The organism is Nocardia sp. NPDC051911, from assembly GCF_040681035.1.
GTDB lineage: Bacteria > Actinomycetota > Actinomycetes > Mycobacteriales > Mycobacteriaceae > Nocardia > Nocardia sichangensis.
Genome location: NZ_JBFAXY010000040.1, coordinates 1 through 55,382, shown reverse-complemented (window position 1 = coordinate 55,382; position 55,382 = coordinate 1). Strand labels below are relative to the sequence as shown.

Here is a 55,382-nt window from a genome sequence, read left to right as displayed (position 1 = left end):
GCGAGGGGAAGTGGACCCTTGTCAGCGTTCGGGGCGCACACCGGCGCGGGCCAGGCGCATGGTCTCGGTCAGCAGTTTGGACACCGCCGCCGCCTCGGTGAGGAATCCGTCGTGCCCGTCGCGGGAGTGCACGATCTCCAGTCCGTCGCATCCGGGCAGCAGATCGGCGAGTTCCTGCTGGGTCCGCAGCGGATAGAGCCGGTCGGAGTCGACGCCGCCGACCACGCACGGCACCGGCGTCGCCGAGAGCGCCGCCTCGATGCCGCCCCGGCCGCGGCCGACGTCGTGGCGGTTCATCGCCTCGGTCAGCAGCACATAGGTGGCGGGATCGAAACGCTTGCAGAGCTTTTCGGCCTGATGGTCCAGGTAGCTCTGCACCGCGTAGCGTCCGCCGTTCCACGGGTCCTCGTCGCCCTGCGGCTTGTTCTCGAACCGGTGATCCAGCTCGAACTCGGTGCGGTAGGTCAGGTGCGCGATCCGCCGGGCCAGCGCCATCCCCGTCGTCGGGGCGCGGCCGGTGCCGTGATAGTCGCCGCCCTGCCAGTCCGGATCGGACGTGATCGCCGCGATCTGGGTGGTCTGGGTGCCGATCTGATCGGCGGTGGCGCGGGCTCCGACCGCGAGCACCAGCGCCGCGGCGACCCGATCCGGTGCGCCGACCATCCACTCGAGCACCCGCATACCGCCCATCGACCCGCCGACCACGGCCGCGAGCCGCTCGACACCGAGCAGGTCGAGCAGAGCGGCTTCGGTGGTCACCTGATCGCGGATGGAGATCTCGGGAAAACGCGAGCCCCACGGCTTTCCGTCCGGAGCGGCAGTGGACGGCCCGGTGCTGCCCTTGCAGCCGCCGAGCACGTTCGTCGCGAGCACACACCATTCGTCGGTGTCCAGCGGCGCGCCGGGACCGACCATGCCGTCCCACCAGCCGGGCAGCGGGTGCACGCCGTCGGGCTTGCCGACGACGTGCGAGTCGCCGGTCAGCGCGTGTTCGACCAGCACGATGTTGTCCATGCCGGGGGAGAGCTCACCCCAGCGTTGTACCGCGAGGTGGACGTCCGGGATGACCGCGCCGTTCTCCAGCCGCACGTCCCCGATGGCGATGGTGCCGAGCTGTCCATCCGGGGGCGGCAGGGCGATGCCGGAGGTCCGCGCGATCGGTTCGGTGTTCACGGTCATGTCGCCGCCCCCGCGAAACCGGCGGGCGGAGGATCCGGGAGGAAGCGCACGACCCCGAACTCGGCACCACGGCTGTGCGGGGCCGACTGCGCCGGGCCTCGCTCGGCCCCGGGCGCGGTGAATTCACTCATGGTTTGCTCCCAAGCAGGTGTTCGCCGGTACAGCAGGGGTTAGCGGTGTGTGGGTAACGAACAACAACACATGCCGGCGACCTCCTGTTACGCGCTTGCTCCCGGCTCTCGGGAGCCAGGTCATCACCCGGAGCACCCCACCGCGGCTGGAGGGTTGCCGACCAGCGAGCCGGGGCTTGACGCTGGTACTCATGACCTGCCCGGCATCATAACCGGCGGGCGGTCAGCGCCCGAAATCCTCCGTCGAACTCACTGGTCCGCAGCGGTCGGTGCCCCGCAGCAGGTGCGCACGAACTCGTCGTAGGCCTCGGTGAACGCCGCCCGCCCCGCCCTGGCCGCGACCGCCAGGTCGTCGTCGAGGAACACATCGTCGGAGCACTCCATGCCGATGTGGCCGATCAGTTGCCAGGTGCCGACGATCAGCCGCACCGGGCGCGCGTCCGGCGTGGTGCCGAGGCGCTCGGCGACCACGGCGGCGATCGCGTGGTTCTTGTCGTCGGCGTGCTCCATGCTGCGCGCGCTGACCGACGGGCTGCTGCGCAGAATCCGCTGCATCTTCTGGAACTGCCGGAACGACAGCGGATCCGCCTCGCCCGCTGCGGCGGCTTCATCGACCACGTGCAGGAAGGCCTGGCGCAGCGCCCCGAGTTCGTTGCCCGTGCGGGGCAACTCGCGCAGCGTCTCGGCGATGGTCTGCCCGAAATCCTGCACGGGCCCCAGGACGATGTCTTCTTTGCTGTCGAAATAGCGGTTGATCGTGCGCGGCGAGACGTCCGCGGCGTTGGCGATCTGCTCGATCGTGGTCGCGTCGAAGCCCTGTGTGTCGCACAGATCCAGGGCCGCGGCGATGATCCGCAGCCTGGTCTGTTGCTTCTTGCGTTCGCGCAGGCCCTGGGTCGCCGGGCCGCCGGCGGCGCGGTCGGCCGCTGCGCCCGCGCCCGTCGGCGCCGATAACTCGAGCATGCCCCCATGTTAACGCAACCTGCCGTTTTCCTGTCCGTAACGGTCAAATGTCGTAACACGACATTTTGCGCTTGACGACAAATGTCGCTAGATGACAGGATTGCTCCGGACATCGAGGACGAGGAGAAGACCGTGACCGAGACCGCGACAGCGGTGCACGCGCCGCAGCGGGCGAGCGGTTCAGCGCGTTGGCTCGCGCTGGGAGTGATCGCGTTAGCCCAGCTCATGGTGGTGCTGGACGCCACCATCGTGACGATCTCGCTGCCGTTCGCGCAGCGGGATCTCGACATCAGCGACGGCAACCGGCAATGGATGCTCACCGCCTACACGCTGATCTTCGGTGGCCTGCTGCTGCTCGGCGGCAGGCTGGCCGACTACCTCGGCCGACGCCGGATCTTCATCGTCGGCCTGATCGGCTTCGCGAGTGCGTCGGCGCTGGCCGGTCTCGCGCAGACCGGCGCGGAACTGTTCGCCGGACGCGCGTTGCAGGGCGCGTTCGCCGCACTGCTGGCTCCGGCCGCGCTCTCGCTGCTGTCGGTGACCTTCACCGAACCCGGCGAGCGGGCCACCGCGTTCGGTGTGTTCGCGGGCATCTCCGCGGGTGGTGCGGCGCTGGGGCTGATCGCCGGTGGCGCGCTCACCGAATACGCCTCCTGGCGCTGGTGCCTGCTGGTCAACACGCCGATCGCGCTGATCGCGCTGCTCGGCGCGCTGGCCTGGGTGGCGAAGGACGTGCCCGCGCCGCGCAGCGGGGGATACGACGTGCCAGGAGCCGTCACCGTGACGCTCGGTCTGATCTCCATCGTGTACGGCTTCAGTCGTGCCGCCGACGACGGCTGGCTGGCGGGCAGCACGCTGGCGCTGCTGGTCGCCGGGCTGGCCTTGCTCGTCGCCTTCGTCGCGATCGAACGGCGCTCGGCGAACCCGCTGCTGCCGTTGCACATCCCGGGTGAGATCAACCGGGGCGGCGCGTTCCTCGCCGCGCTGCTCATCCCGATCGCGATGTTCGCGATGTTCCTGTTCCTGAGCTTCTACTTCCAGATCACGCTGGGCTACTCCGCCCTGAAGGCGGGCTTCGCGTTCCTGCCCTTCCCGGCGGGCATCGCGATCTCGGCGGGTGTCACCAGCGCTCTGCTGCCGAAGCTCGGCCCGCGTCCGCTGATGCTGGCCGGGGCCGTGCTGGGCGTCGTCGGCCTGGTGCTGCTGGCTCAACTGAGCTTCGGTGACAGCTTCCTCGCCGGTGTGCTGCCCGCTCAGGTGCTCATCGCGCTCGGTATGGGTCCGCTGTTCGTCGGCATGCAGACGGTCGCGCTGCATCAGGTGGAGGAAGAGGACTCCGGCGTCGCTTCCGCGCTGCTGAACGCGGCGCAGCAGGTCGGCGGGGCGGTCGGCACGGCGCTGCTGACCACCATCTCGGTGCAGGTCGCCAAGACCTTCGCGCATGACAACCCTGGCATCGACAACTTGGCCGCGCGGGCCGCGATCCACAGTTACGACGTGGCCTTCTACGTCGGCGCCGGGTTCTTCTTGGCGGCCGTCCCGATCATCGCGCTGATGATCCGGGACCGGCCGGAGAACCTGATCGAAGGTTCCGAGGACGGGGCACGGCTTCCGGTCGCGGTCTGATCCACCGGAACGAGGTCCGCGCGGCGTGCTGACGCCGCGCGGGCCTCGTCGTGTGCCAGGCGGTTGCTGTGCTGGAACGGAAGGCGGATCATGGCGGCGACGGCGGTTGCGCGGGTGCCCGCCGAGGCGCTGGAAGGCATTGCCTACCAATCGGTAGCAAAGGTGGTCCAGCTCACTCCGGGGGCTGCCCGTGCGGTGAGGACTTCGGCAGCAGTACGCTTGTCTTGTTTGCACCACATGTCCCGCCGACAACGCGGGACATATACGTTGTCTGTTGGAACAGCTGGGGTCCGCTCACAAGCGTGTTCGCCTGGCCGTGCAATGAGGGCACCATCCTAGGAGGACACGAAGATCCATGTCCAAGATCAAGGTTGAAGGCACCGTCGTAGAACTCGACGGCGACGAGATGACCCGGATCATCTGGCAGTTCATCAAGGACAAGCTGATCCACCCCTATCTCGACGTGAACCTCGAGTACTACGACCTCGGCATCGAATACCGCGACAAGACCGATGATCAGGTCACCGTCGACGCCGCCGAAGCCATCAAGAAGCACGGCGTCGGTGTGAAGTGCGCCACTATCACCCCGGACGAGGCGCGAGTCAAGGAATTCGGCCTCAAGAAGATGTGGCGGTCGCCCAACGGCACCATCCGCAACATCCTGGGTGGCACCATCTTCCGGGCCCCGATCATCATCTCGAACGTTCCGCGGCTGGTGCCGGGCTGGACCAAGCCGATCATCATCGGCCGTCACGCCTTCGGCGATCAGTACCGCGCCACCGACTTCAAGGTGTTCCAGGGCGGTACCGTCACCGTGACCTTCACCCCGGACGACGGCAGCGAGCCGATCGTGCACGAGGTCGTGAAGATGCCCGAGGAGGGCGGTGTCGTCCTGGGCATGTACAACTTCCGCAAGTCCATCGAGGACTTCGCGCGGGCGTCGTTCAACTACGGCCTGCAGCAGAACTACCCGGTGTACATGTCGACGAAGAACACCATCCTCAAGGCCTACGACGGCATGTTCAAGGACACGTTCCAGGACATCTTCGACGCCGAGTTCAAGAGCCAGTTCGACGCCGCGGGCCTGACCTACGAGCACCGGCTGATCGACGACATGGTCGCCTCCTCGATGAAGTGGGAGGGCGGCTACGTCTGGGCGTGCAAGAACTACGACGGCGACGTGCAGTCCGACACGGTGGCGCAGGGCTTCGGCTCGCTCGGCCTGATGACCTCGGTGCTGCTGACTCCGGACGGCCGCACCTGTGAGGCCGAGGCCGCCCACGGCACCGTCACCCGGCACTACCGCCAGCACCAGCAGGGCAAGCCGACCTCGACCAACCCGATCGCGTCCATCTTCGCCTGGACCCGCGGGCTCGAGCATCGCGGCAAGCTGGACAACACCCCCGAGGTCATCGGCTTCGCGCAGACCTTGGAGGACGTCGTCATCAAGACCGTCGAGGGCGGCCAGATGACCAAGGATCTCGCGCTGCTCGTCGGCGGTGACCAGGGCTATCTGAGCACCGAGGAGTTCCTCGGCGCGCTGGACGCCAACCTGGCTCGCGCGCTGCGCTGATCCCGGGGCCGAGCCGCGTCGCTCGGCCGACTCCGGCGCTGGGTGGTCACCCAGCGCCGGGCTGAACATCGGGCACCCGCCCCACCTCCGGTGGAACGGGTGCCCGGACTGTTTCGCGACCGATTCGCTGGGGGCGTCGGCCCGTCGCGCATGCCTCGCGATGTCGCCGCTTGTCAGCTCGCGCCGACTCCGGCGGGATCGAGCAGGCCCGCGAAAGCGCGGGTGAAACCGGCCGCCCCGTTGCCGCGTTCGACCTCCGTTTCGAACAGTCGCAGCAGGGGATCGAGCAGATCGGTCGCCACGCCTTGCTTGCGGCTGGCCGTGCGGATGTCGCGTGCTCGGCCTGCGCGGCGAGGGAGCCGCTGTACAGCAGTATCGGCGGATGCGCATCGCCGGGGCGCGGCGATCTTCCGGCGCGGGCATGGCCCGAGCCGATAGCTGGCACCGCGACGATGCTCGAAGGTGGCGGGCCGACTACGGTCGCCCGTCCGTATTGGGCGAATTCTCCTGTTCACCTGCGTAGTTCGTCGGCGGCACGTGGGCGAACTCACGTTCGCTGGGGAAGCGATCGCAGGCCGAGGCCGGTTACATGAACACGTGACCAGCGCCCTGACCACCAGCACCTCCGCGCCGCCCGGACGAACCGATTGGCACGTGCCCGCGATGCTCGCCCTGGCCATCGGCGGATTCGGGATCGGGACCACCGAATTCGTCACCATGGGTTTGCTGCCGGACATCGCGTCGGCGATGCGGGTCTCCGAGCCGACCGCGGGGCACGCGGTATCGGCCTACGCGCTCGGTGTGGTGATCGGCGCGCCACTGATCGCGGCGCTGTGCGCGCGGATGCCGCGCAAGCGCCTGCTCGTCGCGCTCATGGTGGCGTTCACCCTGGGAAATGTGGCGACCGTCCTGGCGCCCTCGTTCGAGACGCTGGTTCTCGCGCGATTCGTCTCAGGTTTGCCGCACGGTGCCTACTTCGGTGTCGCCTCGTTGGCCGCCGCCACTCTCGCCCCGGTAGGGCAGCGGGCAAAGGCGGTTGCCGCGGTTATGCTGGGATTGAGCGCCGCCAATGTTGTCGGCGTTCCCGCCGCTACTTGGCTCGGCCAGCATCTCGGCTGGCGCGATGCGTTCGTGGTCGTCGCGCTCATCGGAGTGACCACCGTGGCGGCGCTGCTGCGCTTCGTGCCGGAACTCACCGGCATCACGGTGACCAACCCGATGACCGAACTCGGCGCGCTGCGTCGCCCGCAGGTACTGCTGACGCTGCTGGTCGGCGCCGTCGGGTTCGGCGGCATGTTCGCCGTCTACACCTACATCGCGACAACACTCATCGACGTGGCGGGTCTGCGGGCCGGCGCGGTTCCCTTGGTGTTGATGCTGTTCGGCGTGGGCATGGTGATCGGGAACATCGTCGGCGGCGTGTTCGCCGATCGCGGCGTGGACCGCGCCATCCTGGTGTCGATGGTCGCGATGACCATCATCCTCGGTGGCTTCGTCGCCGCCGCGCACAACCCGTACACCGCGGCCTTCGGCGCGTTGCTGGTCGGCGCGTCCGGAGCTGCCTTGGCGCCGGCACTGCAAACCCGTCTGATGGACTTCGCGGCCGACGCCCAGACCCTCGCCGCCGCCCTCAACCACGCCGCCTTGAACATCGCCAACGCCGCGGGCGCCTGGCTCGGCGGCCTGGTCATCGCCGCGGGCCTCGGTTACACGGCTCCGGCCGTGGCCGGGGCGGCCCTCGCGGCGATCGGCGTCGCGTTGTTCACAGTGACCGCTTGGACCGCGCGGAGATCACGCCCGCAGCGAGCGACGCGGTAGCGATGTCGAAGCGGGCCCCGAGGTTGTCGGCGGCTTGTCGGGATTGGGACTCGCCGGGTCGGGCGCGGACTATCCGGCGGGGCGGCCGGCCAGGGCGCGGCCCGCGATGTCGTGCAGGTGCGCCGAGGCGCGTCGCCACCGGCGGCGGGCGCGCTCGTCATCCGGGTCGATGAAATTCGAGATCAGGATTCCGCGCAGCGCGTCCATGGCCGTGTAGATGAAGTCGCGCGCTTCCTTGCGGCGCACGTCGTCCGGCACGAAGCGGGCGACCGCAAGCAAGACGGCGTTGTTGACGAACGGCTCGACCTTCTCCATCGCCGCGGCCAGCACCGGGTCGGTCCGCCCCGCCACCCACAGTTCGACGGTCGCGATGAACAGCGGACCCTGGTGCAGGTCCCACAGGAACTCCAGCGCCGCGGCCACCGGATCGTCGCCGGTTTCGACCCGCGACATCTCCCGCATGGCGGTCTCGGCGCGCAGTTGCGCCAGGTGGCTGATCGCGGCCACCACCAGATCGGTCTTCGAGCCGAAGTGATGGACCTGCGCCCCACGGGTCACCCCGGCGCGCTCGGCCACCCGCGGCGTCGTGGTGCCCGAGTAGCCGTACTCGACCAGACAGTCCACCGTCGCGTCCAGCAGCCGGGTGCGCATCTCGGTGCTGCGCTGTTCCTGCGTCCGGCGCTGCTGCTTCACGACTACGCTCCTGGCCACCGCCCGATCCTACACTTACATACAGTGCTGTATGTTCCGCCGTTTCGGCGGGGAAATGGGCGATATCGAGGCTGCCGGGCGGACGGCATCCGACTGCGGCCGAGCGCGCCTTCGGAGGCGGTGCTGATGAAAACATGCATGTCTCACTGTATGTAGCAAGTGAAATGCAATCGGCTGGTTACTGGGGTCGTGGTCGCGCTTCCGCGCGGACCTCTTGCTCACTTACATACAACCTTGTATGTTTGTTTTCGCTCGTTCGGCCGCTCGCGGCGTACGCACAATCTGAGGAGTTCGATGACGAACAAGGTCTACGTCGTCGGTGTCGGCATGACGAAGTTCGAGAAGCCGGGCCGCCGCCTGGTCGAGGAAGCCGACGGCACTACTCGCGCCTGGGACTACCCGGACATGGCCAGGGAATCGGGCACCAAGGCGCTCGCGGACGCGGGCATCAGCTACGACCTGGTGGAACAGGCCTACGTCGGCTATGTGTACGGCGAATCCACCTCGGGCCAGCGCGCCGTCTACGAACTCGGCATGACCGGCATCCCGGTGGTCAACGTGAACAACAACTGCTCCACCGGTTCGACGGCGCTGTATCTCGCGGCCCAGGCGATCCGGGGCGGCCTGGCCGAATGCACGCTGGCGCTGGGCTTCGAGAAGATGCAACCCGGTTCGCTGGGGTCCACCTGGGACGATCGCGAGCAGCCGATGGCCAAGCACATCATGGCGCTGGCCGAGATCTCCGAGGTGCTGTTCCCCGTGGCGCCGTGGATGTTCGGCGCGGCCGGGCGCGAGCACATGAAGCAGTACGGCACCACCGCCGAGCACTTCGCCAAGATCGGCCACAAGAACCACAAGCACTCGGTGAACAACCCGTATTCGCAGTTCCAGGACGAATACACCCTCGAAGACATCCTCGCCTCGCGGATGATCTACGACCCGCTGACCAAACTGCAGTGCTCGCCGACTTCCGACGGGTCCGGCGCGGTGATCCTCGCGAGCGAGGACTTCGTCGACGCCCACGATCTCGCCGGGCAAGCGGTGGAGATCGTCGGCCAGGCGATGACCACCGACTTCGCCTCGACTTTCGACGACACCGCCAAGAACCTGATCGGCTACGACATGAACGTGCATGCCGCGAGGAAGGTCTATCAGCAGTCCGGGCTGGGCCCGGAGGACTTCCAGGTCATCGAGCTGCACGACTGCTTCTCGGCCAACGAACTGCTGCTCTACGAGGCGCTCGGCCTGTGCGGCGAGGGCGAGGCGGGGCAGCTGATCGACGACGGCAAGACCACCTACGGAGGCAAATGGGTGGTCAACCCCTCCGGCGGGTTGATCTCCAAAGGGCATCCGCTCGGCGCGACCGGTCTCGCGCAGTGCTCCGAGTTGACCTGGCAGCTGCGCGGAGCGGCGGACAAGCGGCAGGTGGACGGCGTCACCGCCGCTCTGCAACACAACATCGGCCTCGGCGGCGCAGCCGTCGTCACCGCCTACCAGCGCGCCGACCGCTGAACGCCGACCAACTCGACGAGGAGTGCGACACATGGGACATATCGAAGCCACCAAGGACGTCAACGCCGCCCCCGAAGCCCTGTGGGCGGTCGTCTCCGACCCGCAGACCTGGGACAAGTGGTTCACCATCCACGAACGCTTCATGGAGGAGCCGCCCGCCGTGCTCAGCGCGGGCGCCAAGCTGGTCGCCAAGATCGTGATGCTCGGCATGGCGAACAAACTGGAATGGACCATCGTCGCGGTGGACGCGCCGAACAAGCTGACGCTCGGCGGCACCGGCATGGCCGGCGTGCGGACGGAGTTCACCTTCGACATCCGGCCCAACGGCGAGGGCAGCACCATCCTCGTGTCGGGTGACTTCGAGGGCGCGTTGATCAAGGGCGCGCTCGGCAAAGCGGTGGAGAAGGACGGCATCAAACAGCTCGACCGTTCGCTCGACCAACTCGACACGTTGGCCTCGGCGGCATGAGCGGTCAGGCCCGGAGGCGGCAGCGGAGCGTGACCACGCAGGGCCCCGCTCGTGCCGGAAAGGAAACAGCATGAGCGGTCAGGCCCGGAGGCGGCGGCGGAGCGTGACCACGCAGGGCCACGCTCGTGCCGGAAAGGATGCGGCATGAGCGCCGAAACGAGCGCCCGCACAGTCGAGTTCGACGACAGCGGCTTGGAGACGTGGTCCGACGAGGACCGGTTCGCGGTCACCGCCGAGCGGGTCGCGGAGTACGCCGCCGCGACCAACGATCCGATCGCCGCGCACCTGGCCGGTACGGTGGCCGGACCGGTCTTCGCCATCGTCCCGGTCTTCGAGGCCATGATGATGCCCGTCATCGACGTCGCGCCGATGGACATCTTCGGCCGGGTCGTGCACGGGGAGCAGGACTTCCACTTCCACCGCGCGATCCGCCCCGGCGACCGGCTGGTGTCGCGCGCCAAGGCGATCGGCTACGCCAGCCGCCCCAACGGAACGACCATCACCATTCGCATCGAATGCCGGACCGAGGCGGGAGAACCGGTCAACGACCAATACCTCACCGCTTTCTTCCGCAACATCGATGCGGGCAAGACGGTCGGCGCGGCCGCTCCGGCGCACAAGTTCGACGAACGGCTGCGCGAGCAGGACCCGGTCGCCGTCGTGGCGCAGCATGTGGACCACGACCAAACCTTCCGCTACGCACCGGCGTCCGGCGATCCCGTGCCGCTGCACCTGGACGAGCAGGTCGCCAAGGACGCCGGACTGCCCGGCATCATCGCGCACGGGCTGTGCACCATGGCGTTCGCGTCCTGGGCGGTGCTGACCGAAGTCGCGGAGTCGGATGTGCACCGGCTCAGGCGCTTCGCGGTGCGCTTCGCAAAGCTGGTCTTTCCCGGCGACGACCTGGAGACCCGCATCTGGAAGGCGGGCTCCGCCGACGGCGTCACCCGCTACGCCTTCGAGACCGTGCGCGGCGACGATGTCGTGCTCAGCGACGGACTGGCCGAGATCGCCGACTGACATCCATCGCGCGGCGGCACGGTGTCCGCCGCTCCCTTTCCCCTTCGCCGGATTCGGCACGACTACAGGAGATAGACAACACATGGGCGTACTGGCCGGGCGGGTCGCCGTCATCACCGGCGCGGGTCGCGGCATCGGCCGCGAGCACGCGTTGCTGTTCGCGAAGGAGGGCGCCGCCGTGGTCGTCAACGATCTCGGCGGCAGCAACGCGGGCGAGGGGACCGATGCCGGTCCCGCCCAGGAGGTGGTGCGCGAGATCGTCGCCGCGGGCGGGAAGGCGGTGGCCAACACCGACGACGTCGCCACCTGGGACGGTGCGCAGAAACTGGTCGAGCAAGCGGTCAGAGAGTTCGGCGGCCTGGACGTCGTCGTCAACAACGCGGGCATCCTGCGTGACGCGTTTATCGCGGGCATGGACGAGTCGCAATGGGACGCGGTGATCGCCGTGCACCTCAAAGGCCACGCCGCGGTGCTGCACCATGCCGCCGCATATTGGAAGCAGCAGTCCAAGGCGGGCAATCAGCCGAACGCGGCCGTGATCAACACGGCATCGGCGTCGGGCACCACCTTGCCCAACCCGGGACAGGCCAATTACGGCGCGGCCAAGGCCGGGATCGCCGCGCTGACCCTGGTGGCCGCCGACGAACTAGCGCGCTACGGCGTGCGGGTCAACGCCATCGCGCCGATCGCGCGCACCCGGCTCACCCTGGCCACACCCGGCATGGGCGAGATGCTGGCGGCCGAAGCGGAGGAGTCCGACGGCGGGTTCGACGCCTTCGCCCCGGCCAATATCGCGCCGCTGGTCGCCTACCTGGCCGCCGAAGACTGCCCGATCACCGGCAAGGTGTTCGCGGTGCAGGGCGGCGCGATCTCCGAGCTGGCCGGTTGGCACGATGTGAAGACCATCGAGACCGAGGGGCCCTGGCTGATCGACGACATCGCCGCCCGGCTGCCCTGACCTCGGGGAATGTGAGGAGAACGACGATGTTCGAATGGTCCGAGACCGATGTCATGATCCGCGATGCCGTCCGGGCGTTCATCGACAAGGAGATCCGCCCGAATCTGGACGCGCTCGACAGCGGTGCACTGCCGCCGTACCCCGTGATCCGGAAGTTGTTCCGCGAGTTCGGGATCGATGTGATGGGCGGCGAAGCCGTGCAGAAGATGCTGGCCAGGCAGGCGGCGCGGGAGAGCGCTCCCGCCGAAGCGGAACGGAAGCCGAAGTCATCCGGCTCGAGCCCGTTCGCCGGACAGGAATCGCTGATGGCGGTGCTCATCGGCGAGCTGTCCGGAGTGTGCATGGGCCTGGTCTCGGCGATGGGCGTGAGCATCGGTCTGGGCGCGACCACGATCATGTCGCGGGGCACGCTGGCGCAGAAGCAGCGCTGGCTGGAGGACATCGTCACCATGCGGAAGGTCGCCTCCTGGGCGATCACCGAACCGGACTCCGGTTCCGACGCGTTCGGCGGCATGAAGACCTACGTCAAGCGCGACGGCGAGGATTACCTGCTCAACGGCCAGAAGACGTTCATCACCAACGGCCCCTTCGCCGACGTGATGATCGTCTACGCGAAGCTCGACGACGGCGCGGGCGGCGACAAGCGCGACCGCAAGGTGCTCGCCTTCGTGCTGGACAAGGGCATGCCCGGCCTCACCCAGGGCAAGCCGTTCAAGAAGATGGGCCTGCACTCCTCCCCGACCGGCGAGCTGTTCTTCGACAACGTGCGCCTCGGCCGGGACCGCCTGCTCGGCGAAACCGAAGAACACAAGGGCGGCGACGGCAGGGACAGCGCCAGGTCCAGCTTCACCGCCGAGCGCGTCGGCGTGGCCTTCATGGCGCTGGGCATCATCAACGAGTGTCATCGGCTGTGCGTGGAGTACGCCAAGAACCGCAAGCTCTGGGGCCAGGAGATCGGACGGTTCCAGCTGGTCCAGCTGAAACTGGCGAAGATGGAGATCGCGCGGATCAACGTGCAGAACATGGTGTTCAACACGCTGGAGCGGGGACGGGCGGGCAAACCCCCGACCCTGGCCGAGGCCTCCGCGATGAAGCTGTACGCCTCCGAGGCCGCCACCGAGGTGGCCATGGAAGCGGTGCAGCTGTTCGGCGGCAACGGCTACATGACCGAGTACCGCGTGGAGCAACTCGCCCGCGACGCCAAGTCACTGATGATCTACGCGGGCAGCAACGAGATCCAGGTGACCCACATCGCGAAAGGGTTGCTCGCGCAGTAGTTTCCGAATCGGCTGGCTCGCCGTACGCACTGCGCGGTGAGCTACGGCCGCGCGCAACCAAATCGGCCCGACCACCGGTCGTGGGCGGGGAGACCGAGCCCAGCCGGTTGACGATCCGGCTCGTGCCCGGTTTGTCCACCGCATCAGTGGCCAGCTGGCCATAGAGCGGTCATCATCACCCACCGTCGCCGCGTTCGGGCGTGTCGGAACGGGCACTCGGGAGGCCGCGTGCACTTGGTCCTGAACTCGAAAGCCGACGTGCTCAGCGCACCATAACTACGTCTTTCGAGCGAAGCGAGACCGAGCCTGTTCCGTTCGCGAGCCATAAGAGGGCCGCGAACACCCAGCGCCGCAGGCGCTGGAAAGATCAACACAGCACACGCCGCGACGAAGTCGCGGCCGAACTACACAGCGCGTAGCCGGGTGCGGCTGGCGTAGACGTGTTCGGCGATGAGGGTGGCGATGCGGTCGGGCGCTTCCAGCATCGGCACATGGCCGACGCCGTTGACCAGGATGCGGTCGGCGGATTCGGGCAGTTCCTTCAGGTAGCGCCGCGCGTAGACGCGGTTGGGGATGACCCGGTCGTACTCCGACAGCAGCAGCCGGACCGGCGTCCGCAGGGTGGACAGGTCGTCCTGTGCCGGCGCCCGCATCGCGCCGAGAATCATCGGCACCATCGCCGGGCAATGCAGCGCGGCGGCGAGCGCGGCCGCGGCGTCGCGCCGGGACACTACGGAGGCCTGCTTGCTCAACGCGAGCAATGCGACCCGCTGGGCGAGTGGGTTGCCGATCACGAATCCGCCCATGCGCTTGCCGATCTCGACGAGCGGTATCAGGGAGAGGAATTTCAGGTTGACCCGCCATTGGGTCAACGAGGGCGCGTGCCAGCCGCCCGCGGGCGCGATCAGCGTCAGGGTGCGGGCGCGTCCGCGGCGGGCGAGTTCGACGCCGACCAGTCCGCCGAGCGAGTTGCCCGCGATATGGCAAGTCCGCCAACCCAGTTCATCGAGCTGCTCGCAGATCCGGTCGGCCAGCGAACCCACGTCCACCGACGGGCCTCCGGTGGGCGCGCCGCCCCAGTGGCCCGCGAACGCGGGCGCGAACACCTCGCAGTGCGTCGACAGCCGCGCCGCCGTCTGCTCCCAGCAGTGCGGCGACATCATGAATCCGTGCAGCAACAGCAAGGGATCGCCGGATCCCACGTGCAATGCCTTGATCGGCTGGGGCTGTTTCGCCCGGGTGGATCCGCGCGCGGGGGCGGAGGAGGACTGGGAGGTGTCGGACGACATCGTCATCACCCCTTCCTGGACGGCAGTGTCCAAGGGACTTCATCTGACCAGCATTGTACGGTCGTGGTGTGCCGTATATCTCGACAGTGAACGTGAACGGTGTCCGCGCGGCCGCGGGCAAGGGGCTGCTCGCCTGGCTCGCGGCCACCGAGGCGGACATCGTCTGCGTGCAGGAGACTCGCGCCACCGACGACCAGGTCCGGGCCGCGCTGGCGCCCGCGCTGGACGCGGGATGGCAGCTGTCGCACGCCGAACCGGAGTCCAAGGGCCGTGCCGGTGTCGGCATCCTGTCCCGGCGGGCGCCCAGCGCCGTGCGAGTCGGCTTCGGCAGCAGTGAGTTCGCGGCGGCGGGCCGCTATCTCGAGGCCGATTTCGACGATGTCACCGTGGCCAGCGTCTACGTGCACTCCGGTGACGCGGGCACGGTGCGTCAAGACGAGAAGTATCGCTTCATGGCCGAACTCGGCGCCTACCTCGCCGCGCGAACCGGTGATTTCGTGGTCGCCGGGGACTGGAACATCGCCCACACCGAGCGCGACCTGAAGAACTGGAAGGGCAACCTGAAGTCGGCCGGGTTCCTGCCGCAGGAGCGGGCGTGGATCGATGAGCTGCTGGCCGCGGGGTACGTCGACGTGGTGCGGCAGTTGCACCCGGCGGGCGACGGTCCCTACAGCTGGTGGTCCTACCGGGGCCGCGCGTTCGACAACGACAGCGGCTGGCGCATCGACTACCACCTCGCCCGAGGAGAGCTGGCCACCCGAGCCAAGGACGCCGTGGTCGAGCGCGCCGCTACCTATGATCAACGCTGGTCGGACCACGCGCCCGTCACGGTGCAGTACCGATGAACCGGGCGCGACTGATCAAGCGCGGTGTCGGCCTGCTGGTCGCGGTGGCCCTGGTGGTGCTCGCCGCGGTGCTCGCGCTGTACGACGGTGGCGCTACCACCACATCTACCCCGGCGAGTCGCGCGACTACCGCCGCGACGAGCGTGGCCACCCCGGCCGCCGCCGCGCCGCGCGGTGCGGACAGCGCGTCGCCGGTCACTCAGGCGTCCGGTATCCCGGAGCGCGCGTACGCCACGCTGAGGGAGATCGACGCGGGCCAGTGGCCGGACTCGGCGAACGCACCCGGCACCAAAGGGGGCGAGCGATGGATGAATCGGGGTGGGGACCTGCCCGCGACCGACGGCTCCGGTAAGCCGATCATCTATCAGGAATGGGACGTCAATCCCAAGCAGTCCGGCCGATCCCGCGACGCCGAACGCATCGTCACCGGTAGCGACGGTTCGGCCTGGTACACCGGCGATCACTACAAGACCTTCACGAGGATGCGCTGATGACAAAGACCGTCACGCTGTCGCAGTTCCTTGCCCGCTCCGACGCCGACGACGCGCCGCCCGGCGCCGCACTCACCCCGCCGCGTGTCACGTTCGGCACGCTCGCGGTGGACGCCGCCGACTTCAGCGGGGTGCGGGACAAAGCGCCTTCGGGCTACCTGGTGCGTGAACTGCGCGGCGCGAAGATGACCACCACCGCGCGCCTGTTCGACGAGTTCGCCGCCGCGTTCCAGTTTCCGTACTACTTCGGGGAGAACAAGGACGCGTTCGACGAGTGCCTGCGTGATCTGGACGATTTCCTCGGCGAAGGGGCCGGATACGTTGCCGTGGTGCGCGACTCGGCCGGATTGCTCGCCGACGAGCCCGTCGAGCGTGACTGGTTCGCCGAGGCCATGCGCGATTGCGCGGCTTACTGGTCGCGGCGGGACGTGCTCTTCCGGGTCGTCCTGCAAGGCGAAGCGCCCGATCTGGAGGACGTGTCCCTGCGGCTGTGACCAGGGCTGTTACCGCAGTTTGCCGGCCATGTCCTCGCCGAGCAGGACGAACACGTCGACTGTCTGCTCGATCAATTCGTCGCGCGTGAGATCCAGGTCGCCTTGGAGCCAGGCGGTCAGCGTCTGCACCAGCCCCCCGACCAGGTAGAGGGCCCGGAACTCGACCACCGCGGCCGGGCCGGAATCCGGAATCCGGTAGAAGTCCGTGCCCTCGGTGGCCACCATCCGCGCGAACGTTCGCACCGTCTCGGTGGTGCGGGCGCGCAGTTCCGGCGTCGCCATGCCCGCGATCAGGGCGGCTTTCGCCTTGCGTGGGTCATCGGTGAGCAGGTGCACGCCCGCGGTGATCGCGGCGTGCGCGGTCGCGCGCGTGTCCGCCGCGGCGGTGCGCACGGCCGTGAGGATGGCCGCCGCCAGTTCCGCGGCGATCCCGTCGATCAGGGCGGTGAGCACGGCGTCGCGGCTGTCGAAGTTCTCGTAGTAGTACCGCTCGTTGAGACCCGCCCGCGCGCACAACCCCGACACGGTCAGTTTCGCCAGCCCCTCCGTGCCGATGATCTCCAGCGCGGCCTCCAGCAACGCCGCACGCCGCTGCGCCCGGCGCTCCTCGGCGGAGATGCCCCCGTAAGTCCGCTGCGCCGTCACCCTTCGATTCTTACAGGTCCGCTTAACACCGTGGTTGTCGCCCGATCGACCCGCGCGCAACATTCTGGCATGGAGTATTGCCAGAAAGGTAGGTTCTGGTGGATGCTATTGCCAGATGTGCTCGATGAGGAGGCGGCGATGTCCGAGCCCGGCTATTTCAGTGACCACTCGATGGTCCGGCGGGTGATGAGCAAGCGGGCGGTGGGACTGACCTACGGCTTGCGCGCGCTGGTGATCGGGGCGGTGCACCCGCTGCTCTTTGTCGGCACGGCGGAGAACACCGAGCACCGCATGACCCCCTACACCCGGCTCGCGCTGACCGGCCGCCTGTTCGAGGCGGTGTTCCTCGGTAGCAGAGCCGAGGCCGACCGCGCGCTGGCGTTCACCAGGAAACGGCACGTCAAGGTGCGTGGGACGCTGCCGGAGGACGCCGGTGACCAGCACCCGGCGGGGACGGGATACTCCGCGCTCGACCCGCACCTCATGTTCATGACCATGGCCTTCACGTTCGACTCGGCCGAGGTGATGTACGACCTGCTGGTGCGCACCATGACCGACGGTGAGCGCGAAGGGCTCTACCAGGACTACGTGCGCTGGGGCGAGCTGTTCGGCATGCCCGCGGACGCGGCGCCCGCCAGTTATCCGGAGTTCCGTGCCTTCTTCGACGGCTACCTCGCCTCCGGCGAACTGTTCCTCACCGAAGAGGCGCGGCTGGTCGGCTCCTACCTGGCCGGACAGCGCGTCCCCTACTCGCAGGGTGTGCCGTTGCAGCAGGTCACCTCCGCGTTCTACCTGCTGGTGCAGGGCAGCCTGCCGACACGCATCCGCCGGATGTACGGGATGCGCTGGGGTGTGGCGGAGGAGGTCGCCTACCAGGGACTGTCCCGAGCGGTCCGCACCGCGCACGTGTCGGTTCCGCTGGTGCCCCCGGTGCTGCGTGGCACGCTCGCCGGGCCGAGCGCGCCGGTCTACAAGATGCTGTCCGAGCGGGAACACGAACTGGTCAGCGGCGGACGGCCGAGCATGCCCGGGGTGGACCCGCGCAACTGGGTGCAGCGAAATTCGGCTTGAGCCGCATGCGAAAATCGGAGTATGTCGAGTCCTGCGCCCAGCCCGGCCGCCGAACGCAAACAGCGGGTCCTGTCCGGGATCCAGCCGACCAGCTCCTCGTTCCATCTAGGGAACTACCTTGGCGCGCTGCAGTACTGGGTGACCATGCAGGACGACTACGACGCGCTGTATTTCATCCCGAACATGCACGCGATCACGGTGCCGCAGGACCCCAAGGAACTGAAACTCCGCACCAACGCCGCCGCCGCCCAGTTGCTCGCGCTGGGCATCGACCCCAAGAAGTCGACCCTGTTCGTGCAGAGCCAGGTACCCGAGCACGCGGAGCTGACCTGGGTGCTCAGCTGTCTCACCGGTTTCGGCGAGGCCAGCCGGATGACCCAGTTCAAGGACAAGTCGGTGAAACAGGGCGCGGAGAACGCGACCGCAGGCCTGTTCACCTACCCGATACTGATGGCCGCGGACATCCTGCTCTATCGCGCCCATCAGGTGCCCGTCGGCGAGGACCAGCGTCAGCACTTGGAACTGACCCGTAACCTTGCCCAGCGCTTCAACTCTCGGTTCAAGAAGACGTTCGTGGTGCCGGAGGCGCACATCGTCAAGGGCACGGCGAAGATCTACGACCTGCAGGACCCGACCGCGAAGATGAGCAAGTCGGCCTCCACCGACGCGGGTCTGATCAACCTGCTCGACGACCCGAAGGTCACCGCGAAGAAGGTGAAATCCGCGGTCACCGACACCGAACGCGAGATCCGCTACGACCCGGAACTCAAGCCGGGCGTCAGCAACCTGTTGGTGATCCTCAGTTCGCTGACCGGTGCGCCGATCGTCACCTTGGAAAAGGATTTCGAGGGTAAGGGTTACGGCGAGCTGAAAGCCGACGTGGCCGACGCGCTGGTCGAATTTGTCACGCCGTTGCAGGCCAAGGTGCAAGAGTACATGTCGGATCAGGGTGAACTCGACCGCGTACTCGCGGCCGGCGCCGAGCGTGCGCGAGAGATCGCGGGCAACACCCTCGCGCAGGTCTACGACCGGGTGGGCTTGCTGAGTCGCTAGGCGGCCGCTCGCCTGGGCGGTTGTCGCGCGCCCGACCGGGTACCACCGGTGTGAGGTCTCTCGGTCGAAGGGGCGAATGGTGCAGGTGATCGACAATGTCAAAGCCTGGATCCAACGCCGGATCCAGGCGCAGCCGTGGCTGGACCATCTGGTTCGCGCGGCGGGGCGCTATCAGCGGCAGCGGGGCGACTACTACGCGGCGGGCATCACGTATTTCACTGTGCTGTCGTTGTTTCCGCTGCTCATGATCGCTTTCGCGGTCGCGGGCGTGATCTTGTCCAGCAATCCGGATCTGCTCGGGGAGTTGCAGGCCAAGATCGTCGAGAACATTCCCGGCTCGTTCGGCACCCAGCTGAACGATTTGATCGAGCAGGCGGTCGACTCCCGGCGCACGGTCGGCGCGCTGGGCCTGATCACCGGCGTCTACAGCGGCCTCGGCTGGATGGCCAATTTGCGCGCCGCGCTCACCGAGCAATGGGACCAGAAGTCTCCGGACGGCAACTGGCTGATGACCAAGCTCTCCGATCTGGGTGCGCTGGTCGGTCTCGGCCTCGCGTTCACGGTCTCGCTGGGCTTGTCGGCCTTGGCGTCGAGTTCGCTCGGCAGTCAACTGCTGGACAATCTGGGCCTCGGCGATTTGCCGGGCGCGGACCTGCTGTTGTCGCTGTTGTCGATCGCGCTCGGTTTCCTCGCCTCCTGGGCGGTGTTCGCCTGGGTCATCGCGCGGTTGCCCCGGGAACCGGTGACGCTGGCCAGTGCCGCCAAGGCGGCCGGTCTGGCCGCGCTGGTCTTCGAGGTGTTCAAGATCGTCGCCTCGATCTACCTGCAATCGGTGCTCAGCAGCCCGGCGGGCGCCACCTTCGGCTCGATCATCGGTCTGATGGTGTTCAGTTACGTCACCTACCGCATCGTCCTGTTCGCCACGGCCTGGGCCGCCACCGCCGCGGAGAACGAGCCGGAAGCCGAGATTCCCGCCCCCGGGCCGGCCGTGATCGCGCCGCGGGTCGGTGCGCGTGACGTCTCGATGGGGGTGGGCGCCGCCTTCTTCGGCGCGGGCGCGCTTGCCGCCCTGACTCTTTCCGGATTACGCAGGTCGGACCGGCGGTGATCGATTCAGCGTCGCCGGGTGGCCCGCCGTGCCCCTAGGACGAGCGCGGCGATCACGAGGACACCGCCGATGATCAATACGGTGCGCGCGCCGGTGCGGCGATCTCCGGTGTGTGGCATGGCGGACGGGTCGCTGCCCGGCGACGAGGACATCGCCGGGTCGTTTCCCGATGTGGGCGGCGCGGCGAGGGTGGCTCCGCTCTGGTCGCGCTGGGGTACCACCGCGCCGGGCAGATTGCCGATCGAGGCGCCGCGGGGCAGCGCGAATCCGTAGTCGAGCAGGCGGGCGGCCTGCTCCCATGGGCGCACCGGCCGCACGTCGGCCTTGAGGAGAGTGACGGCGAGCCTGCGGCCGCCCCGCTGGGCGGCGGCGACGAAGGTCTGGCGCGCGTCATCGGTGAAGCCGGTCTTGCCGCCGAGGGCGCCGTCGTAGTTGTAGAGCAGCTGGTTGTCGTTGCCGATCGGGTAGCCGGGGCGGTCGGTGTCGCCCGGAACGGCAGGGTCGGCGGGGTAGCCGGGGAAGTCGACCTGCTCGGTATGGATCAGCTCGGCGAAAAGCGGAACCGTCATGGCCTCGCGGAACAGCACGGCGAGGTCGTAGGCCGAGGTGCTCATGCCGGGGCCGTCCAGCCCGGACGGAGTGGCCGTGCGAGTATCCATGGCGCGCAACGATTTCGCCAGGCCGTTCATCTTCGCGACGGTCGCGGCGTCGCCGCCGAGCTGCGCCGCGATGGCATGCGCCGCGTCGTTGCCCGAAGCCATGATCAACGCCTGCATGAGCTGTCGGTTGGTGTAACGGCCGCCGGGGCCGATGCCGACCCGGGTGCCGTCGGCGTCGGCGTCGGCCTGCGTGCCGACGACCACCTTGTCCAGATTCAGCGTGCGCAGCGCCAGCGTGGCCAGCAGCACCTTGATCGTGCTCGCGGGCCGGTAGCGACCGTGCGGGTCCTTCGCGGCCAGCACCTCCCCGGTATCCAGATCCGCCACCAGCCAGGCCGTCGCCGAAATGTCCTGCGGAGCGGGCGGCGCGGCTTTGGGAAGTACGACTCCGCACTCGCCGAGGCGGGTTCCCCCGATCGGCGGGGAAGGGACCGGCAGCGGCGTGGGGGTCGGCTGTCCGGGCGCGGGCACCTCGGAAGTGTCGATCGGTGCGGGCGGCGATGTCTTCTGCGGGCACCCGTCGGTGTTCGGGGTGGTGAACGGCGTGGTGGTGCTCGGCGCTGCGAGGGACGGCGCGGCCGTCGCTCCGATCACGGCGACGGCGAGGACGGCGCCTGAGCAGAGCAAGGCACGGCGAGTGATCTTCATCGCCGATGAGCCTAGCGAGCGGTCCGGTGATCGAGCAGTCCATCCCCGCGACGGTATTGACAGTATCTACTAAATGAGAGCTACTATCAAAAAGATGTAGCTACCATTTCTGGAGGCGTCATGAAGAACGACTCGTCCCGTCGCTGGCTCGCCCTCGGCGCGCTGGCCGTGGCGATGCTGACGATTGGGCTCGATGTCACCGTGCTGACCGTGGCGCTGCCCACGCTCGCCGTCGACCTGAACGCGAATACCGCCGCGCTGCAATGGTTCAGCAGCGCCTACACGCTGGCGCTGGCCGCCGTGATGCTGCCCGCGGGCGCGCTCGGCGATCGCTACGGCCGCAAGAAGTTCCTGCTCGCCGCGCTGGTGCTGTTCGGCGTGGCGTCCATCGCGTGCGCCGTGGCCACCTCGCCCGGCGAGCTCGTCGCGGCGCGCGTCGTGCTCGGCATCGCGGCCGCGGCGATGATGCCGCTGTCGATGTCGGTGCTGCCCGCGATGTTCCCCGAACCGGCCGAACTCCAGCGGGCGCTCACCATCTGGATCACCTCCACCGCGATCGGCCTACCGCTGGGCCCGATCGTGGGAGGTTGGTTGCTGCGGAACTTCTGGTGGGGTTCGGTGTTCCTGATCAACGTGCCGATGGTCGTGATCGGTGCGTGCGCCGTCGCCGCGTTGGTGCCCGAATCGCGCAGCGCGCAGCACTTCCGGATCGATCTGCCCGGCGTCGCGCTGTCCGCCGCGGGCATGCTGGGGCTCACCTACGGCTTCATCCGGATCGGCGAGAAAGGCTGGGGCGACGGCCCGGCCTGGGCGATCATCGCGGCCGGTGTGCTGCTGTTCGGCGCGTTCCTGCTCTGGCAGCGCAGGACCACGCATCCGCTGGTCGATCTCGGGCTCTTCGCCGCCGACGGGTTCCGCTGGGGGACCGCCTTCTCGATCGTGGTGAACTTCGCCATGTTCGGCATGTTCTTCACCGTTCCGCAGTACTTCCAAGCGGTGCTCGGCGTGGACGCGCTCGGCAGCGGCCTGCGATTGCTTCCGTTGATCGCCGGGTTGCTGGTCGGCAGCAGGCTGGTCGACAAAGCGCTGCCGAAACTGGGCGTGCGCGTGGTGGTGGCCGCCGGATTCGCGCTGCTGGCCGGCTCGCTGGCACTGGGGGCGTTGACCACCGTGGACAGCGGTTACGGCTTCGCCGCCCTGTGGTTGACGCTGCTCGGCGCCGGTATGGGGCTGGTGATGCCCGCGGCCATGGGCATGGCGATGGGCGATCCGGATGCCGAGCGCTCCGGGTCCGGCTCCGCGCTGTTGCAGGCGCTGCGCCAGGCGGGCGGCACCATCGGCGTCGCGGTGCTCGGCACCGTGCTGTCCACTCGGTACCGGTCGGAACTGGGCGAGCTGAACCGCGAACCGATCTCCGACGGCGTGAACGCGGGCGTCGCCACGGCGGGCAAGCTGGGCGATCCCTCGATGCTGCACCAGGTGCAGATGGCCTTCCTCGGCGGCATGGGCGCGATGCTGTGGGCCTGCGCCGCGCTATGCGTGCTGGCGGCGGTGCTCACGGCGACCTTGGTGCGCACACGGCAACCCGCACGGGCGCCGGAGCCGGGTGCGGCAGAATCGATCCATGTCGGTTGAGCTACCCGCGAGCGGGACGGCGCAGGGTCTGCGCGAGCGGAAGAAGGAACGGACCCGCCGGACGATTCGCCTCGAGGCCTTCCGGCTGTTCCGCGAGCAGGGTTACAACGAGACGACGATCGAACAGATCGCCGCTGCCGCCGATGTCTCGCCCAGCACCTTCTTCCGCTACTTCCCGACCAAGGAACAGCTGGTGCTCGCCGACGACCTCGATCCGGCGATGATCGAGGCGTTGCGGCGTCAGCCGCGCGACATCGGGCCGATGGCGGCATTTCGTAACGCGGTGCTGGAGGTCTTCGGCAATCTGGCCGCCGCCGAGCTGGCGTTCGAGCAGGAGCGGCAGGCGCTGCTCTATCACGTGCCGGAGCTGCGCTCGGCCATCGGCCTGGAGATCATCCGCAGCATCGACCTCATCGCGAGCCTGCTGGCCGATCATCTCGGCCGGGCCGCCGACGATTTCGAGGTGCGAGTGGCAGCGGGCGCGATGGCGGGCGCGGCTCTCGGCATGGCGACGATGACGCCGTTGAACGTCGAGAACATCACCCGCACATTGGATTTCCTGGATGCGGGCATGCCGCTCGCGCCGAAGCGCGAGTCCTGAAAGTTCCCCGGCCGTACTATCACGCGCCTGCCGGACTGGCTTGCCGCAAACGGTCGGGCGTGTCGTCGTCCATGGTCGCGAAGAAGCCGCCGATCACGTCCTCGATCTCGGCGATCGAGTCCGCGCAGTAGAGAGTCGGCTGATAGTGGGTGATGTCGTAGGTCGCGGTACCCATCCGGGCGATGTCGAGCGGGCGTAGTTCGGCGTGCCGGAACTCCTCGATCTCGCCGTAGGACGACAGCAGGCCCGCGCCGTAGCACCGAATCTCGCCGCGCTCCCGGACGACGCCGAATTCCATCGAGAACCAGAAGACGTCGGCAAGGAATTTCAACGCGCGATCGGTGCTCAGGCGCGCCACCGCCGCGCCGACGGTCGCGTAGATCGCGGCGAAGCGCGGGCTGGCGATCTGGGTGGCATGCCCGATGATCTCGTGGATGGCATCCGGCTCCGGGGTGTACAACGGCGCGGAATGATGCCGGATGTACTGCGTGGAGTGGAAGATCCGATCGGCGAAGGAGCCGAAGAACTGTCGCAGCGGCACCAGTCCGGCGGCCGGTGCGTACCGGAATCCGGTCAGCGGGGCGAGCGCCGCGGACACCTCGTCCAATTGCGGGATGTGATCGGTGGGCAACGACAGCGCTTCGGCGGCCGTCAGCACCTCCGCGCTGGCGTAGGTGCGATGTTTGCGCGCGAGTTCGGCCGACACGATCCGCCACACCTGCTGCTCCTCGTCGGTGTAGGCGATGTGGGGTGTCGGCTTTCCCGGTGCATGGTCCAGTGCCAGCGCGGCGATGGCATTGCGCCGGGCCCGATATTCCGGATCGTGCACACCGGGGTGCTCATCGCTCAGGTGCACGGTCACGTCACCGTCGCCGGTGCGGGTCACCGGCGAGTACAACTGCGCCTCGCTGAACATGACTCGATGCAAGCACCGCAGGCACCCGCCGACAACAAAAGCCCGTTCAGCTGAGCAATCTGCCTAGCTGAACGGGCTTTCCCGGGGCCATCCTGACAACCGAAGGCCGGGATCGGACGGCGTGCTGATCAGTGCGCGCCGTGCAACGAATGCACCACCGCGTGGCCTTTACCGCGTCCGATCATCCACTTGTTGACCGGCGTGGTCAGCACGAAGGCCACCGCCAAGGCGAAGGCGAGGGTGGTCCAGAACAGCACCGTGTCCAAGTGGGCGTCCATCGCGCCGGGAACGGCGAGGATCACGGCGTTGTCCACGATCTCCATCACCGTGATGGACACCGTGTCGGCGGCAAGCGCGGTGCCGACGGCGGCCGCCAACGGCAGGCCCGCGCGCAGCACGCCGCGCATGGTCAACGCATAGCCGAACACGAACGCCAGCACGATGGCCAGCACCATCGTCGAGGTGTTGTTCCAGCCCAGCGCGGTGCCGATCACCATGCCGAGGATTTCGCCGATGGCGCAGCCGGTGAGGCAGTGCAGGGTCGCCATCGCCGCCATCCGCCAGGTAGCGGGGCCGTGGTGCGCGCTGTGTTGTCCGGCGGGTGCGGCGTGCGAGACGTGTTCGGCCGACGGGTGGTGCCTGTGTTCCATGACTGGAACTATACCCCCGTAGGGTATTTGCGCAAGGCCGAGTTCTCGATTTGCCGGACATGAACGGGCGTTATGCCGCAAGATGGCGAAAGTATGAAGGAGGGCGCATGAAATCCGTGCGGATCGATCTCGACCAGGACCTGCTCGCCGCGGCCGCCGCCATCATGGGCACGTCGACCAGTGACGCCACCGTCAACGAGGCCTTGCGCCGGATCGTCGTGCACGAGCGCCAGCTGCACAATCTGCAGCGGCTCGCCGCTAAGGCGTTCGTCGGGCTACCGGACGTCGCGGTGATGGACCGCTAGCGGTATCGCGGCCGGTCTCTCGGTTATCTGGGAGAGGCGGGTCGTTGCTCGTCCAGAGCGCGCTGCCAGACCTCGTCGAACTCCCTGGCGTCGATCTGGAGTGCGGTGAACTCGGTCTCGGCGTTCAGTTCGTCCGGCGTGGGAACCGGGATCTGCCCGAGTTCGGTGGTGCCTGTGCCGCGACCGGAATCGGCCCAGTCGCGGTGGCCGTCCCGGAACACCTCGACCTTGCGCACCTCGAAACCGTCGTCGCCGATCTCGCTGAACAGCTCCACCGGCTCGTCGTCGAAATCGTGGTGCCATTGCGCCTTCAGGTACCACATCGCCCATCAACTCCCCAGTTCGTGACCGACTCGGTTGCCGAACCGCATATCAGCCAGCATATGGGTGTCGCGGGTCGGCGTCCCGCTGCTGAGCTGACGGGGTGCGTGAGGTGAGGGTCGCGGTCGAGTTCTGGCCTGAGTGTCGGTGGCCCCTGGCAGAATCCCTGGCACTGTTGGCGTGACCGAGGGGTGGGAGTCATGGCGGTCTCTCTAGTCGACGTGCCGGTGACGCAGCGGCCGCGTGAACGGTTGCTGGCGCTCGGGCCGCACGCGCTGAGCGATGCGGAGTTGCTGGCTCTGCTGCTACGCCAGGGCAGGCGCGGTGCGAGCGCGCTGGACCTGGCGGTGGAGTTGCTGGTCGAGCACGGCGGTCTCGCCGGGCTGGCGTCCGCGCGGCCGGAGGAGTTGTCTCGCCGGGCGGGCATCGGCGTCGCGAAGGCGGCCGCGATCATCGCCGCCTTCCACCTCGGCGCACGAGCACGTGGCAGGCCGGACACGTCGATCCGACTCACCAGCCCCGCCGACGTGGCCGCCGCCGCCCTCCCGCTGTTCGCGGGCGCCAGGGTGGAGCGTCTTCTCGTCCTGATCTGCGACGCCCAGAATCGCCTCCGTCAGAAGGTCTTCGTCGCCGAAGGCGCTGTCGACCAGGTCGTCGTCCCCGTCCGGGAAATCCTGAACACCGTCCTTCGCCACGACGGCCGAGCCTTCGCCATTGTGCACAACCACCCTTCCGGCGACCTCACCCCCAGCCCCGACGACCGACACACCACAACCCTCCTCACCGAAGCCGCCCACACCGTAGGCCTCCGCTTCCTCGACCACGTGGTCATCGCGGGGGAGAGGTGGACGAGCGCACCGAAGTTCGCTTGACCTTCTCACTGTGTCAAGGCTTTCACTGGCTGTCGGAGGTGGTCCCCATCAATTCGACACACAGCAATACACAGCACACCCGGCTGCTCGACGCTTTGGCGGCGGCGAACTCCTCGACGCGGCTCGAGGCGGCACTGGCAGCGGGCACTCATCCCGATCCCGGGTTCATCGATGCGCTGGTAGAGCGGTGCGCGATCGAGCCGGACTTCTTCGTGCGCGACATGCTCACGTGGGCGCTCACCCGTCTTCCGTCGGAACTCACGGTTCCGAAGCTCCGCGCGGAACTCCGTTCCGAGCGCGCTCAGGCTCGCAGCCAAGCGCTGCACACGCTGTCCAAGATCGGTGACCCGACCGCGTGGTCGGCGATCACACGGTCGTTGTTGCACGATGCCGACGACGAGGTCGCGCGGACTGCCTGGCGCGCGGCCGCCGTTCTCGTGCCCGACGGTCAGCAAGAATGGCTGGGCGCCGAATTGGCCATGCAATTCGGCCGGGGAGACCGGGAGGTACGGTTGAGCCTGAGCCGCGCCCTCGTCGCGCTCGGTGAGGTGGTCGAGCCGGTCCTGCGGACGGCGATGGCAAGTCCGGACCCGACGGTGAGGGCGCATGCGCGCGCCACTGAGCGGCTCCTGCTCGACCCGGATGCCGGATTCGACCTCGCGGTCGATGCGGCGAGACGGGTCGTCGCGCTCGGCCCGGACCAGGAGGAGACAACCGCGTGCTGATCGGTGAGGTGGCGCGCCGCTCGGGGGTGAGTGCCCGCATGCTCCGGCATTACGACTCCCTCGGGCTGGTGCGACCGACCGGCCGCACCGTGGGCGGCTACCGGGAGTACTCCCCGGAGGACATCCGGCGGATCTTCCACGTGGAGGGGCTGCGGTCGCTGGGACTGTCGCTGAGCCAAATCGCACGCGCTCTCGACGAAGCCGCATTCACTCCATCCACCCTGGTCGGCGAGCTCATCCGGAAGACGGAAGAACGACTGAAACGGGAGCGGGAACTTCTCGAGCGACTGCGCAGGGTCGATGCGGCCGAGCCCTCCGGTTGGCAGGACGTCCTGCGCATCGTCGAACTCCTGCACGGACTCGGTTCGCACAATGCTGCCCGACGGCAGCAGGCTGTACTGGCCCCGCCGGAGGACGTGTCGATGCCCGCCGAGCTGCTCGCCGAGGCGGTCCTCACCGAATCGGATCCATATGTGGCCGGGGCACTGCGGTGGGCTCTCGCGCGAGCCGGCGGTGACGGCGTGGCGAGCGTGGCATCCGGCATGGGCTCCGACAACGTCGACGTCCGGCGGCGCGCGGTCCTGGCGCTCGGCGAACTACCGGGTGACGAGGCGACCTCGGTCCTCACGGACGCGCTCGAGGACGCGGACGCGACGGTCCGCAGACACGCTGCTCTCGCCTTGGGTGCGCGCGGGGTCACCCGGGCCGTGCCCGCGCTCATCGGCACGGTGGTCGAGGGCCCGAACGATGTCGAGGCGGCCGAACTCTTGGGAACGCTGGCACAGAACGCGGAGTGGGCGGATCGGATCATGAGTGCGCTGGTCGACGAGCTGACCGTGCACGCGACGGACTCGGCGGTGCGGATCCGCCTGACCCAGGCGCTCGCTGAGATGCCGGGCACCATCGCGCTGAACACCCTGCGGCAACTGACCAGCGACGACGATCGCGCCGTTGCCCTCATCGCCTCGGCCCTCCTGCCAACGCTCGAACATCGGCCCCACAAAAAAGCCCCCCTCGCTTGACTTCCTGTTCGAGACTTCGCGGGCTCCCTGGTCATCGCCCTTCGTAAACCCGGCCTGACCTCGGCTGAGAATGCCGGCGACCGCCGATGGAAGCAGTCCGCCTCACAAACGGCGAAGGCCGCCTCTATCGCATCGATGGAGGCGGCCTTCGGTTCGGCTGGGTCCGTGAAATCAGCGGGTGAACAGAAGCGCTCGCTTGACTTCCTGAATCGCCTTGGTGACCTCGATGCCGCGGGGGCAGGCGTCGGTGCAGTTGAAGGTGGTGCGGCAGCGCCAGACGCCTTCGACGTCGTTGAGGATGTCGAGGCGTTCGCGGGCGGCTTCGTCGCGGCTGTCGAAGATGAAGCGGTGGGCGTTCACGATCGCGGCCGGGCCGAAGTAGCTGCCGTCGCTCCAGTACACGGGGCAGGAGGTGGTGCAGCAGGCGCACAGGATGCATTTGGTGGTGTCGTCGAACCGGGCGCGGTCGGCCTGGCTCTGGATGCGTTCGCGGGTGGGCTCGTTACCCGAGGTGATCAGGTAGGGCTTCACCGCGCGGAACGCGTCGAAGAACGGCTCCATGTTCACCACGAGGTCCTTCTCCACGGGCAGGCCGCGGATCGGCTCGACGGTGACGGTGATCGACTTGCCGTTCTTGGGCAGCATGTCCTTCATCAGCACCTTGCAGGCCAGCCGGTTGACGCCGTTGATCCGCATGGCGTCGGAACCGCAGACGCCGTGCGCGCAGGACCGGCGGAAGGTGAGCGTGCCGTCCAAGTAGGACTTGATGTAGATCAGCAGGTTCAGGAAGCGGTCGGTCGGCAGCGCGGGCACCTGGAAGGACTCCCAGTGCGCGCCCTTGTCGTCCTCCGGATTGAACCGGGCCACCTTGACGGTGATCATCACGGAGCCCTCGGGGACCGGAGCGGGCGTCTGCGAAGAGGGTGCTTCGGCAACAGCAGTCATCAGTACTTACGCTCCATCGGCTCGTAACGGGTCTGCACCACCGGCTTGAAGTCCAGGCGGATGTCCGAAAGGAGCTCCGAGCCCTCCTTGTAGGCCATCGTGTGGCGCATGAAGTTCACGTCGTCGCGGTCCGGGTAGTCCTCGCGGGCGTGGCCGCCGCGCGATTCCTTCCGGTTCAGCGCGCCGACCACGGTGACCTCGGCCAGCTCGAGCAGGAAGCCGAGCTCGACGGCCTCGAGCAGGTCGCTGTTGTAGCGCTTGCCCTTGTCCTGCACGGTGATCCGCGCGTAACGCTCCTTGAGCGCGTGGATGTCGGTGAGCGCCTGCTTGAGCGTGTCCTCGGTGCGGAACACCGAGGCGTTGTTGTCCATCGACCGCTGCAGCTCGGTGCGGATGTCGGCGACCCGCTCGTCGCCGTGCTCGCTCAGCAGCTGGGTCAGCCAGTCCTGCACCATCTGCGCCGGGTTCTCCGGCAGCTCGACGAACTCGCTGCGCTGCGCGTGCTCCGCGGCGGCGATGCCGGCGCGGCGGCCGAACACGTTGATGTCCAGCAGCGAGTTGGTGCCCAGACGGTTGGCGCCGTGCACCGAGACGCACGCGCACTCGCCCGCGGCGTAGAGGCCGGGGACGACGTCGCTGTTGTTGCGCAGCACCTCGCCGCGGATGCGGGTCGGGATGCCGCCCATCACGTAGTGACAGGTCGGGAACACCGGCACCAGTTCCTTCACCGGGTCCACACCCAGGTAGGTACGGGAGAACTCGGTGATGTCGGGCAGCTTCTCCTCGAGCACGTCCTCGCCGAGGTGGGTCACGTCGATGTAGACGTAGTCCTTGTTCGGGCCCGCGCCGCGACCCTCCAGCACCTCGAGCACCATCGAGCGGGCGACGATGTCACGCGGCGCGAGGTCCTTGATGGTGGGGGCGTAGCGCTCCATGAACCGCTCGCCGTCGGCGTTGCGCAGGATGCCGCCCTCGCCGCGGACGGCCTCGGAGATCAGGATGCCGAGTCCGGCCAGGCCCGTCGGGTGGAACTGGTGGAACTCCATGTCCTCCAGCGGCAGGCCCTTGCGGAACACGATCGCCATGCCGTCGCCGGTCAGGGTGTGCGCGTTCGAGGTGGTCTTGTACATCCGGCCCGAACCGCCGGTGGCGAACACGATCGACTTGGCGTGGAAGACGTGGATGTCGCCGGTGGCCAGCTCGTAGGCGACCACGCCGGTCGCGACCGGGCCGCGATCGGTGTCGGTGAGCACCAGGTCCAGCACGTAGAACTCGTTGAAGAACTCCACGTCGTGCTTGACGCAGTTCTGGTACAGCGTCTGCAGGATCATGTGGCCGGTGCGGTCGGCGGCGTAGCACGCGCGGCGAACCGGGGCCTTGCCGTGATCGCGAGTGTGCCCGCCGAAGCGCCGCTGGTCGATCTTGCCCTCGGGCGTCCGGTTGAACGGCAGGCCCATCTTCTCGAGGTCGAGCACCGCGTCGATGGCCTCTTTGGCCATGATCTCCGCGGCGTCCTGGTCGACCAGGTAGTCACCACCCTTGACGGTGTCGAAGGTGTGCCATTCCCAGTTGTCCTCTTCGACGTTGGCCAGCGCGGCGCACATGCCGCCCTGGGCCGCGCCGGTGTGGCTGCGGGTGGGGTACAGCTTGGTCAGCACCGCCGTCCGAGCACGCGGGCCGGCCTCGATCGCGGCGCGCATGCCCGCGCCGCCCGCGCCGACGATGACGACGTCGTAGCGGTGCTCCTGGACAGGACGAGATTCACTCATGCGAGGGGGCCTGTTCCTAACTGATGTTGGGGTCGAAGGTGAAGATGACGTAGGTGCCCACGCCCATGATCAGGATCATCGAGACGGCCAGCAGGGTCTTGAGCCAGAAGCGGGTCGAGTCCTTGCGGGAGTAGTCGTCGATGACCGTGCGCAGGCCGTTGCCGCCGTGCAGCTGCGCCAGCCACAGCATGGTCAGGTCCCAGAACTGCCAGAACGGGCTGGACCAGCGGCCTGCGACGAAGGCGAAGTTGAGTCGCTTCACGCCGCCGTCGAGCAGCAGCATGATCGCCATGTGGCCGAGTACAAGCACGATCAGCAGCAGGCCGGAGAAACGCATGAACAGCCAGGCGTACTTCTCGAAGTTGTTGTTCGAGCGCGCGCGCGGCGAACGCGGCAGGTCCAGGCTGGCCGGACGGTCGTAAGACTTTCCGATGACAGGTGCGCTCATTTTCAGTGCTCCGTGAACAGGTAGAAGAACTGGCGCCCGATCGCGGGAACGGCCAGCAGGAACCAGATCGCGAGAATGATCCAGAGCATCAGGCGCTGGTACTTCGGGCCCTTGGACCAGAAGTCCACCAGGATCACGCGGACGCCGTTGAGCGCGTGGAACAGGACGACGACGACCAGGCCCATCTCCATCAACGCCACGATGGGCGTCTTGTAGGTCTCGATCGCTTCGTTGTAGGTGTCCGGGCTCACGCGCACCAGGGCGGTGTCCAGCACGTGGACGAAGAGGAAGAAGAAGATGGTGACGCCGGTGATCCGGTGCAGCGCCCACGACCACATTCCGGGGTCGCCTCGGTACAGCGTCTTCCGCTTCGGCTGGGCCGGAGCTTCAATCGTGGTCATAGAGTGCGGTGCCTCCAACGTCGTTGATGGACCCGGTTTCAGATCCGACGCCGACGGCGTGGCGGGCGAATGCCCAGGTGGCTGTACTCCGGCCCGTCGCAGGGAACCTGAACCGATCTGTTCTGGACTCTAATCCTCCAGCAATCCCGGAACTAATTCGGCGTACCGTGCGTTGCGCGACACCGGATCGGGTTAGGCTTACCTTTCTTGATGGGTGCGGGGTTCCGTCGTGGTCCTTGCGCGGCCGTGATCGGCTCGGTCCCGAAGGGGTTCTCTGTGTCGGAAATCGACTGGAAATTATTGCGCGACAACGCTTTTCAAGTCATGCACAACGCCTATGCGCCGTACTCGCGGTTTCCGGTCGGCGCCGCGGCTCTCAGTGTCGATGGCCGAACAGTGAGCGGTTGCAATGTGGAAAATGTCTCATACGGTTTGGGCCTGTGTGCCGAATGTGTACTCATCGGTAACTTGATTTCGGGGGGTGGGGGGCGTCTTCGGGCCATCTCCGTCACCGATTCTCGCGGCGAAATCCTGATGCCCTGCGGGCGCTGCCGCCAACTGCTCCACGAGCACGGTGGAGGCGATCTCTTGGTGGATCACAAGGCCGGGCCGGTGCCGTTGCGCACACTGTTGCCGGATGCGTTCGGCCCGGACGACCTGGACGCCGGGCAGGTATAGGCCGGATCCGTGAATCGGCGGACGACCTCGACTCGGCGCGCACAGCCGAGGCGGCGCGCGCGGTTCCGTCCCATCGGCGAGAACCCGGGTGTGCGTCGGCCCATGCCAAACTGTCGACCGTGACGGCACTGGACGCGGTTTCGATCATCACGACCAAGCGCGACGGCGGTGAGCTGTCGGACGCGCAGATCGACTGGGTGGTCGACGGCTTCACCCGCGGCGCGGTGGCCGACGAGCAGATGTCGGCGCTGGCCATGGCGATCGTCTGGCGCGGGATGACGCGGCGAGAGACGGCGCGGTGGACCGCCGCGATGATCGCGTCCGGGCGGCGCATGGACCTCACCGGTCTGCCGCGCCCGACCGTGGACAAGCACTCGACCGGCGGCGTGGGTGACAAGATCACGCTGCCGCTGGCGCCGCTGGTCGCGGCGTGCGGCGCGGCGGTGCCGCAGTTGTCCGGGCGCGGTCTCGGTCACACCGGCGGCACCCTGGACAAGCTGGAATCCATCCCCGGCTGGCAGGCGGACGTGCCCGCGTCGCGGATGCGAGATCTCCTGACCGATCCGGCCATCGGCGCGGTGATCTGCGCGGCAGGCGCCGACCTCGCGCCCGCGGACCGACGGCTCTACGCCTTGCGCGACGTCACCGGCACGGTCGAATCGATCCCGCTGATCGCCAGCTCCATCATGAGCAAGAAGATCGCCGAGGGCACCGCGGCGCTGTTGCTGGACGTCAAGGTCGGCTCCGGCGCGTTCCTGAAGACCCTCGCCGGGGCGCGCGAGCTGGCGACCGCGATGGTCGAACTCGGCGACGACGCGGGTGTGCGGACGGTCGCGCTGCTCACCGCCATGGACACCCCGCTCGGCCGCACCGCGGGCAATGCCATGGAAGTCGCCGAATCGGTGGAGGTGCTCGCGGGCGGTGGTCCCGCCGACGTCGTCGAGCTGACCATCGCCTTGGCTCGCGAGATGGTCGCGCTGGCCGGGCTGGACACCGACCCCGCGGACGCGCTGGCCGACGGCAGGGCGATGGACCACTGGCGGACGATGATTCGCGCCCAGGGCGGCGACCCGGACGCGAAGCTGCCCACCGCGAAACACACCGAGACCGTGCGCTGCGACGCCGACGGCGTCCTGACCAGGCTCGATGCGCTGGGTGTCGGCATCGCCGCCTGGCGTCTGGGGGCGGGCCGGGCGCGTCAGGGCGATCCTGTTCAGTTCGGCGCGGGCATCGAAATGCACGCCAAGCCGGGCGATACCGTGACAGCGGGACAGCCGCTGCTCACTCTGCACACCGATACTCCCGAGGCGTTCCCCGGCGCGATGGAAGCTCTGCGCGACGCCGTCACCATCGGAACCGATGCCGTGCCCATTCCGGGCCAGCTGGTTCTCGATCGGATCACGTCCTGAGCTGTCCGCGGTGTCCCCTCGGGACTGACCAATGGGCGGTCGAGGGGTCGTTCCGTCTCGTGGGCTCAGGGTCGCACCTCGGCGGGAATGTCGATGCTCGTCTCGGCGCCCACACCGGTCCAGCGGCTCACCTGCTTGCTTGCTCCACACGTCCTGTCCCGGCCGGGCCTCCGCCGTACTCGACCGTTCGGCCTCTCTAAGAGGCTCGACCGTTCGGCCTCTGTAAGGGGTGAGCATCACCAGGCTCCCGATCCGGAATCAGCGCACATAAGCGCTTGCGGTCCACGGTCCCTGCGTCGGTGGCCGGTCCGAGGGGCTGCGGTACTCCGGCCTGTCGTGGGCCGCACACGTGACGCGCGGGTGACGCAGAACCGGTCGGTGTCCGGTTGTGGACCGGGCAGCATCCGGCGGGCAACGAGATGGTTGTTACGGCCGAAGTCGGCTGCCGTTTCGGCCCGCTGCGGCTACCGTCGATACATGACTGGACCGATGCCTCTGACCCTCGCCTCGATCCGCCAAGCGCCGAAAGCGCTGCTGCACGACCACCTCGACGGTGGCCTGCGGCCCGCGACGGTGCTCGACCTCGCCGCCCAGTGCGGCTACGAGGATCTACCCGCCGACGACGAGGCGTCGCTGGCGGCCTGGTTCCGCGACGCGGCCGACAGCGGATCGCTGGAACGGTACCTGGAGACCTTCGCGCACACCGTCGCCGTGATGCAGACCCCCGAGGGCCTGCGCCGGGTCGCCCGCGAATGCGCCGAGGACCTCGCCGCCGACGGCGTGGTGTACGCGGAGGTGCGTTTCGCCCCCGAACAACACTTGGAGCGCGGTCTCACGCTGGACGAGGTGGTCGAGCACACGCTGACCGGGTTCCGCGAAGGCGAGGCGGCCGCCGCCGAGGACGGGCACCCGATCGTGGTGACCTGTCTGCTCACGGCGATGCGGCACGCCGCGCGCTCGCGGGAGATCGCGGAGCTGGCGGTGCGCTTCCGCGATCGCGGAGTGGGCGGTTTCGACATCGCCGGCGCGGAGGCCGGTTACCCGCCGAGCAGGCACCTGGACGCGTTCGAATACATGCGCGCCAACAGCGCGCACTTCACCATCCACGCGGGCGAGGCCTTCGGTCTGCCGTCCATCCACGAGGCGCTCGCGTTCTGCGGCTGCGACCGGCTCGGCCACGGCGTGCGGATCACCGACGACATCACCGTGCCCGGCGCGGTCGAGGACGCACAGCTCGGGCTGGTCGCCAACTATGTCCGCGACCTGCGCATCCCGCTGGAGCTGTGTCCGTCGTCGAACGTGCAGACCGGCGCGGTGCCCTCGCTGGACAAGCACCCCTTCGACCTGCTGGCCCGCCTGCGTTTCCGCGTCACGGTCAACACCGACAACCGGCTGATGAGCGATACCAGCATGAGCCAGGAGATGCTCAAGCTGGTCGAGACGTTCGGCTACGGCTGGAGCGATTTGGAACGGTTCACCATCAACGCCATGAAGTCGGCGTTCATCCCGTTTCCCGAGCGGTTGCGGATCATCGACGACATCATCAAGCCCGGATACGCGGTCCTCATCGGTTAGCGCTGTTCATAGGACGGATTGCGGGCGCGCACGAGGGTAGGCGGCGCCGGATCACCGCGCGGCAGCGAGGTTCCGCAGTCGGCAACCGGTTCGCTAGCGTGGCGACTATGGCGACTTTGCGCATCCCCCGCCGGTTCAACGGACCGCCCGACTCCGGCAACGGTGGTTACGTGGCCGGTCTGCTCGCCGACCGGCGCCCCGAGCCGGCCGTCACCGTGGTACTGCGGAGTCCGCCGCCCTTGGAGACGCCGCTCGACGTGCGGGACGAACGGCTCTACGACGGGGACAAGCTGATCGCCGAGTCGAAGGGCGGTGAACTCGAACGCGACGCACCGCGTCATGTCGCGTTCGACGACGCGGTGGAGGCGACACGCAGCTACACGAGCATCGAGATGTTCGCTTCCTGCTTCGTCTGTGGCAGCTGCCGGGCGGACGGTCTGCGCATCGAACCCGGCAGGCTCGATGAGAACCGAGTCGCCGCGCCGTGGGTGCCCGACGCCACCGTGCCGCTGGGGCCGCCGCTGCTGTGGGCCGCGATGGACTGCCCTGGCGGCTGGTCGCTGCCCGGCATGCTCGAACGTCCCGCGCTGCTCGGCTCGATGACCGCCACGGTGCACGGCATCCCGCACGTCGACGAGCGCTGCGTCGTGGTGGGCGAGTTCCACGGCGAGCAGGGCCGCAAATGCTTCGCCTCGACCGCGGTCTACAGCGCCGACGGACGCCTGCTCGGGCAGGCCGAGCAGGTCTGGATCCGCTTGACCTGATTACTGCTTGTCGAGCCGGGACTCCAGGTTGCGTTCCAGTTCCCGCCAGGCCTGGGACTCGGCGGCGAACGGCGGGTTGGGCGCCAGCCGGGTGGGGTCCGGGTTCAGCAGGTAGGAGACATACCAGCCCAGCGGGGTGGACTGGGCCAGGGCTTGTTCCACCGTGTCGTCGTCGGCGTAGTCGGCGGCGTCGGTGAACAGTTCGACCGCCAGGTCCAGCTGCTCGATGTCGACCGCCTCCGGGCCTTCGGCCAGGTCCTCGGCCAAGCCGGGCAGCACGTAGACGTTCTCGTCGGTGACCTCGACCTCCAGCGAGCCGTCCACCGCCGCGGTCTGCACATCGGCGAAGGTGCTCACGCGGGACAGATCGTGCTCGTGGTCGTCGGCGAGGTAGCGGGCCAGCGCCCGTTCGGAGGAGAACACGGTGATCGAGCCCTTGGAGCCGAGGAAGATCGGCTCGTCGTCGAGGTAACAGCGCAGCGTGAAGACACTGCCCTCGGACGTGATGATCTTGACCGGGTCGATGCCGACCTCGTGCCAGAACGATTCGTCCTCGTCTTCCTCGTCCTCGTCTTCCTCTTCGTCGAGGTCGACGGGCTCGAACTCCTCGTCCTCGTCGCTGTCGGCCGCGTCGTCGGCGTCGACCACGTTCTCCTCGGCGGCCAGCAGTTCGGCCTCGGCGACCGCGACCGCCTCGGCGTCGACCTCGGGCGTCCGCACCACGGAGTCGATGGCGTCCAGAACGTCGTCCCAGCCCTTGGCGATGGCCGAGCCGATCTGGTCCCACAGCTCCTCGCCGTCGCGACCGACGAACGCGCTCACGCCGCCGGGCAGCGCGCCGAGCACCGGATGCGAGCCGAAGAACTTCGTCACCGTCTCCAGTTCGCACACCTCGCCGATGTTGCGGACCATGCCGAGCGTGTCCTCCAGCTCGGCGACGGTGTCGACGTCGGGCTCGCCCGCCGCCAGCTCCGGCACCGCGACCAGGTCGAAGGAGAAGTTCTCCTCCGGCTCCAGTTCGACCGCCGACAGACCCGCGATGACCTTCCAGGCCGGATGGTCCACCAGGTCGTTGTCGGCGTTGGTGCGGATGAATGCGGCCAGCTCCGCCACGGACTCGAAACCGTAGAGGGCGTCCTCGTGACCGAGGAACGCCTCCCACTCGTCGTCACCGTCTCGCCAGCGCGGTGCCCACAAGGTGACGAGATCGCCGTCGGTCAGGCCGAGCTCGATCGGGACGATGTCTCCAGAAGCCATGTGCGGAAGCCTATCGACCTTCCGCGTCAGGCACTATCCGGCCCGCCCCCATTCGTCCCCACGGGCGGCTCCGCCGCGGGGACGAACGACTCGTTCAGTGTCGCAACGACCTTGGACCGCTGTGCGCCGGCGTCCTCGGCGGCCTGTCTGCACGCCCAGACGATCAACTGTCCGACCTCCGCGGGCGGCAGCGAGGTGACCGATTCCGCCAAGGTCAGGCCGACCAGCGCGCCATCGCTGTTCACCTCGACGCTCACCGCGCCGTCCTCCGAGGTGAACCGCCCTCGTACCTGCTTCAGTCCGTACAGCGCGGCTTCCAGCGCCTCCAGTTTCTGGGTGGCCGACGTGACCAGGGCGTCCATTTCCGCACTCATACCGGCCTCATCCAGCTCGTCGGTCCCGTGTCCGCGTCGTCGATCCGGTCCAGCTCGTCCACCGCCTGCTGGCGGGTGGGCAGGCCGAGCCGGTCGAGGATGTCCGAGGGCATGCCCGCCTCGGCGAGCAGTTCGCGCCGCCGCGCCCGCGCCGCGATGGCGGAACGCTGGGTGAGCCGCAGGATCTCGTTCGCGAGCGACTGTGCGCCGTAGCGGTATTCGCTGCGCTCGAACTTGATCTCCACCGGCATGCCCTGGTCGGTGGCGCGCACCGAGATGGTGCCCGACCGGTTGCTGCTGGCCGCGACCGTGACATTCGGGACTTGGGGTCGGGTCATGCCGTCGGCCTGTAGAAGCCGTGGAAGTCCATGCCTGAGTTCTCCGTTCGAATCGAGCTGATCTGGACCGGGTCACCCGCCTCGACGAACTGCCCGTTGCCGATCACCATGGCCACGTGGCCGTCCCAGATCGCGAGGTCGCCTGGCATCAGGTCACCGGCCGACACCGGTGTGGCCCCGTTGCCCTGGTCGGCCGCGAGCCGGGGCAGGTCGACGCCCGCCTCGCCGTAGGCGTATTTGGTGAGCCCGCTGCAGTCCAATCCGGCGCCCGGGCTGTTGCCGCCCCAGACGTAAGGCGTGCCGACGGCGCCGATCGCCGACCGGACCGCTGTGGCGGCCTGTTCGTTGGGGGCCTCCACGACGCTGCCGTCGGGCAGCGTGATCTTCACGCCCTTGCCGTCGTCGGGCGCCCCCGACGAACCGGTGTCCGGCCGGGGCGTACCCGACGACGTGCCGGGTGTGCCACTGGAACTGCGCGAGGACAGCGACTGCAGCGGTGTGGCCATCACGGTGCTCAGTAACGACCCCGCACCGTTGAGCACGCCGGACGCGGCGGACGCTGCCTGCTGCACGCCGGCGGCGGGCACACCGGCGAGCGACGTGGTGGGCGGCGGCGGGGTCAGGTCGTTCATCGACGCGGTGTGCGTCTGCAATTCGTTCTGCACCCGGCCGACGACGTTGAGCGCCTGGTTGAGGTGGTCGATCGCCGAGCCGACGAGCACCGTCAGACCCTCCGGCGTCGCCAGGACCGGACCCATGCTCGCCGCGGTGTTCACGAACGACTGCGCGATGTCGGTGAGTTCCTTCTGACCTGTCTCGACCTCGCCCGCGGCCTGGTTCACGACCGTGGCCATGTCGTTGCCGCGATCGGAGATGGTGGCGGCGGTGGTCTGCACGCGCAGCGCTTTCGCGGTGGCCGCGTCGGCGGCGCGGCCGTCCCAGGCGGCGTTCATCTCGTTGATGCTGTCGCGGCCCATCTGATGGATCTGGTCGACCACGGTCGAGGTGCTGCGCAGCGCGTCGGTGGGACCGCCCGCGGGCAGCACACCGCTGCCGAAGCTGGCGAGCAGGTCCAGGATCGGCTGGGCCAGTGCGTTGACATCGATCACGCGCTCACTCCAGCTCGGTGGCCGCGCTCCGCAGCGCTCCGGCGTGGGCGGCGTCGGTTTCGGTGAGGACGGCCGCGGACCCGGTGGCCGCGCCGCCCATGCTGGTCAGCACCGCCGACAGCTGCCCGATCGAGGCCACGTGCCCGGCGTGCGCCGCGGCGTAGGCCGCCATGAAGTCACCGCCGATCAACCCCATGATCGGGCCGAGCAACGCGGGCTCGGCCGCCGCCGCGCTCACCCCCGCCGCCGCCATCTCACCGGCCATGACGTGCGCGGTCGCACCGTAGGCCGCGATGCCTTCGGTGTCCGCCGACATCTTTCGCATCAGAGCTTCCCCCATCTGTTGTTCCCAGGCAGAGTACGTCATCCACTTGGTTCGACGCGCGCTGTTCCGTTTCGGTTCCGCCGCTTCGGAAAAAAGTCCGGTGGCGTCCGGCGGGGCGTCCGCGACCGACCTTATCGTTCCCTCATGCGCACCCACACCGTGGACCATCCACTCGTCGCCGCCCTGATCACCACCATGCGGGACGAGCGAACACCGAATCCGGCTTTCCGTGCCGCACTGCGTGATCTGACCGGAATCCTGATCTACGAGGCGCTGCGCGACGCGGAGGTGGAGCGCTTCGAGATCGTCACCCCGGTCGCTCCCACCGAAGGCGTCCGGCTGGCCCACCCGCCGCTGCTGGTTCCGGTGCTGCGCGCCGGACTCGGCATGGTCGACGCGGCCGCCGAGCTGATCCCGGACGCCAGAATCGGATTCGTCGGTCTCGCCCGCGACGAGGACACGCACCTGCCGGTGCCCTACATGGAATCACTGCCCGCGGATCTGGCCGGGCTGCCGGTCTTCGTGCTCGACCCGATGCTGGCCACGGGCGGCTCGATGCGGCACACCCTGGAGCTGCTCGCGGCACGCGGCGCCACCGACATCACCGCGGTGTGCGTCGTCGCTGCTCCGGAAGGAATTGCGACCCTGGCTGATTCGGGACTGCCGGTGCGGCTGGTCACCGCCGTCGTCGACGCGGGCCTGAACGAGAACGCCTATATCGTGCCCGGTCTCGGCGACGCGGGCGACAGGCAATTCGGCCCGCGCTGAACCTCTGCGGGTCAGAATTTCCGGCAGAAGTCGCGCAGTGCCGAGAGGCGTTCGCGTGCGGCGGCTCGCGCGGCCGGAAGATCGGCGCGCGAGCCGACCGGTTCGACCACCTCCAGATAGCACTTGAGCTTCGGCTCGGTGCCGGAAGGGCGCACGACCACGCGGGACGAAACACCCTGGAAGATCAGCGCGTCGGTGCGCATCCGGCCACGTACGCGGAGCTGATCGGTGTACTCCACCGGCTCGCCCGCGATCTCGTGCGGCGGATCCGTCCGCAACCGCTCGACCGCGGCGGCGGCCGCCGCGGCCGAGGCGAGTCGCAACGACACCTGATCGCCCGCGTGCAGGCCGAATTCCACCGCGTAGTCGTCGAGTTCGTCGTTCAGGTCGCGGCCCGCGGCCTTCAACCGGGCCACCAGGTCGGCGGCCAGCACGGCCGCGGAGATGCCGTCCTTGTCCCGGACCGCCGCCGGGTCGACGCAGTGGCCGATCGCCTCCTCGTAGGCGTACACCAAGCCGTCGCCCGCCCGAGCCAGCCATTTGAATCCCGTGAGCGTTTCCGCGTAGCGGCCGCCGCGCGCGGGCGCCAGCTTCGACAGCAGCCGCGAGGACACGATGGTCGTCGCCACCAGCGCATCATCGGTGGCGGTGCGCAGCACGCAGTCGCCGAGGAGCACGCCGGTCTCGTCGCCGCGCAGCATCCGCCAGCCACCGTCCGGCCGCGGGACGCCGACCGCGCACCGGTCGGCGTCCGGATCGAGCGCGATCGCCACGTCGGCGCCGACTCGTGCCGCCGTCGCGAGCAGCAGATCGGTCGCGCCGGGTTCCTCCGGGTTCGGGAACGCGACGGTGGGGAAGTCGGGGTCCGGCCGGAACTGGTCATCGACCACATGGACATCGGGAAAACCCGCCGCGCGGAGCGCTTCGACAGCGAGTTCGCCGCCGACGCCGTGCAGCGGAGTGAGCGCGATCCGGATTCCGGCGCGCGCGCCGGATCCGCCGATCCGGGCGGGCAGTCCGGCGACGCGGTGGAGATAACGCCGCACGAGGTCGTCGTCGGCGGGAGTGACCGGCACGCGGTCGATCGGCTCGGCGACCGCCTCGATGCAGCGCTCGATCTCGGCGTCGGCCGGGGCGATCAACTGCGACCCGCCGTCGAGGTAGACCTTGTAGCCGTTGTCGGTGGCCGGATTGTGCGAGGCGGTGATCTGCACGCCCGCGACCGCGCCCAACTCACGCACCGCGTACGCGACCACAGGCGTGGGCAGCGGACGCGGCAGCAGCGTCACCGGGAAGCCCGCGGCGGCGAAGATCTCCGCGGTCGCCGCGGCGAACTCGGCGGAACCATGCCTGGCGTCGCGGCCGACGACCACCGCGCCGCCCCCGAGGCAGCGATCACGCAACCACGCCACGAGGCCGGCGGTCGCCCGGCTCACCGTGGTGACATTCATGCCGTCGGGGCCGTCGCGCAGCGGCCCGCGCAGGCCTGCCGTGCCGAAGCGCAGCATCTACACCCGTTCCAGCACGCCGCGCAGCAGTTTGCCGAGGCGGGGCGCGGCGGCGTGGCCTTCGGCGAGCACCTCGGCATGGGACAGATGCGCGCCCGTGACCCCCGCGGCCAAATTGGTGACCAGCGAGATGCCCAGCAGCCGCGCACCGAGCGCGCGGCAGGCGATGGCCTCGAGCACGGTGGACATGCCGACCAGATCAGCGCCGATGGTGCGCAACATCCTGATCTCGGCGGGCGTCTCGTACTGCGGCCCGGTGAGCCCCGCGTAGACGCCCTCGGCCAGGCTCGGGTCGATCTCCCTGGCCAGCGCCCGCAACTCCGGATCCCAGGCGTCGACCAGGTCGACGAAGGTCGCGCCTGCCAGCGGCGTGCGGCCGGTCAAGTTCAGATGGTCGCTGATCAGCACCGGCTCACCCACCCGGAGACCCGAGCGGATACCGCCCGCGGCGTTGGTCAGCACGATGATCTCCGCGCCCGCGGCCACGGCCGCCGACACCGGGTGCACCACATCGGCGGGCTGATACCCCTCGTAGAGATGCTGGCGTCCCATCAACAGCAGCACAGCGTTGTCGTCCACCTGGACGGAATGGATCATGCCGACATGGCCCTGCGCGGTCGGCTTCCCGAAACCGGGCAGCTCCGGCATCGACACCGACGCCCGCGGCGCCCCGATCTCCGCTGCCGCGTCCTGCCAGCCGGACCCCAGCACCACCGCGACCCGGTGGCGTGACACTCCCGTACGTTCGGCGATCGCCTCGGCGGCCTGTTCGGCAAGCATGATCGTCACGATAGTGGATTTCAGCGCATGCGGCGCTGGGTGTTCGCAGCCCTCTTATGGCTCGCGTGTGCGCGACCGCCGCTTGCTCCTTCGTCGCGTACGCGGCGGCCGCGCAAACGCGAGCCGGGCCGCGAACGGACAGGCTCGATCTCGCTTCGCTCAAAAGACGTGGTTGCGGTGTGCTGGGCGCGTCGGTGGCGGAGCTCGCTACTCAGTGAGTTTGTAGTGGGCTGGATGTCGGCTCGGCTGCGCCGCTTGCCCCTTCGTCGCGGACGCGGCGGCCGCGCACACGCGAGCCGGGCCGTGACGGCGCATGCTCGGTCTCGTTTCGCTCGAACGACGTGGTTAGGGTGCGCTGGGCGCGTCGGTGGCGGAGCTCGCTACCCCGCATGCGTTCTGGAGTGGGCTGGCCGGCTGTCGGCTCGGCCCGCTTACCGCAAACGTGAGCGGGGCTGGGTCGTTCCAATGACTGCGGCGCTTGGTTTCCGCGAGCCGGGCCGCGAAGAGCGCCTGCTCGGGGTTGCCTCGGTCTGCGCGAGTGGAGGCCGCGCGGTGGGGTGGGACGGTTGTCCGACGGACTGCTCGCTTGCCCGAAGGTCGGTCGGGTGGATACCTGCGAGGGGTCGATCGTCGCGGTCGGCGGTCGACTGCTACCCGTGAGTAGGGGATCGGGCGGGGCCCGTTACGCTGCACCGCATGCCGTATCTGGAACGCCAAGGGGAAGTGTTCGTCGTCTACCTCGGGTCCGAGGGCGAGACGGACAACGAGAACCGTTTCCACCCGGATTGGATCGACGCGTTCCACGGGCTGCTGGACGAGGTCGAGAGTTCCGTGGGGCCCGCCGCGCTGGTGACGACGGCGACCGGGAAGTTCTTCAGCAACGGTCTGGACACCGATTGGCTGTTCGGCAACCTGGACAAGATGCACGGCTACCTCGACCGCGTGCACTCGCTCTACACCCGCCTGCTCGCATTCCCGCTGCCGACCGTCGCCGCGATCAACGGCCATGCCTTCGGCGCGGGCGCCATGCTGGCCACCTCACACGATTTCCGGGTGATGCGCGCCGATCGCGGCTTCTACTGCCTGCCCGAGGTGCACCTGGGCATGCCGTTCACCATCGGGATGAACGCCCTGCTCACCGAGCGGCTGAGCAACCAGGTCTGCGTGCAGGCGATGACCACCGGCCACCGCTACCCGGCCGACGAGGCGATCGCAGCGGGCATCGTGGACGGCAAGGCCGAAGCCGACGAGCTGCTCGCGACCGCCGTCCAGCGGGCGGCGTCGCTGGCCGGCAACCGCAGGCCCAACCTGCCGGTGATCAAGCGCGCCCTACACGCAAAAGCACTGGCCGGCCTCGCGGTACCGACCACTCCGGAAAACCTGGCCTTCGCCACCAACTGACCCGCCTTCACGGACAGCCCAGGTCCGCGCACACGCGAGCCACAAGGGGGCCGCGAACACGCCGCGCGAAAGCGCGGCAAATCGAACACAGTGCGAGACTGTGTTGCATGCCACCATCGCGCAGCGGGCGCCAGGAAGCGCAGCACGACGGCAACGCAGTCTACGAGGTCGACGCCACCGCTCGCGGTGACGCCGCGATCCGCGCCGCGTCCGCCGAGCTGATCGCGCTCTCGCACGCGATTCACGACGAACCGGAGCTGGCGTTCGAGGAGACCCGCAGCGTCGCCAAGACGATCGCGCCGCTGGCCGAGCGCGGTTTCGAGATCGAGCTGGGCGTGGCCGAGCTGCCCACGGCCTTCCGCGCGCGCTACGGCAGCGGCGCGCTGACCGTCGGCATCTGCGCCGAATACGACGCGCTGCCCGAGATCGGCCACGCCTGCGGGCACAACGTCATCGCCGCCTCCGCGGTGGGCGCGGCGCTCGGTCTCGCCGAGGTCGCGGACGAACTGGATCTCACCGTGCTGGTATTCGGCACACCGGCCGAGGAGAGCGGCGGCGGCAAAGTGCTCATGCTGGAACGCGGCGTGTTCGACGACGTCGCGATGGCGATGATGGTGCATCCGGGTCCGCTCGACATCGTCGGCGCCCGCTCGCTGGCTCTGGCCGACGTGTCGGTGGTTTTCCACGGGCGCGAGGCGCACGCAAGCGCGGCGCCGGAGCAGGGCCGCAACGCGGGCGACGCGGTCACCGTCGCGCAGGTGGCCCTTGGGTTGCTGCGGCAACATCTCCTGCCCGGCCAGCAACTGCACGGTATAGTCGGCGACGGTGGCGTAGCTCCCAACATCGTGCCCGGACGTGCGGAACTGCTGTATTACCTACGCGCAGTCGACTCCGCATCCCTCGACGATCTGATGCGACGAGCGTCGGCTTGCTTCGAGGCGGGCGCCCTCGCGACCGGCTGCACCCACGAAATCCGGACGCTCGCGCCGACGTATACCGAGCTGACCCCGGATCCGGACTTGTTGCTCGTCTATCGCGAGCAGCTCACCGGATTGGGACGCGTGCCGCTCGCTCCGGAGTTCGAGGCGCAGCGGCCGCTGGGCAGCACCGATATGGGAAACGTCACCAATGTCATTCCGGGCATTCACCCGGTCATCGGCATTGATGCCGGTGGTGCGGTGACACATCAGCCAGGCTTCGCCGCGGCCAGCGTCAACGCCTCGGCGGATCGTGCGGTCCTCGACGGTGCGCTCGCGCTCACGCGTACCGCAATCACCGTCGCCCGCGATGACATCCATAGAGACAGGTTGTTGCAACGGCTAGTTCAACGACAGGAGGACATTCGGTGAGCACAACCGGCCGTTCTGCGGCGCCGGCGACGGGCCCGGCAGCGGGCATCCGTGTGGCCACGGAGGGCCCCGGCAGCTCCGCAGTGTCGGAAACCGGGGGATCAGGGCGGGAAGCGGTGGAGTCGTGGCTGGCCGATCACACGGTCGACCTCGTCCAGTGGCGCAGGCACATCCACGCCAACCCGGAACTGTCCCGTACCGAGTTCGGCACCACCGAGTTCGTCTCGGCGTGGCTGACCAAGGCGGGATTGACGCCGCAGGTGCTGCCCGGCGGCACCGGCCTGATCTGTGACCTCGGACCGGACGGACCGCGGGTCGGCCTGCGCGCCGACATGGACGCGCTGCCGCTGCAGGAGTTCACCGGACTGCCCTTCGCGTCGACGGTCCCCGGCGTGTCGCACGCGTGCGGCCACGACGCGCACACCACCATCCTGCTCGGCACGGCGCTGGCGCTGGCCGAGGTGCCGGAGCTGCCGGTCGGCGTGCGGCTGGTCTTTCAGCCCGCCGAGGAGGTCATGCCGGGAGGCGCGATCGACGTGGTCGCCGCCGGCGCGATGGCCGGGGTGGAGCGAATCTTCGCGTTGCACTGCGATCCGCGCCTGGAGGTCGGCCGGATCGGCATCCGCGTCGGCGCGATCACCTCCGCCGCCGACACCATCGAGCTGGTGCTCGACTCGCCGGGCGGCCATACCTCGCGTCCGCACCTGACCAGCGACCTGGTCTACGCCATCGGCTCGGTCATCACGGGCCTGCCCGGCCTGCTCAGCCGCCGTATCGACCCGCGCACCAGCACCGTGATGGTGTGGGGCGCGGTGAGCGCGGGGAAGGCGCCGAACGCCATTCCGCAGACCGGCATGCTCACCGGCACCATCCGCACCGGAGACCACGCGACCTGGTCGTTGCTGGAGCCGATGGTGCGGGAGATCGTCGACGGCCTGCTCGCCCCGACCGGCGTGCGCTACCAGCTGAACTACCGGCGCGGCGTGCCGCCCGTGGTCAACGACGAGCACTCCACCCGCATCTTCGAGGACGCCATTCGCGCACTCGGCCCCGACGCACTGGCCGACACTCCGCAGTCCGGCGGCGGCGAGGACTTCTCCTGGTATCTGGAGGAGGTGCCGGGCGCGATGGCGCGCCTGGGCGTCTGGTCCGGCGAGGGGGAGCAGCTGGATCTGCACCAGCCGACCTTCGACATCGACGAGCGGGCGCTCGCGGTCGGCGTCCGGGTGCTGAGCAACCTCGCGCTCGGCGCGAGCTCTGTCTGACCTCCAGCGCCTTCGGCGCTGGGTGTTCGCGGCCCCTTATGGCTCGCGTTCGAGCGGGCGAGACTCGCGCGTGCGGCGCATGCGCTTCGCCGCCTCGGACGCGAGCCGGGCCGCGAACGGTGCTCGATGGCCTCGCACTCGACGAGGCCGTGAGCGTGACAGTGGTCCGGCCTGACCGAGAGGGTACGGCCACACCGCAGGCGTTGCGGCGTGACGCGCGGTCAGCCGAAGTTGCCCGGGCCGACGTTGCGGCTGTTGCGGGTGCGTAGAGCGTGCACGTAATCCTCTGGCGCACCGGCCTTTTCGGCGGCATCGGCGATCACGCCCAGGTAGCGGGCGGACGGCAGGCCGCCCTCGTAGGCATCCAGCACGTATAGCCAGGCCAGCGTGGGGTCGCCACCGTCGCCGTTGCGAGTCACGCGAAGGCGGATCTTCTTGTGGATGCCGAAGTCCGAGCCCTCCCAGCGGTCCAGCCGCTGCTCGTCCTCCGGGGACACGTCGTAGAGCACGACGAACACCCGGGAACCGGGATCCTCGACGACCGTCGCGAGAGGCCCTTCCCAGCCGATATCGTCACCGGCGAAGGTGAGCCGCCAGCCCTCCAACCAGCCCGTCCCGGACATGGGGGAGTGCGGACAGCGCTCGAGCATCTGCGTCGAGTCCATGTTGGACCCATAGGCGGCATAGATCGGCACCAGCAAAGGGTAGCCAATAACCTTCGCAGACCGCGTTCGATTGCCGCACCTGCGGCGCGCCGCCCGGCGGGGAACTGTTGCGCACCGGTAACGCGGTCGATCGTGCGAGGTGGTTGCCGGATAACGTTTACCCCGTGCCGGAGATCCCGGCGCGAAGCACGAGCGGAGGTATCAATGACCCGCATCGCGATCATCGGTGGCGGACCGGCCGGCTATGAGGCGGCCCTGGTAGCCGCCCAGCACGGAGCGTCGGTGACGCTGGTCGATTCCGACGGCATCGGCGGAGCGTGCGTGCTGTGGGACTGCGTTCCCTCCAAGACTTTCATCGCCTCGACCGGCGTGCGCACCGACCTGCGCCGTGCTCGCGATCTGGGCATCACCCTCGACCCGGCCCAGGCGCACGTGCAGCTGTCCGAGGTGAACGCGCGCGTCAAGGCGCTGGCGCTGGCGCAGTCCTCCGACATCCGCTCGAAACTGCAGACCGTCGGGGTGACCGTGCTGGCCGGATACGGCGAGCTGATCGATCCGGGCAGCGGCGTGGCCGCGCACCGCGTGCTGGCCAAGCTGGCCGACGGCGCGCAGCAGATCATCGAGGCCGAGGTCGTGCTGATCGCGACCGGCGCGAGCCCGCGGGTGCTGCCGGGCGCGGAACCGGACGGCGAGCGGATCCTCAACTGGCGGCAGCTCTACGACCTCGAAGAGCTGCCGGAGACCCTGGTGGTCGTCGGTTCCGGCGTGACGGGTGCGGAGTTCGTCTCCGCCTACACCGAGATGGGCGTGCGGGTGAAGCTGGTCTCCAGCCGCGACCGCGTGCTGCCCGGCGAGGACGCCGACGCGGCGCTCGTGCTGGAGGACGCGCTCGCCGAGCGCGGCGTCGAACTGGTCAAGCACGCGCGCGCCGACGCCGTCGAGCGCACCGCCGACGGCATCGTGGTCAAGCTTTCCGACGGGCGCACCGTGTCCGGCTCGCACGCGCTGATGACCGTCGGCTCGACACCGAACACCACGGGCCTCGGGCTGGAGAAAGTCGGCATCGAACTCGACCGCGGCGGCTATCTGCGGGTGGACCGCGTGTCGCGCACGTCGGTGCCGGGCGTCTACGCCGCGGGGGACTGCACCGGCCTGCTGCCGCTGGCCTCGGTTGCCGCGATGCAGGGACGCATCGCGATGTACCACGCGCTCGGGGAAGGCGTCAGCCCGGTCCGTCTGAAGACCGTTGCCTCCGCGGTGTTCACCCGGCCGGAGATCGCGACCGTCGGCGTCAGCCAGACCGCGATCGACAACGGTGAGGTGCCCGCGCGCACGGTGATGCTGCCGCTGAACACGAATCCGCGCGCCAAGATGTCCGGGCTGCGCCGCGGTTTCGTCAAGATCTTCTGCCGCCCCGCGACCGGCGTGGTGATCGGCGGTGTCGTCGTCGCGCCGATCGCCTCGGAACTGATCCTGCCGATCGCCCTTGCGGTGCAGAACAACCTGACGGTCAACGACCTGGCCCAGACCTTCTCGGTGTACCCGTCGCTCACCGGTTCGGTGACCGAGGCGGCGCGTTTGCTGATGCGACACGACGACCTGGACTGAGCTCGGTTCGGCGCATCCGGTGCCGTGTCCGATCCCGGACATCAGGCCCGGTTAACTCGGTGCGGGCGCGGGACGCGGGCGCTCTTGCCACCCTTGGCTATTCGCTGCGTTGCCCAATATGCGCACATGTGGTTCACTCTCGGCAGAGATGCGATCGAAGGACGGTCGCGGAGTTCGGTGTGGGGGGATGGGTCCTTTCCAAATCGGCACGACCGAACGGCCCGGGTCGTTCGACGGTCAGGCGTCTCACCCAGGGACAACTGAATGCGGCCTGCCGGGCCGCACCCGGGAAGGGAATTGCGAAAAGTGAAACATCGTAAGCCGAGTCGGGCGCAGCGAGCGATGGCGAGCACCTCGTTGCCACTGGCCACAGCGGCTGCCGTGGCCACTCTCTTCGCTGCGCCGGCGGGGGCGGCTCCCAACGATCCGACCACTCCGCCGACGCCTGCTCCGACGCAGCCGGGCGTGAACGAGTCGCCGAGCACCCCGGAAACCACTGCGCCGGAGCCGGGCAAGCCGGAATCCAAGCAGGATCCGCAGAAGCCGGAGAGCAAGCCCACGCCGAGCCAGCCAGGCGTCACCACCCCGGAGTCGGATCATGCCGCGCCGGACCAGAAAGACCCGAAGCTGGCCAAGCCGACCCAGCCGGGCGTGACCCCGCCGCGCGTCGCGCCGCTGCCGGTTCCCGGTCAGCAGAAGCCGAGCGAGCCGCTGCCCGCGGTCGTGCCGGATCAGGCCGCGCCGCAGCCGGGCCAGCAGCAGGCCGCGCCGCAGCCCGGTCAGCAGGCCACTCCGCAGCTGGGTACGCAGAGCGACAACGACAACGCCCAGGCGCGGCAGCCGGAGAGCTCCACGCTGGTGCAGCCGCAGGCGCAGCCGCGCTGGCAGGCCCCGCGTATGGAGGCGGCCCCGGCGGCTCCGGTCGTGGAGATGACCGGCCCGCACGCGGAGATCGGCGCCAACATCGACGGCGGCACCGTCCTGCCGGGTCACGTGGCCAACACCCACCACTTCAGCAACGAGGCCGGTTACGTCGGCACCATCGGCTACCGCACGCCGACCGGCTCGGGTGAAGCGGGCGTCTCGGTGGAGTTCGTCGACAAGAACACGGTCAAGCTGACCACCTACACCGGTGGCGAGGGCCTGGCCGCGAACAACACCACCACGGTGTTCGACACCACCCAGCTGAACCAGGCCAAGGCCGCGGTGGAGGACTGGATCCGGGAGCAGCCGGGCGGATCGGCCGCCCTGGATGCCGCCGCACAGGTTAAGCTTCCGCTTCAGCCGGGCGATTTCGCTCCGCAGACCGCCGACGTGGGTGGTGTCACCACCCAGTGGGGTGGTTCACTCCAGTACTGACACGTGCTGTTTCGACGGGTGGGGCGGTCGTTCGCGGCCGCCCCGCTTGTGTGTCCGGGAAAGGATTGGGTGTGACCTCCGAGGGTGACGCGAGGGAGAACGAATCCGACCAGTCCGGTTCGGAGTTCGGTCCGCCGTTGGGGGAATTCGGGCCGCCGGTGTCCGAATTCGGACCGCCCGTCTCGGAATTCGGTCCGCCTGTTTCGGAATTCGGTCCGCCGATGGGGGCCGACACCGGCCCGCGCTGGCAGGTGCCGCAGCAGCCGACCGATCACCCGGAACTGACTTGGCGGCCCGCGGGCGAGCCGGAAACGACACCCGCACTGCCGTCGCAGTTCCGCGCGCCGGATTCCACGGTTTACGCCGGACCTGCCTCCGCCACGCCCGAGCAGCCTTCTTCCGGCGTCGAGCGCTCGCAGCCCGAGGACGGCGAGCCGCGGGAATCCTGGTGGAACCAGCCGACCGCCGAGGGGGGCGTGCCGAAACCTCCCGCGCCGTCCGAATCGGGTCTGTCCTGGGCCGAGGACCCGATCGCCATGCGGCTGGCGCTGCGCGTCCCCACAACACCGGCGCCCGCCCGGCGCAAGGGCTCCTCGACGCGGTGGATCGTGCTCGGTGCGGTCGCGGCGGTCGTGGCGCTGATCGCGCTGACCGTGACCATCGTGGTGACCAGCGGCAGCGATGAGGACCAGGACGGCACGGCGGCTTCGAGCGGCCCGAGCACCGCGGCGGTGGACTGCCCGACCCGCACCGAGGGCAAGGTCACCTTCGGCAATGGTTCGGGTGACACGAGCAGCGGGATCCGGGCGATTCTCGGCTTCGAGCATGCCTACTATTCCGAGCGCAGCGCTGCCCGCGCGCACACGTTCGTGGCGCCGGGCGCGAACGTCGAGCCACCCGCGGACCTGCAGAAAACCATCGACCAGCACATCCCGCACGGCACGGCCTATTGCCTGCGGATCGCGGAGATCACTCCCGATCGCTTCAACGTCGAGATCACCGAGCGCCATCCCGATGGCACCGAGGCACAGTACTTCCCGGTGATCACGACGGTGACCCTGGACGGGCGGACCCTCATCTATCTGATCGATTGAGTCTGCCTCGCGGTAGGTCGGGCTACCGGGGTTCGCTCCAGCGATGAACGCGGTGCGTGGTGGAACGGGTGCGCCGCGGCCGCCGGTGTGCGCAAACCGCGCACGCCGCGGCCGCGGACGACGGATCAGCCGTCGTTGACGCCCGGCTGCAGGTAGTTCGTGACCTGCCACACGTACCCACCGCCGGAGCGCACGCAGCCGAGAACCGCTTTGCGCTGGACTCCGTTGCCCACGTCCACATAGTCCTGCGCCGTGGCTCCTGGAACCGTGCACTTCTGACCAGGCTGAGCGGCGTTCGCCGACGGCGCCACAAAGGCCAGTACGCCGGTGGTCAACGCGCCGATAGCAAGGTCGTTGCGTCGGGACGCTGCGGCGGGTGCATGTCGGGCAGTGAGTCGGTCGGTCCAGTCTTGTTGCGTCCGACGGCCCGTTCCACGCCTCGGAGTTATCTCACATAATGAGAATAGAATTTCATATCTTGGTAGTCGATGTGAAACAGTGAGGACAACGCGTACCGTGGCGTCCTTTTCTGGAGGTTTCATGACGGCGATCACTCCACCCCTGGCCCGGCGTCTCGAGGGCCTGACGAGTTCGGCGATTCGTGATCTGCTGAAGGTAGCCGCGCGCGACGACGTCATCAGCCTGGCCGGTGGCCTGCCCGACGAGCAATTGATGCCGCGAGACCGGATCGCGCAGGCGGCGGAGTCGGCGCTGGCGGACCGCGCGCGACTGCAGTACACCGAATCGGCCGGGTGGGGGCCGCTGCGTGACGTGCTCGCCGCACGTGAGACGCGGCGGCTGGGGCGGCCGGTGCCGCTCGAGGAGGTGTTCGTCACGCACGGTTCGCAGCAGGCGTTGTCGCTGCTCGCCGAGGTTTTGCTGGATCCGGGCGCGCTCGTCGTGGTCGAGGATCCGGCATACGTCGGCGCGTTGCAGGTGTTCCGGGCCGCCGGATCGCGCATCGTGACGGTCCCGCTCGACGCCGAAGGGATGCGGGTCGACGCGTTGGCCGAACTGCTCGGCCGTGGCGAGCGGCCCGCGGTGGTGCACACGGTGAGCAATTTCCACAATCCGCGCGGTGTCACCATGAGCCCGCGACGTCGGCAGGAACTCGCCGAGCTCGCCGACCGGTTCGGATTCTGGGTGATCGAGGACGATCCCTACGGCGAACTGTGGTTCGACCGGCCGTCGCCGGAACCGATCGCGACGTATTCACCCAACGTGATCCGGCTGTCGAGCGTGTCGAAGATTCTGGCGCCGACCTTGCGGGTGGGCTGGATGACCGCGCCGAACGCGGTGTGCAGGGGTGTGGAACTGCTGAAGCAGGGCGCGGACCTGTGCGGGTCGGCCCTGACCCAACAGATCGCCGCCGATCTGCTCGCCGATGCGGACTGGCTGACCGGGCAGGTCGAGGAGATCCGGCGGGTCTACGGTGCGCGGGCGCGTGTCCTGGTCGACGAGCTGCGCACCCGCTTCGGTGACCGCCTGGTGAGCACCGATGCGGCGGGCGGCATGTTCGTGTGGGTCGACTTCACCGATGGGACCGACGCCGTGGACTTGTTGCCCCGCGCCATCGATCTCGGCGTCGCCTACGTCCCCGGCGAGGCATTCGCGGTGTCCGGCGGCCACCGGAATTCGATGCGCCTGTGCTTCACCACCTCCGACGCGGCGACGCTGCGTGAGGCGATCGAGCGGTTGGCGCGCGCGATAGGTGAATAGATCCAGGGACAACCACTTTCGATTGCCGCCGGATGGTTCGCGCGATTATGTCGCGGACGTGCGAGCGTAGTCGTCGTCTCGCTCACGCGGGGCGTCGCTTGCCTTGCCCCTGCCGGGGTAGGTGTTCGTCGGTGGCAGGTCTACTGTGACGACCCGTGCCGCGACGCTTCGCGAGGTCGAGGAGCGTGCCCGGTCCGCCCGTCAGTCCACCCAGCCGTACGTGCGCTCGACCGCCTTGTTCCACGCGGCGAAGCGCTCGTCCCGTTCCGCCTCCGGCATGGTCGGGTGCCAAGTTTTGTCGGCGGTCCAGTTGTCGCGGATGTCGTCGGTGCCCGACCAGTAGCCGACGGCGAGCCCGGCCGCGTACGCCGCACCCAGCGCGGTGGTCTCGTTGACCACCGGGCGCACCACGGGCACGTCGAGGACGTCGGACTGGAACTGCATGAGCAGGTCGTTGGCGACCATGCCGCCATCCACCTTCAGCGTGGTCAGCTCCAGGCCGAGCCGCTGGGACTCGGCGTCCGCGCGCATCGCGTCGACCACCTCGCGGGTCTGGAACGCAGTGGATTCCAGCACCGCCCGCGCCAGGTGCGCTTTGGTGACGAAACGCGTGAGCCCGGCGATCACGCCGCGCGCGTCCGGACGCCAGCGGGGGGCGAACAGCCCGGAAAAGGCGGGCACGATGTAGGCGCCGCCGTTGTCGTCGACGCTACGGGCCAGCGGCTCGATCTCGTCGGCGGAGGAGATGATGCCGAGATTGTCGCGGAACCACTGCACCAGCGAACCGGTGACCGCGATGGAGCCCTCCAGGGCGTACACCGCGTCCGCGGCACCCAGGCGATAACACACCGTGGTGAGCAGGCCGTGTTTGCTGAACACCGGCGTGGTTCCGGTGTTCAGCAACATGAAATTGCCGGTGCCGTACGTGTTCTTGGCCTCGCCGGGTGACAGGCACGCCTGGCCGAAGGTGGCGGCCTGCTGGTCGCCGAGGATGCCCGCCACCGGCACCCCGGCCAGTGGCCCGGAATCGATCGGCGCGTAGACCTCCGAGGAACTGCGCACCTGCGGCAGCATCGACTCCGGCACGCCGAACTCCCGGCAGATCGCCGAATCCCATTGCAACGAGCGCAGATCCAGCAGCATGGTGCGGGAGGCATTGGTCACGTCGGTGATGTGCTCGCCGGTGAGCTTCCACAACACCCAGCTGTCGACGGTGCCGAAGCACAGCTCGCCCGCCTCGGCGCGCTCCCGCACGCCAGGCACGTTGTCCAGGATCCAGCGCAGCTTCGGCCCGGCGAAATAGGTGGACAGCGGCAGGCCGGTGCGATCCTGGTAGCGGCCCGGTCCCGCGTCGCCGCCCAATTCGGCGCACAGCCGGTCGGTACGGGTGTCCTGCCAGACGATCGCGTTGTACACCGGACGACCGGTCTCGCGGTCCCACACCACGGTCGTCTCACGCTGATTGGTGACGCCGACCGCGGCGATGTCGTCCGCGCCGAGGCCGTTGCGCTCCAGAACGTCACCGAGGACGAATTCGGTATTGCGCCAGATGGTTTCGGGATCATGCTCGACCCAACCCGGCTGCGGGAAGATCTGCTCGTGCTCCCGCTGGGCGACGCCGACGACGCGCCCCTGCCGGTCGAAGACGATGCACCGACTCGAGGTCGTGCCCTGGTCGATGGCGGCCACATAGCGACGCATGCTGGCAGTGTATTTAACCGCGACTTCGTCGCGGCTGTGTTTGTTTTTCCAGCGCCTGCGGCGCTGGGTGTTCGCGGCCCCTTATGGCTCGCGTTTGCGCGACCGCCGCTTGCTCCTTCGTCGCGGACGCGGCGGGCCCGCCAAAGCGGACCGCGGGAATGGTAAAAGACCACGCAATAAAACAAA

56 protein-coding genes and 1 riboswitch are annotated in these 55,382 nt (G+C 68.6%); of the genes, 32 read left to right on the top strand and 24 right to left on the bottom strand.

The genetic code is table 11. The annotated features are described in order from the left end of the window. Positions 1–21: 21 nt before the first annotated feature. Positions 22–1,179 (bottom strand): homoserine O-acetyltransferase, encoded by a 1,158-nt coding sequence (locus AB0L97_RS33915; protein ID WP_364437814.1) that lies wholly within the window; start codon positions 1,177–1,179, stop codon positions 22–24. A gap of 217 nt (positions 1,180–1,396) precedes the next feature. Then, positions 1,397–1,507: riboswitch (SAM riboswitch) on the bottom strand. Between the two features lie 52 nt (positions 1,508–1,559). Continuing rightward, the gene (locus tag AB0L97_RS33910; RefSeq protein ID WP_355079021.1) at positions 1,560–2,273 is read right to left on the bottom strand and encodes a TetR family transcriptional regulator; all 714 of its coding nucleotides are present in this window, start codon (positions 2,271–2,273) and stop codon (positions 1,560–1,562) included. A 132-nt stretch (positions 2,274–2,405) separates the two neighbouring features. Between AB0L97_RS33910 and AB0L97_RS33905 the strand changes: the two genes are divergently transcribed. Continuing rightward, the gene (locus tag AB0L97_RS33905; RefSeq protein ID WP_355079023.1) at positions 2,406–3,899 is read left to right on the top strand and encodes an MFS transporter; all 1,494 of its coding nucleotides are present in this window, start codon (positions 2,406–2,408) and stop codon (positions 3,897–3,899) included. Positions 3,900–4,254: 355 nt separating this feature from the next. Continuing rightward, positions 4,255–5,472: an NADP-dependent isocitrate dehydrogenase gene (locus AB0L97_RS33900; RefSeq protein ID WP_355079025.1), complete on the top strand. Its 1,218-nt coding sequence runs from the start codon at positions 4,255–4,257 to the stop codon at positions 5,470–5,472. A 173-nt stretch (positions 5,473–5,645) separates the two neighbouring features. Here AB0L97_RS33900 and AB0L97_RS33895 read toward each other — a convergent pair whose 3' ends face one another. Then, the gene (locus AB0L97_RS33895) at positions 5,646–5,774 is read right to left on the bottom strand and encodes a hypothetical protein (protein ID WP_364437807.1); all 129 of its coding nucleotides are present in this window, start codon (positions 5,772–5,774) and stop codon (positions 5,646–5,648) included. Between the two features lie 361 nt (positions 5,775–6,135). Here AB0L97_RS33895 and AB0L97_RS33890 point away from each other — a divergent pair, with 361 nt between their 5' ends. Then, positions 6,136–7,290, top strand: coding sequence for an MFS transporter (locus AB0L97_RS33890; protein ID WP_364437859.1), 1,155 nt, complete (start codon positions 6,136–6,138; stop codon positions 7,288–7,290). A gap of 69 nt (positions 7,291–7,359) precedes the next feature. Here the strand turns inward: AB0L97_RS33890 and AB0L97_RS33885 are convergent, their stop codons facing one another. Then, complete coding sequence (locus AB0L97_RS33885) at positions 7,360–7,941, bottom strand: TetR/AcrR family transcriptional regulator (RefSeq protein WP_364437856.1); 582 nt, start codon at positions 7,939–7,941, stop codon at positions 7,360–7,362. A 354-nt stretch (positions 7,942–8,295) separates the two neighbouring features. Between AB0L97_RS33885 and AB0L97_RS33880 the strand changes: the two genes are divergently transcribed. The 5 genes from AB0L97_RS33880 (at position 8,296) to AB0L97_RS33860 (ending at position 13,237) form a co-directional block, all read left to right on the top strand. After that, positions 8,296–9,513, top strand: coding sequence for a lipid-transfer protein (locus AB0L97_RS33880; protein ID WP_364437804.1), 1,218 nt, complete (start codon positions 8,296–8,298; stop codon positions 9,511–9,513). A 31-nt stretch (positions 9,514–9,544) separates the two neighbouring features. Then, a complete protein-coding gene (locus AB0L97_RS33875; protein WP_356964688.1) occupies positions 9,545–9,982 on the top strand; it encodes an SRPBCC family protein in 438 nt (145 codons plus the stop codon). Between the two features lie 144 nt (positions 9,983–10,126). Then, entirely contained in the window at positions 10,127–11,002 is an 876-nt protein-coding gene (locus AB0L97_RS33870) for a MaoC/PaaZ C-terminal domain-containing protein (protein ID WP_364437800.1), read from the top strand. 82 nt (positions 11,003–11,084) lie between these two features. After that, the gene (locus AB0L97_RS33865) at positions 11,085–11,960 is read left to right on the top strand and encodes an SDR family oxidoreductase (protein WP_356964686.1); all 876 of its coding nucleotides are present in this window, start codon (positions 11,085–11,087) and stop codon (positions 11,958–11,960) included. Between the two features lie 26 nt (positions 11,961–11,986). Beyond that, entirely contained in the window at positions 11,987–13,237 is a 1,251-nt protein-coding gene (locus tag AB0L97_RS33860) for an acyl-CoA dehydrogenase family protein (protein WP_356964685.1), read from the top strand. Between the two features lie 404 nt (positions 13,238–13,641). On the opposite strand, the gene AB0L97_RS33855 is transcribed toward AB0L97_RS33860, so the two are convergent. Next, positions 13,642–14,532, bottom strand: a complete 891-nt coding sequence (locus AB0L97_RS33855; RefSeq protein WP_364437795.1) for an alpha/beta hydrolase — start codon at positions 14,530–14,532, stop codon at positions 13,642–13,644. A 62-nt stretch (positions 14,533–14,594) separates the two neighbouring features. On the opposite strand from AB0L97_RS33855, the gene AB0L97_RS33850 reads away from it, so the two are divergent. The 3 genes from AB0L97_RS33850 to AB0L97_RS33840 are packed head-to-tail and all read left to right on the top strand — an operon-like array spanning position 14,595 to position 16,356. After that, positions 14,595–15,371, top strand: coding sequence for an exodeoxyribonuclease III (locus tag AB0L97_RS33850; RefSeq protein WP_364437792.1), 777 nt, complete (start codon positions 14,595–14,597; stop codon positions 15,369–15,371). Continuing rightward, on the top strand, positions 15,368–15,862 hold the full coding sequence (locus tag AB0L97_RS33845; RefSeq protein ID WP_364437789.1) for a ribonuclease domain-containing protein: 495 nt from the start codon (positions 15,368–15,370) through the stop codon (positions 15,860–15,862). The genes AB0L97_RS33850 and AB0L97_RS33845 overlap by 4 nt, the downstream gene beginning before the upstream one ends. Next, complete coding sequence (locus tag AB0L97_RS33840; protein ID WP_355079045.1) at positions 15,862–16,356, top strand: barstar family protein; 495 nt, start codon at positions 15,862–15,864, stop codon at positions 16,354–16,356. The genes AB0L97_RS33845 and AB0L97_RS33840 overlap by 1 nt, the downstream gene beginning before the upstream one ends. A gap of 9 nt (positions 16,357–16,365) precedes the next feature. On the opposite strand, the gene AB0L97_RS33835 is transcribed toward AB0L97_RS33840, so the two are convergent. Beyond that, positions 16,366–17,001: a TetR/AcrR family transcriptional regulator gene (locus AB0L97_RS33835; protein ID WP_364437785.1), complete on the bottom strand. Its 636-nt coding sequence runs from the start codon at positions 16,999–17,001 to the stop codon at positions 16,366–16,368. A gap of 102 nt (positions 17,002–17,103) precedes the next feature. On the opposite strand from AB0L97_RS33835, the gene AB0L97_RS33830 reads away from it, so the two are divergent. The 3 genes from AB0L97_RS33830 to yhjD all read left to right on the top strand — a co-directional run bounded on the left by AB0L97_RS33830 (position 17,104) and on the right by yhjD (position 20,233). Then, positions 17,104–18,072: an oxygenase MpaB family protein gene (locus AB0L97_RS33830; RefSeq protein WP_364437782.1), complete on the top strand. Its 969-nt coding sequence runs from the start codon at positions 17,104–17,106 to the stop codon at positions 18,070–18,072. Between the two features lie 21 nt (positions 18,073–18,093). After that, entirely contained in the window at positions 18,094–19,125 is a 1,032-nt protein-coding gene (gene trpS, locus AB0L97_RS33825; protein WP_355079051.1) for a tryptophan--tRNA ligase, read from the top strand. 79 nt (positions 19,126–19,204) lie between these two features. Continuing rightward, positions 19,205–20,233: an inner membrane protein YhjD gene (gene yhjD, locus AB0L97_RS33820; protein ID WP_364437853.1), complete on the top strand. Its 1,029-nt coding sequence runs from the start codon at positions 19,205–19,207 to the stop codon at positions 20,231–20,233. A gap of 5 nt (positions 20,234–20,238) precedes the next feature. On the opposite strand, the gene AB0L97_RS33815 is transcribed toward yhjD, so the two are convergent. Continuing rightward, positions 20,239–21,540, bottom strand: coding sequence for a D-alanyl-D-alanine carboxypeptidase family protein (locus AB0L97_RS33815; protein ID WP_364437778.1), 1,302 nt, complete (start codon positions 21,538–21,540; stop codon positions 20,239–20,241). A gap of 120 nt (positions 21,541–21,660) precedes the next feature. Here AB0L97_RS33815 and AB0L97_RS33810 point away from each other — a divergent pair, with 120 nt between their 5' ends. Next, a complete protein-coding gene (locus AB0L97_RS33810; RefSeq protein ID WP_364437775.1) occupies positions 21,661–23,175 on the top strand; it encodes an MFS transporter in 1,515 nt (504 codons plus the stop codon). Further along, a complete protein-coding gene (locus tag AB0L97_RS33805) occupies positions 23,165–23,776 on the top strand; it encodes a TetR family transcriptional regulator (RefSeq protein ID WP_355079057.1) in 612 nt (203 codons plus the stop codon). The genes AB0L97_RS33810 and AB0L97_RS33805 overlap by 11 nt, the downstream gene beginning before the upstream one ends. Before the next feature lie 19 nt (positions 23,777–23,795). Here AB0L97_RS33805 and AB0L97_RS33800 read toward each other — a convergent pair whose 3' ends face one another. Together AB0L97_RS33800 and AB0L97_RS33795 are read right to left on the bottom strand one after the other, a co-directional pair. Then, positions 23,796–24,692, bottom strand: coding sequence for a phenylalanine 4-monooxygenase (locus AB0L97_RS33800; protein WP_355079059.1), 897 nt, complete (start codon positions 24,690–24,692; stop codon positions 23,796–23,798). A 128-nt stretch (positions 24,693–24,820) separates the two neighbouring features. Further along, positions 24,821–25,342 (bottom strand): DUF4396 domain-containing protein, encoded by a 522-nt coding sequence (locus AB0L97_RS33795; RefSeq protein WP_355079061.1) that lies wholly within the window; start codon positions 25,340–25,342, stop codon positions 24,821–24,823. Between the two features lie 107 nt (positions 25,343–25,449). Between AB0L97_RS33795 and AB0L97_RS33790 the strand changes: the two genes are divergently transcribed. Beyond that, positions 25,450–25,647 (top strand): type II toxin-antitoxin system VapB family antitoxin, encoded by a 198-nt coding sequence (locus tag AB0L97_RS33790; RefSeq protein ID WP_364437770.1) that lies wholly within the window; start codon positions 25,450–25,452, stop codon positions 25,645–25,647. Positions 25,648–25,670: 23 nt separating this feature from the next. On the opposite strand, the gene AB0L97_RS33785 is transcribed toward AB0L97_RS33790, so the two are convergent. After that, positions 25,671–25,970 (bottom strand): hypothetical protein, encoded by a 300-nt coding sequence (locus AB0L97_RS33785; RefSeq protein ID WP_364437767.1) that lies wholly within the window; start codon positions 25,968–25,970, stop codon positions 25,671–25,673. 198 nt (positions 25,971–26,168) lie between these two features. On the opposite strand from AB0L97_RS33785, the gene radC reads away from it, so the two are divergent. Genes radC through AB0L97_RS33770 form a run of 3 tightly spaced genes read left to right on the top strand, consistent with a single transcriptional unit; the run spans position 26,169 to position 28,587 of the window. After that, positions 26,169–26,840, top strand: a complete 672-nt coding sequence (gene radC, locus AB0L97_RS33780; protein WP_364437764.1) for a DNA repair protein RadC — start codon at positions 26,169–26,171, stop codon at positions 26,838–26,840. A gap of 38 nt (positions 26,841–26,878) precedes the next feature. Then, positions 26,879–27,565 carry a HEAT repeat domain-containing protein gene (locus AB0L97_RS33775; protein ID WP_364437850.1) on the top strand — a complete coding sequence of 229 codons (687 nt, stop codon included), beginning with the start codon at positions 26,879–26,881 and terminating at the stop codon, positions 27,563–27,565. Next, positions 27,559–28,587: a HEAT repeat domain-containing protein gene (locus AB0L97_RS33770; protein ID WP_364437761.1), complete on the top strand. Its 1,029-nt coding sequence runs from the start codon at positions 27,559–27,561 to the stop codon at positions 28,585–28,587. Before AB0L97_RS33775 ends, AB0L97_RS33770 begins: the two co-directional genes overlap by 7 nt. 171 nt (positions 28,588–28,758) lie before the next feature. On the opposite strand, the gene AB0L97_RS33765 is transcribed toward AB0L97_RS33770, so the two are convergent. The 4 genes from AB0L97_RS33765 to sdhC are packed head-to-tail and all read right to left on the bottom strand — an operon-like array spanning position 28,759 to position 32,150. Further along, positions 28,759–29,532, bottom strand: coding sequence for a succinate dehydrogenase iron-sulfur subunit (locus tag AB0L97_RS33765; RefSeq protein ID WP_355079083.1), 774 nt, complete (start codon positions 29,530–29,532; stop codon positions 28,759–28,761). Beyond that, positions 29,532–31,301: a succinate dehydrogenase flavoprotein subunit gene (gene sdhA, locus AB0L97_RS33760; RefSeq protein ID WP_355079085.1), complete on the bottom strand. Its 1,770-nt coding sequence runs from the start codon at positions 31,299–31,301 to the stop codon at positions 29,532–29,534. Before sdhA ends, AB0L97_RS33765 begins: the two co-directional genes overlap by 1 nt. 16 nt (positions 31,302–31,317) lie before the next feature. Beyond that, complete coding sequence (locus AB0L97_RS33755) at positions 31,318–31,749, bottom strand: succinate dehydrogenase hydrophobic membrane anchor subunit (RefSeq protein WP_039796191.1); 432 nt, start codon at positions 31,747–31,749, stop codon at positions 31,318–31,320. A 2-nt stretch (positions 31,750–31,751) separates the two neighbouring features. Then, positions 31,752–32,150, bottom strand: a complete 399-nt coding sequence (sdhC, locus tag AB0L97_RS33750; protein WP_083863252.1) for a succinate dehydrogenase, cytochrome b556 subunit — start codon at positions 32,148–32,150, stop codon at positions 31,752–31,754. A gap of 276 nt (positions 32,151–32,426) precedes the next feature. On the opposite strand from sdhC, the gene AB0L97_RS33745 reads away from it, so the two are divergent. From AB0L97_RS33745 to AB0L97_RS33730, 4 genes are all read left to right on the top strand, one after another. Further along, positions 32,427–32,828 (top strand): cytidine deaminase, encoded by a 402-nt coding sequence (locus AB0L97_RS33745; RefSeq protein WP_356964662.1) that lies wholly within the window; start codon positions 32,427–32,429, stop codon positions 32,826–32,828. 119 nt (positions 32,829–32,947) lie between these two features. Next, positions 32,948–34,237, top strand: a complete 1,290-nt coding sequence (locus tag AB0L97_RS33740; RefSeq protein WP_364437753.1) for a thymidine phosphorylase — start codon at positions 32,948–32,950, stop codon at positions 34,235–34,237. Between the two features lie 477 nt (positions 34,238–34,714). Continuing rightward, positions 34,715–35,812 carry an adenosine deaminase gene (locus AB0L97_RS33735; RefSeq protein WP_355079094.1) on the top strand — a complete coding sequence of 366 codons (1,098 nt, stop codon included), beginning with the start codon at positions 34,715–34,717 and terminating at the stop codon, positions 35,810–35,812. 107 nt (positions 35,813–35,919) lie between these two features. Beyond that, positions 35,920–36,576: a hypothetical protein gene (locus AB0L97_RS33730; protein ID WP_364437749.1), complete on the top strand. Its 657-nt coding sequence runs from the start codon at positions 35,920–35,922 to the stop codon at positions 36,574–36,576. On the opposite strand, the gene AB0L97_RS33725 is transcribed toward AB0L97_RS33730, so the two are convergent. From AB0L97_RS33725 to AB0L97_RS33705, 5 genes are read right to left on the bottom strand one after another with little or no spacing between them, the layout of a single operon-like run. Next, entirely contained in the window at positions 36,577–37,833 is a 1,257-nt protein-coding gene (locus AB0L97_RS33725; protein WP_364437746.1) for a primosomal protein, read from the bottom strand. It abuts the gene before it with no gap. Positions 37,834–37,859: 26 nt separating this feature from the next. Continuing rightward, positions 37,860–38,207, bottom strand: a complete 348-nt coding sequence (locus tag AB0L97_RS33720; RefSeq protein WP_364437743.1) for a YbaB/EbfC family nucleoid-associated protein — start codon at positions 38,205–38,207, stop codon at positions 37,860–37,862. Then, entirely contained in the window at positions 38,204–38,545 is a 342-nt protein-coding gene (locus AB0L97_RS33715; protein WP_067803443.1) for a hypothetical protein, read from the bottom strand. Before AB0L97_RS33715 ends, AB0L97_RS33720 begins: the two co-directional genes overlap by 4 nt. Beyond that, the gene (locus AB0L97_RS33710; RefSeq protein ID WP_355079102.1) at positions 38,542–39,654 is read right to left on the bottom strand and encodes a C40 family peptidase; all 1,113 of its coding nucleotides are present in this window, start codon (positions 39,652–39,654) and stop codon (positions 38,542–38,544) included. The genes AB0L97_RS33715 and AB0L97_RS33710 overlap by 4 nt, the downstream gene beginning before the upstream one ends. A 4-nt stretch (positions 39,655–39,658) precedes the next feature. Then, positions 39,659–39,979 (bottom strand): hypothetical protein, encoded by a 321-nt coding sequence (locus AB0L97_RS33705; protein ID WP_355079104.1) that lies wholly within the window; start codon positions 39,977–39,979, stop codon positions 39,659–39,661. 144 nt (positions 39,980–40,123) lie between these two features. Between AB0L97_RS33705 and upp the strand changes: the two genes are divergently transcribed. After that, entirely contained in the window at positions 40,124–40,747 is a 624-nt protein-coding gene (gene upp, locus AB0L97_RS33700; protein ID WP_355079106.1) for a uracil phosphoribosyltransferase, read from the top strand. A gap of 11 nt (positions 40,748–40,758) precedes the next feature. On the opposite strand, the gene AB0L97_RS33695 is transcribed toward upp, so the two are convergent. Together AB0L97_RS33695 and AB0L97_RS33690 are read right to left on the bottom strand one after the other, a co-directional pair. After that, positions 40,759–42,255: a phospho-sugar mutase gene (locus AB0L97_RS33695; protein ID WP_364437737.1), complete on the bottom strand. Its 1,497-nt coding sequence runs from the start codon at positions 42,253–42,255 to the stop codon at positions 40,759–40,761. Next, complete coding sequence (locus tag AB0L97_RS33690) at positions 42,256–43,035, bottom strand: purine-nucleoside phosphorylase (RefSeq protein WP_355079110.1); 780 nt, start codon at positions 43,033–43,035, stop codon at positions 42,256–42,258. It lies immediately after the preceding gene. 696 nt (positions 43,036–43,731) lie between these two features. Here AB0L97_RS33690 and AB0L97_RS33685 point away from each other — a divergent pair. The 3 genes from AB0L97_RS33685 (at position 43,732) to AB0L97_RS33675 (ending at position 47,050) form a co-directional block, all read left to right on the top strand. Then, positions 43,732–44,436, top strand: a complete 705-nt coding sequence (locus AB0L97_RS33685) for an enoyl-CoA hydratase-related protein (RefSeq protein ID WP_355081354.1) — start codon at positions 43,732–43,734, stop codon at positions 44,434–44,436. 107 nt (positions 44,437–44,543) lie between these two features. Further along, complete coding sequence (locus AB0L97_RS33680; RefSeq protein ID WP_364437732.1) at positions 44,544–45,785, top strand: M20 family metallopeptidase; 1,242 nt, start codon at positions 44,544–44,546, stop codon at positions 45,783–45,785. 83 nt (positions 45,786–45,868) lie between these two features. Continuing rightward, entirely contained in the window at positions 45,869–47,050 is a 1,182-nt protein-coding gene (locus tag AB0L97_RS33675; RefSeq protein WP_356964885.1) for a M20 family metallopeptidase, read from the top strand. Between the two features lie 221 nt (positions 47,051–47,271). Here the strand turns inward: AB0L97_RS33675 and AB0L97_RS33670 are convergent, their stop codons facing one another. Beyond that, positions 47,272–47,745, bottom strand: coding sequence for a gamma-glutamylcyclotransferase (locus AB0L97_RS33670; RefSeq protein WP_195088143.1), 474 nt, complete (start codon positions 47,743–47,745; stop codon positions 47,272–47,274). Between the two features lie 174 nt (positions 47,746–47,919). On the opposite strand from AB0L97_RS33670, the gene AB0L97_RS33665 reads away from it, so the two are divergent. The 3 genes from AB0L97_RS33665 (at position 47,920) to AB0L97_RS33655 (ending at position 51,776) form a co-directional block, all read left to right on the top strand. Then, positions 47,920–49,323: an NAD(P)H-quinone dehydrogenase gene (locus tag AB0L97_RS33665; RefSeq protein ID WP_355081358.1), complete on the top strand. Its 1,404-nt coding sequence runs from the start codon at positions 47,920–47,922 to the stop codon at positions 49,321–49,323. Positions 49,324–49,788: 465 nt separating this feature from the next. Continuing rightward, positions 49,789–50,682, top strand: a complete 894-nt coding sequence (locus tag AB0L97_RS33660; RefSeq protein ID WP_355081360.1) for a hypothetical protein — start codon at positions 49,789–49,791, stop codon at positions 50,680–50,682. Between the two features lie 71 nt (positions 50,683–50,753). After that, positions 50,754–51,776 (top strand): hypothetical protein, encoded by a 1,023-nt coding sequence (locus tag AB0L97_RS33655; protein ID WP_364437727.1) that lies wholly within the window; start codon positions 50,754–50,756, stop codon positions 51,774–51,776. Between the two features lie 125 nt (positions 51,777–51,901). Here the strand turns inward: AB0L97_RS33655 and AB0L97_RS33650 are convergent, their stop codons facing one another. Continuing rightward, on the bottom strand, positions 51,902–52,111 hold the full coding sequence (locus tag AB0L97_RS33650; protein ID WP_364437724.1) for a hypothetical protein: 210 nt from the start codon (positions 52,109–52,111) through the stop codon (positions 51,902–51,904). Positions 52,112–52,316: 205 nt separating this feature from the next. Between AB0L97_RS33650 and AB0L97_RS33645 the strand changes: the two genes are divergently transcribed. Next, positions 52,317–53,495, top strand: coding sequence for a PLP-dependent aminotransferase family protein (locus tag AB0L97_RS33645; RefSeq protein ID WP_364437721.1), 1,179 nt, complete (start codon positions 52,317–52,319; stop codon positions 53,493–53,495). Between the two features lie 201 nt (positions 53,496–53,696). Here AB0L97_RS33645 and glpK read toward each other — a convergent pair whose 3' ends face one another. Continuing rightward, positions 53,697–55,196, bottom strand: a complete 1,500-nt coding sequence (gene glpK, locus AB0L97_RS33640; protein ID WP_364437718.1) for a glycerol kinase GlpK — start codon at positions 55,194–55,196, stop codon at positions 53,697–53,699. Positions 55,197–55,382: the final 186 nt, after the last annotated feature.

Coding starts and splice junctions, on each gene's coding strand:
- AB0L97_RS33915 (WP_364437814.1), bottom strand. CDS start 1,179: ATGACCGTGAACACCGAACCGATCGCGCGGACCTCCGGCATCGCCCTG.
- AB0L97_RS33910 (WP_355079021.1), bottom strand. CDS start 2,273: ATGCTCGAGTTATCGGCGCCGACGGGCGCGGGCGCAGCGGCCGACCGC.
- AB0L97_RS33900 (WP_355079025.1), top strand. CDS start 4,255: ATGTCCAAGATCAAGGTTGAAGGCACCGTCGTAGAACTCGACGGCGAC.
- AB0L97_RS33890 (WP_364437859.1), top strand. CDS start 6,136: ATGCTCGCCCTGGCCATCGGCGGATTCGGGATCGGGACCACCGAATTC.
- AB0L97_RS33885 (WP_364437856.1), bottom strand. CDS start 7,941: ATGCGCACCCGGCTGCTGGACGCGACGGTGGACTGTCTGGTCGAGTAC.
- AB0L97_RS33880 (WP_364437804.1), top strand. CDS start 8,296: ATGACGAACAAGGTCTACGTCGTCGGTGTCGGCATGACGAAGTTCGAG.
- AB0L97_RS33875 (WP_356964688.1), top strand. CDS start 9,545: ATGGGACATATCGAAGCCACCAAGGACGTCAACGCCGCCCCCGAAGCC.
- AB0L97_RS33870 (WP_364437800.1), top strand. CDS start 10,127: ATGAGCGCCGAAACGAGCGCCCGCACAGTCGAGTTCGACGACAGCGGC.
- AB0L97_RS33865 (WP_356964686.1), top strand. CDS start 11,085: ATGGGCGTACTGGCCGGGCGGGTCGCCGTCATCACCGGCGCGGGTCGC.
- AB0L97_RS33860 (WP_356964685.1), top strand. CDS start 11,987: ATGTTCGAATGGTCCGAGACCGATGTCATGATCCGCGATGCCGTCCGG.
- AB0L97_RS33855 (WP_364437795.1), bottom strand. CDS start 14,532: ATGACGATGTCGTCCGACACCTCCCAGTCCTCCTCCGCCCCCGCGCGC.
- AB0L97_RS33845 (WP_364437789.1), top strand. CDS start 15,368: ATGAACCGGGCGCGACTGATCAAGCGCGGTGTCGGCCTGCTGGTCGCG.
- AB0L97_RS33840 (WP_355079045.1), top strand. CDS start 15,862: ATGACAAAGACCGTCACGCTGTCGCAGTTCCTTGCCCGCTCCGACGCC.
- AB0L97_RS33830 (WP_364437782.1), top strand. CDS start 17,104: ATGCTATTGCCAGATGTGCTCGATGAGGAGGCGGCGATGTCCGAGCCC.
- trpS (WP_355079051.1), top strand. CDS start 18,094: ATGTCGAGTCCTGCGCCCAGCCCGGCCGCCGAACGCAAACAGCGGGTC.
- AB0L97_RS33815 (WP_364437778.1), bottom strand. CDS start 21,540: ATGAAGATCACTCGCCGTGCCTTGCTCTGCTCAGGCGCCGTCCTCGCC.
- AB0L97_RS33810 (WP_364437775.1), top strand. CDS start 21,661: ATGAAGAACGACTCGTCCCGTCGCTGGCTCGCCCTCGGCGCGCTGGCC.
- AB0L97_RS33805 (WP_355079057.1), top strand. CDS start 23,165: ATGTCGGTTGAGCTACCCGCGAGCGGGACGGCGCAGGGTCTGCGCGAG.
- AB0L97_RS33800 (WP_355079059.1), bottom strand. CDS start 24,692: ATGTTCAGCGAGGCGCAGTTGTACTCGCCGGTGACCCGCACCGGCGAC.
- AB0L97_RS33795 (WP_355079061.1), bottom strand. CDS start 25,342: ATGGAACACAGGCACCACCCGTCGGCCGAACACGTCTCGCACGCCGCA.
- AB0L97_RS33790 (WP_364437770.1), top strand. CDS start 25,450: ATGAAATCCGTGCGGATCGATCTCGACCAGGACCTGCTCGCCGCGGCC.
- AB0L97_RS33785 (WP_364437767.1), bottom strand. CDS start 25,970: ATGTGGTACCTGAAGGCGCAATGGCACCACGATTTCGACGACGAGCCG.
- radC (WP_364437764.1), top strand. CDS start 26,169: ATGGCGGTCTCTCTAGTCGACGTGCCGGTGACGCAGCGGCCGCGTGAA.
- AB0L97_RS33765 (WP_355079083.1), bottom strand. CDS start 29,532: ATGACTGCTGTTGCCGAAGCACCCTCTTCGCAGACGCCCGCTCCGGTC.
- sdhA (WP_355079085.1), bottom strand. CDS start 31,301: ATGAGTGAATCTCGTCCTGTCCAGGAGCACCGCTACGACGTCGTCATC.
- AB0L97_RS33755 (WP_039796191.1), bottom strand. CDS start 31,749: ATGAGCGCACCTGTCATCGGAAAGTCTTACGACCGTCCGGCCAGCCTG.
- sdhC (WP_083863252.1), bottom strand. CDS start 32,150: ATGACCACGATTGAAGCTCCGGCCCAGCCGAAGCGGAAGACGCTGTAC.
- AB0L97_RS33735 (WP_355079094.1), top strand. CDS start 34,715: ATGACTGGACCGATGCCTCTGACCCTCGCCTCGATCCGCCAAGCGCCG.
- AB0L97_RS33730 (WP_364437749.1), top strand. CDS start 35,920: ATGGCGACTTTGCGCATCCCCCGCCGGTTCAACGGACCGCCCGACTCC.
- AB0L97_RS33725 (WP_364437746.1), bottom strand. CDS start 37,833: ATGGCTTCTGGAGACATCGTCCCGATCGAGCTCGGCCTGACCGACGGC.
- AB0L97_RS33720 (WP_364437743.1), bottom strand. CDS start 38,207: ATGAGTGCGGAAATGGACGCCCTGGTCACGTCGGCCACCCAGAAACTG.
- AB0L97_RS33715 (WP_067803443.1), bottom strand. CDS start 38,545: ATGACCCGACCCCAAGTCCCGAATGTCACGGTCGCGGCCAGCAGCAAC.
- AB0L97_RS33705 (WP_355079104.1), bottom strand. CDS start 39,979: ATGCGAAAGATGTCGGCGGACACCGAAGGCATCGCGGCCTACGGTGCG.
- upp (WP_355079106.1), top strand. CDS start 40,124: ATGCGCACCCACACCGTGGACCATCCACTCGTCGCCGCCCTGATCACC.
- AB0L97_RS33695 (WP_364437737.1), bottom strand. CDS start 42,255: ATGCTGCGCTTCGGCACGGCAGGCCTGCGCGGGCCGCTGCGCGACGGC.
- AB0L97_RS33690 (WP_355079110.1), bottom strand. CDS start 43,035: ATGCTTGCCGAACAGGCCGCCGAGGCGATCGCCGAACGTACGGGAGTG.
- AB0L97_RS33685 (WP_355081354.1), top strand. CDS start 43,732: ATGCCGTATCTGGAACGCCAAGGGGAAGTGTTCGTCGTCTACCTCGGG.
- AB0L97_RS33680 (WP_364437732.1), top strand. CDS start 44,544: ATGCCACCATCGCGCAGCGGGCGCCAGGAAGCGCAGCACGACGGCAAC.
- AB0L97_RS33665 (WP_355081358.1), top strand. CDS start 47,920: ATGACCCGCATCGCGATCATCGGTGGCGGACCGGCCGGCTATGAGGCG.
- AB0L97_RS33645 (WP_364437721.1), top strand. CDS start 52,317: ATGACGGCGATCACTCCACCCCTGGCCCGGCGTCTCGAGGGCCTGACG.
- glpK (WP_364437718.1), bottom strand. CDS start 55,196: ATGCGTCGCTATGTGGCCGCCATCGACCAGGGCACGACCTCGAGTCGG.